Annotated in this window: 52 protein-coding genes (2 of these 52 running past the window's edge); 20 read left to right on the top strand and 32 right to left on the bottom strand. The window is 37.6% G+C overall.

The genetic code is table 11. From position 1 onward, the window contains the following. The 4 genes from HNR27_RS00785 to HNR27_RS00770 form a co-directional block, all read right to left on the bottom strand. Positions 1-856, bottom strand: the 5' portion of a protein-coding gene (locus HNR27_RS00785) for an acetyl-CoA C-acetyltransferase (RefSeq protein ID WP_429338433.1). 332 nt of this gene lie to the left of the window's left edge; 856 of the gene's 1,188 nt are visible here — the first part of the coding sequence; the start codon lies at positions 854-856; the stop codon falls past the left edge of the window. A 119-nt stretch (positions 857-975) separates the two neighbouring features. After that, a complete protein-coding gene (locus HNR27_RS00780) occupies positions 976-3,084 on the bottom strand; it encodes a (Fe-S)-binding protein (RefSeq protein WP_429338432.1) in 2,109 nt (702 codons plus the stop codon). 310 nt (positions 3,085-3,394) lie between these two features. Next, positions 3,395-5,065, bottom strand: a complete 1,671-nt coding sequence (argS, locus tag HNR27_RS00775) for an arginine--tRNA ligase (RefSeq protein ID WP_429338431.1) — start codon at positions 5,063-5,065, stop codon at positions 3,395-3,397. Next, positions 5,062-5,490 (bottom strand): YwiB family protein, encoded by a 429-nt coding sequence (locus HNR27_RS00770; RefSeq protein WP_212920326.1) that lies wholly within the window; start codon positions 5,488-5,490, stop codon positions 5,062-5,064. The genes argS and HNR27_RS00770 overlap by 4 nt, the downstream gene beginning before the upstream one ends. A 194-nt stretch (positions 5,491-5,684) precedes the next feature. Here HNR27_RS00770 and HNR27_RS00765 point away from each other — a divergent pair, with 194 nt between their 5' ends. From HNR27_RS00765 to dltD, 6 genes are all read left to right on the top strand, one after another. Then, on the top strand, positions 5,685-7,739 hold the full coding sequence (locus tag HNR27_RS00765; protein ID WP_429338430.1) for a transglycosylase domain-containing protein: 2,055 nt from the start codon (positions 5,685-5,687) through the stop codon (positions 7,737-7,739). A 524-nt stretch (positions 7,740-8,263) separates the two neighbouring features. After that, on the top strand, positions 8,264-8,410 hold the full coding sequence (gene dltX / locus HNR27_RS00760; protein ID WP_244853447.1) for a teichoic acid D-Ala incorporation-associated protein DltX: 147 nt from the start codon (positions 8,264-8,266) through the stop codon (positions 8,408-8,410). Positions 8,411-8,521: 111 nt separating this feature from the next. Then, positions 8,522-10,042, top strand: coding sequence for a D-alanine--poly(phosphoribitol) ligase subunit DltA (gene dltA / locus HNR27_RS00755; protein WP_429338429.1), 1,521 nt, complete (start codon positions 8,522-8,524; stop codon positions 10,040-10,042). Next, positions 10,039-11,205, top strand: a complete 1,167-nt coding sequence (gene dltB, locus HNR27_RS00750) for a D-alanyl-lipoteichoic acid biosynthesis protein DltB (protein ID WP_429338428.1) — start codon at positions 10,039-10,041, stop codon at positions 11,203-11,205. The genes dltA and dltB overlap by 4 nt, the downstream gene beginning before the upstream one ends. A 212-nt stretch (positions 11,206-11,417) precedes the next feature. Beyond that, positions 11,418-11,651: a D-alanine--poly(phosphoribitol) ligase subunit 2 gene (gene dltC / locus HNR27_RS00745; protein ID WP_212920322.1), complete on the top strand. Its 234-nt coding sequence runs from the start codon at positions 11,418-11,420 to the stop codon at positions 11,649-11,651. Then, entirely contained in the window at positions 11,648-12,823 is a 1,176-nt protein-coding gene (gene dltD, locus HNR27_RS00740) for a D-alanyl-lipoteichoic acid biosynthesis protein DltD (protein ID WP_429338427.1), read from the top strand. The genes dltC and dltD overlap by 4 nt, the downstream gene beginning before the upstream one ends. 643 nt (positions 12,824-13,466) lie before the next feature. Here the strand turns inward: dltD and HNR27_RS00735 are convergent. The 3 genes from HNR27_RS00735 to HNR27_RS00725 all read right to left on the bottom strand — a co-directional run bounded on the left by HNR27_RS00735 (position 13,467) and on the right by HNR27_RS00725 (position 15,862). Further along, positions 13,467-13,979 (bottom strand): YwhD family protein, encoded by a 513-nt coding sequence (locus HNR27_RS00735; protein WP_429338426.1) that lies wholly within the window; start codon positions 13,977-13,979, stop codon positions 13,467-13,469. Positions 13,980-14,054: 75 nt separating this feature from the next. Next, positions 14,055-14,558, bottom strand: coding sequence for a YwgA family protein (locus HNR27_RS00730; protein ID WP_212920319.1), 504 nt, complete (start codon positions 14,556-14,558; stop codon positions 14,055-14,057). Further along, positions 14,558-15,862: an HD domain-containing protein gene (locus HNR27_RS00725; RefSeq protein WP_212920318.1), complete on the bottom strand. Its 1,305-nt coding sequence runs from the start codon at positions 15,860-15,862 to the stop codon at positions 14,558-14,560. Before HNR27_RS00725 ends, HNR27_RS00730 begins: the two co-directional genes overlap by 1 nt. Positions 15,863-15,959: 97 nt before the next feature. On the opposite strand from HNR27_RS00725, the gene HNR27_RS00720 reads away from it, so the two are divergent. Then, the gene (locus HNR27_RS00720) at positions 15,960-16,817 is read left to right on the top strand and encodes a lipoate--protein ligase family protein (protein WP_429338425.1); all 858 of its coding nucleotides are present in this window, start codon (positions 15,960-15,962) and stop codon (positions 16,815-16,817) included. Between the two features lie 75 nt (positions 16,818-16,892). Here the strand turns inward: HNR27_RS00720 and pta are convergent, their stop codons facing one another. Next, the gene (gene pta / locus HNR27_RS00715) at positions 16,893-17,864 is read right to left on the bottom strand and encodes a phosphate acetyltransferase (protein WP_429338424.1); all 972 of its coding nucleotides are present in this window, start codon (positions 17,862-17,864) and stop codon (positions 16,893-16,895) included. A 287-nt stretch (positions 17,865-18,151) separates the two neighbouring features. On the opposite strand from pta, the gene hemQ reads away from it, so the two are divergent. The 4 genes from hemQ (at position 18,152) to HNR27_RS00695 (ending at position 20,425) form a co-directional block, all read left to right on the top strand. Continuing rightward, positions 18,152-18,901 carry a hydrogen peroxide-dependent heme synthase gene (gene hemQ, locus HNR27_RS00710; protein WP_429338423.1) on the top strand — a complete coding sequence of 250 codons (750 nt, stop codon included), beginning with the start codon at positions 18,152-18,154 and terminating at the stop codon, positions 18,899-18,901. Between the two features lie 273 nt (positions 18,902-19,174). After that, entirely contained in the window at positions 19,175-19,597 is a 423-nt protein-coding gene (locus HNR27_RS00705; protein WP_429338422.1) for a cell wall hydrolase, read from the top strand. 28 nt (positions 19,598-19,625) lie between these two features. Beyond that, the gene (gerQ, locus tag HNR27_RS00700; protein ID WP_212920313.1) at positions 19,626-20,084 is read left to right on the top strand and encodes a spore coat protein GerQ; all 459 of its coding nucleotides are present in this window, start codon (positions 19,626-19,628) and stop codon (positions 20,082-20,084) included. An 89-nt stretch (positions 20,085-20,173) separates the two neighbouring features. Beyond that, positions 20,174-20,425, top strand: coding sequence for a hypothetical protein (locus HNR27_RS00695; RefSeq protein WP_212920312.1), 252 nt, complete (start codon positions 20,174-20,176; stop codon positions 20,423-20,425). Here HNR27_RS00695 and HNR27_RS00690 read toward each other — a convergent pair. The 3 genes from HNR27_RS00690 to HNR27_RS00680 all read right to left on the bottom strand — a co-directional run bounded on the left by HNR27_RS00690 (position 20,420) and on the right by HNR27_RS00680 (position 21,419). Further along, complete coding sequence (locus HNR27_RS00690) at positions 20,420-20,788, bottom strand: DUF423 domain-containing protein (RefSeq protein ID WP_212920311.1); 369 nt, start codon at positions 20,786-20,788, stop codon at positions 20,420-20,422. The two genes, HNR27_RS00695 and HNR27_RS00690, sit on opposite strands and share 6 nt — an antisense overlap. Before the next feature lie 13 nt (positions 20,789-20,801). Further along, positions 20,802-21,113: a YwdI family protein gene (locus HNR27_RS00685; RefSeq protein ID WP_429338421.1), complete on the bottom strand. Its 312-nt coding sequence runs from the start codon at positions 21,111-21,113 to the stop codon at positions 20,802-20,804. 174 nt (positions 21,114-21,287) lie between these two features. Continuing rightward, a complete protein-coding gene (locus tag HNR27_RS00680; protein WP_280530737.1) occupies positions 21,288-21,419 on the bottom strand; it encodes a hypothetical protein in 132 nt (43 codons plus the stop codon). Positions 21,420-21,725: 306 nt separating this feature from the next. Between HNR27_RS00680 and HNR27_RS00675 the strand changes: the two genes are divergently transcribed. Next, positions 21,726-23,072 (top strand): YjiH family protein, encoded by a 1,347-nt coding sequence (locus HNR27_RS00675; protein WP_429338420.1) that lies wholly within the window; start codon positions 21,726-21,728, stop codon positions 23,070-23,072. A gap of 136 nt (positions 23,073-23,208) precedes the next feature. Here HNR27_RS00675 and HNR27_RS00670 read toward each other — a convergent pair whose 3' ends face one another. Both HNR27_RS00670 and ku read right to left on the bottom strand, forming a co-directional pair. Next, positions 23,209-24,201: an acyltransferase family protein gene (locus tag HNR27_RS00670; protein WP_212920308.1), complete on the bottom strand. Its 993-nt coding sequence runs from the start codon at positions 24,199-24,201 to the stop codon at positions 23,209-23,211. A gap of 331 nt (positions 24,202-24,532) precedes the next feature. Then, positions 24,533-25,375 (bottom strand): non-homologous end joining protein Ku, encoded by an 843-nt coding sequence (gene ku, locus HNR27_RS00665; protein WP_429338419.1) that lies wholly within the window; start codon positions 25,373-25,375, stop codon positions 24,533-24,535. A 110-nt stretch (positions 25,376-25,485) separates the two neighbouring features. Here ku and HNR27_RS00660 point away from each other — a divergent pair, with 110 nt between their 5' ends. Next, positions 25,486-27,297: a DNA ligase D gene (locus HNR27_RS00660; protein WP_429338418.1), complete on the top strand. Its 1,812-nt coding sequence runs from the start codon at positions 25,486-25,488 to the stop codon at positions 27,295-27,297. Positions 27,298-27,366: 69 nt separating this feature from the next. After that, positions 27,367-27,873 (top strand): hypothetical protein, encoded by a 507-nt coding sequence (locus HNR27_RS00655; RefSeq protein ID WP_429338417.1) that lies wholly within the window; start codon positions 27,367-27,369, stop codon positions 27,871-27,873. A 61-nt stretch (positions 27,874-27,934) separates the two neighbouring features. Here HNR27_RS00655 and HNR27_RS00650 read toward each other — a convergent pair whose 3' ends face one another. From HNR27_RS00650 to chrA, 3 genes are all read right to left on the bottom strand, one after another. Continuing rightward, positions 27,935-29,332 carry an L-cystine transporter gene (locus tag HNR27_RS00650; protein ID WP_212920304.1) on the bottom strand — a complete coding sequence of 466 codons (1,398 nt, stop codon included), beginning with the start codon at positions 29,330-29,332 and terminating at the stop codon, positions 27,935-27,937. A 229-nt stretch (positions 29,333-29,561) separates the two neighbouring features. Next, positions 29,562-30,002, bottom strand: coding sequence for an OsmC family protein (locus tag HNR27_RS00645; RefSeq protein WP_212920303.1), 441 nt, complete (start codon positions 30,000-30,002; stop codon positions 29,562-29,564). Positions 30,003-30,040: 38 nt separating this feature from the next. Continuing rightward, positions 30,041-31,225, bottom strand: coding sequence for a chromate efflux transporter (gene chrA, locus HNR27_RS00640; RefSeq protein WP_429338416.1), 1,185 nt, complete (start codon positions 31,223-31,225; stop codon positions 30,041-30,043). A 149-nt stretch (positions 31,226-31,374) separates the two neighbouring features. On the opposite strand from chrA, the gene HNR27_RS00635 reads away from it, so the two are divergent. After that, a complete protein-coding gene (locus HNR27_RS00635) occupies positions 31,375-32,343 on the top strand; it encodes a DUF4003 family protein (RefSeq protein ID WP_429338415.1) in 969 nt (322 codons plus the stop codon). 46 nt (positions 32,344-32,389) lie between these two features. Here the strand turns inward: HNR27_RS00635 and HNR27_RS00630 are convergent, their stop codons facing one another. Then, a complete protein-coding gene (locus tag HNR27_RS00630; RefSeq protein WP_429338414.1) occupies positions 32,390-32,755 on the bottom strand; it encodes a DUF488 domain-containing protein in 366 nt (121 codons plus the stop codon). 227 nt (positions 32,756-32,982) lie between these two features. Between HNR27_RS00630 and HNR27_RS00625 the strand changes: the two genes are divergently transcribed. Beyond that, positions 32,983-34,065 carry an AI-2E family transporter gene (locus tag HNR27_RS00625; RefSeq protein ID WP_212920300.1) on the top strand — a complete coding sequence of 361 codons (1,083 nt, stop codon included), beginning with the start codon at positions 32,983-32,985 and terminating at the stop codon, positions 34,063-34,065. Positions 34,066-34,362: 297 nt separating this feature from the next. On the opposite strand, the gene asnB is transcribed toward HNR27_RS00625, so the two are convergent. The 3 genes from asnB to HNR27_RS00610 form a co-directional block, all read right to left on the bottom strand. Continuing rightward, entirely contained in the window at positions 34,363-36,213 is a 1,851-nt protein-coding gene (gene asnB / locus HNR27_RS00620; protein WP_429338413.1) for an asparagine synthase (glutamine-hydrolyzing), read from the bottom strand. 191 nt (positions 36,214-36,404) lie between these two features. Then, on the bottom strand, positions 36,405-37,190 hold the full coding sequence (locus HNR27_RS00615) for a helix-turn-helix domain-containing protein (protein ID WP_429338412.1): 786 nt from the start codon (positions 37,188-37,190) through the stop codon (positions 36,405-36,407). 177 nt (positions 37,191-37,367) lie between these two features. Beyond that, positions 37,368-38,219, bottom strand: coding sequence for a GNAT family N-acetyltransferase (locus HNR27_RS00610; protein ID WP_429338411.1), 852 nt, complete (start codon positions 38,217-38,219; stop codon positions 37,368-37,370). A gap of 99 nt (positions 38,220-38,318) precedes the next feature. On the opposite strand from HNR27_RS00610, the gene HNR27_RS00605 reads away from it, so the two are divergent. After that, positions 38,319-38,501 (top strand): SE1832 family protein, encoded by a 183-nt coding sequence (locus tag HNR27_RS00605; RefSeq protein ID WP_212920296.1) that lies wholly within the window; start codon positions 38,319-38,321, stop codon positions 38,499-38,501. A gap of 92 nt (positions 38,502-38,593) precedes the next feature. Here HNR27_RS00605 and HNR27_RS00600 read toward each other — a convergent pair whose 3' ends face one another. Then, positions 38,594-40,438 carry a cation:proton antiporter gene (locus HNR27_RS00600; RefSeq protein WP_212920295.1) on the bottom strand — a complete coding sequence of 615 codons (1,845 nt, stop codon included), beginning with the start codon at positions 40,436-40,438 and terminating at the stop codon, positions 38,594-38,596. Positions 40,439-40,761: 323 nt separating this feature from the next. Here HNR27_RS00600 and recQ point away from each other — a divergent pair, with 323 nt between their 5' ends. Then, entirely contained in the window at positions 40,762-42,909 is a 2,148-nt protein-coding gene (gene recQ, locus HNR27_RS00595) for a DNA helicase RecQ (RefSeq protein ID WP_429338410.1), read from the top strand. 73 nt (positions 42,910-42,982) lie between these two features. Here recQ and HNR27_RS00590 read toward each other — a convergent pair whose 3' ends face one another. From HNR27_RS00590 to HNR27_RS00580, 3 genes are all read right to left on the bottom strand, one after another. Continuing rightward, positions 42,983-43,303: a hypothetical protein gene (locus tag HNR27_RS00590; protein ID WP_429338409.1), complete on the bottom strand. Its 321-nt coding sequence runs from the start codon at positions 43,301-43,303 to the stop codon at positions 42,983-42,985. A 24-nt stretch (positions 43,304-43,327) separates the two neighbouring features. Continuing rightward, the gene (locus HNR27_RS00585; protein ID WP_212920292.1) at positions 43,328-44,101 is read right to left on the bottom strand and encodes a class I SAM-dependent methyltransferase; all 774 of its coding nucleotides are present in this window, start codon (positions 44,099-44,101) and stop codon (positions 43,328-43,330) included. Positions 44,102-44,231: 130 nt separating this feature from the next. Beyond that, on the bottom strand, positions 44,232-45,476 hold the full coding sequence (locus HNR27_RS00580; RefSeq protein ID WP_212920291.1) for an aminopeptidase: 1,245 nt from the start codon (positions 45,474-45,476) through the stop codon (positions 44,232-44,234). 199 nt (positions 45,477-45,675) lie between these two features. On the opposite strand from HNR27_RS00580, the gene HNR27_RS00575 reads away from it, so the two are divergent. Beyond that, positions 45,676-45,999 (top strand): winged helix-turn-helix transcriptional regulator, encoded by a 324-nt coding sequence (locus HNR27_RS00575; protein WP_280530736.1) that lies wholly within the window; start codon positions 45,676-45,678, stop codon positions 45,997-45,999. A 243-nt stretch (positions 46,000-46,242) separates the two neighbouring features. On the opposite strand, the gene hutG is transcribed toward HNR27_RS00575, so the two are convergent. The 7 genes from hutG to cls all read right to left on the bottom strand — a co-directional run bounded on the left by hutG (position 46,243) and on the right by cls (position 55,795). After that, positions 46,243-47,193 (bottom strand): formimidoylglutamase, encoded by a 951-nt coding sequence (gene hutG / locus HNR27_RS00570; protein ID WP_429338408.1) that lies wholly within the window; start codon positions 47,191-47,193, stop codon positions 46,243-46,245. After that, on the bottom strand, positions 47,190-48,398 hold the full coding sequence (hutI, locus tag HNR27_RS00565; protein WP_212920592.1) for an imidazolonepropionase: 1,209 nt from the start codon (positions 48,396-48,398) through the stop codon (positions 47,190-47,192). The genes hutG and hutI overlap by 4 nt, the downstream gene beginning before the upstream one ends. Positions 48,399-48,447: 49 nt before the next feature. Continuing rightward, positions 48,448-50,100, bottom strand: a complete 1,653-nt coding sequence (gene hutU / locus HNR27_RS00560) for a urocanate hydratase (protein WP_429338407.1) — start codon at positions 50,098-50,100, stop codon at positions 48,448-48,450. Beyond that, positions 50,093-51,619, bottom strand: coding sequence for a histidine ammonia-lyase (gene hutH, locus HNR27_RS00555; protein ID WP_429338406.1), 1,527 nt, complete (start codon positions 51,617-51,619; stop codon positions 50,093-50,095). The genes hutU and hutH overlap by 8 nt, the downstream gene beginning before the upstream one ends. Positions 51,620-52,219: 600 nt before the next feature. After that, on the bottom strand, positions 52,220-53,641 hold the full coding sequence (locus HNR27_RS00550) for an alanine/glycine:cation symporter family protein (RefSeq protein WP_429338405.1): 1,422 nt from the start codon (positions 53,639-53,641) through the stop codon (positions 52,220-52,222). A 169-nt stretch (positions 53,642-53,810) separates the two neighbouring features. After that, entirely contained in the window at positions 53,811-54,326 is a 516-nt protein-coding gene (locus HNR27_RS00545; RefSeq protein ID WP_212920286.1) for an acyl-CoA thioesterase, read from the bottom strand. A 32-nt stretch (positions 54,327-54,358) separates the two neighbouring features. After that, on the bottom strand, positions 54,359-55,795 hold the full coding sequence (cls, locus tag HNR27_RS00540; protein ID WP_429338404.1) for a cardiolipin synthase: 1,437 nt from the start codon (positions 55,793-55,795) through the stop codon (positions 54,359-54,361). A gap of 179 nt (positions 55,796-55,974) precedes the next feature. Here cls and HNR27_RS00535 point away from each other — a divergent pair, with 179 nt between their 5' ends. Beyond that, positions 55,975-56,532: a short-chain dehydrogenase gene (locus HNR27_RS00535; protein ID WP_212920284.1), complete on the top strand. Its 558-nt coding sequence runs from the start codon at positions 55,975-55,977 to the stop codon at positions 56,530-56,532. Here HNR27_RS00535 and megL read toward each other — a convergent pair. After that, positions 56,492-57,671, bottom strand: partial view of a methionine gamma-lyase gene (gene megL / locus HNR27_RS00530; RefSeq protein WP_429338403.1) — the 3' portion only. 41 nt of this gene lie beyond the right edge of the window; only the last 1,180 of its 1,221 coding nucleotides appear in the window; its start codon lies off the right edge, out of view; it ends in the stop codon at positions 56,492-56,494. The genes HNR27_RS00535 and megL overlap by 41 nt on opposite strands.

Raw genomic sequence — 57,671 nt, 5'->3', positions numbered from 1 at the left:
CTTCGACAGCGACCTCAGCATGACCTAGGATAGTAGCCATAGGCTTCTTGCCGAGACTTGCCGCTTTTTCATCGGACATTATGACAAATGCTGCTGCACCATCGTTAATACCTGGCGCATTTCCTGCCGTGATGGTACCGTCTTTATCAAATGCCGGCTTTAATTTTTCTAGCACCTCTACCGTTGTATCTTTTCTTGGCGCCTCGTCTTGATTCACTACAATCGGTTCGCCTTTCCGTTGTGGTATTTCGACTGGAACAATTTCTTCATTAAACTTCCCTTCGTCTATCGCTTGAATAGCTCGCATATGGCTGCGATATGCCCATTCGTCCTGGGCTTCACGTGTTAAGTTAAATTCCTCTGCTGTTGCATTGCCGTACGTTCCCATGTGTACACCAGTAAAGGAGCAGGTTAAGCCATCATGTACCATCATATCAACAACACGTTTGTCACCCATGCGATTTCCCCAACGTGCATCTGGCAAAATGTATGGAGCATTGCTCATGCTCTCCATGCCACCTGCCACAATAATATCTTCTTCTCCTAAACGAATTAGCATATCTGCAAGTGTTACACTACGTAACCCAGAAGCGCATACCTTATTAATTGTTTCTGTTTTTACGTCCCATGGTAACCCGGCTTCTCTTGCTGCTTGACGCGAAGGGAGCTGACCTTGACCACCTTGTAGGACATTCCCCATAATAACCTCTCCAACTTCTGAACCATCGACACCTGCTCGCTCGATTGCCGCTTTAATTGCCTTACCGCCAAGTTGTGCTGCTGTCAATGGTTTTAATGCGCCACCGAACTTACCAAAGGGAGTTCTAGCTCCTGAAACTATAACAGATTTTTTCATTCCATTTTCCTCCTCTAACGTTAGTGTTATTAAAATTCTATTTCTCTACGATTGAACGCTCGCTCGATGCCTATTTGGAAAATAAGAGGGGTCATTTCATTAGAACCCCCCTTATCAATTTAAGCTGTCTTTACTTCTTCTTCAACTAAAACGGATAGAGCAAGAATCTCTGCTACATCCATTGTACTAATATCCTCTTCTACTTCTTTTGCCTTTGTTCCATCACTTAACATCGTTAAACAATACGGACAAGCACTAGAGATAACCGTTGGCTCCACCGCAAGCGCTTGCTCTGTACGCGCAACATTGATTCGGTTACCAGTGGTTTCCTCTGTCCACATTAGACCTCCACCAGCACCACAGCACATGCCATTTTCACGGCTGCGATCCATCTCGACAAGCTCTAATCCTGGAATTGCGCGTAAAATTTCACGTGGCGGATCATAAACCCCATTATATCTTCCTAAATAGCAGGAATCATGATATGTTAAGCGTTCATTAATCGCCTTTGTAGGCTTTAACCTACCCTCCATAACTAAATCATACAATAATTGTGTATGATGGTAAACCTCGGCTTCATAGCCAAAGTCAGGATACTCGTTTTTAAAAATATTATATGCGTGTGGGTCGATTGTCACAATCTTTTTCACGCCATTTTTCTCAAATTCACTAATATTTCGCTCGGCAATTTCTTGGAATAAAAATTCATTACCAATACGTCTAGCCGTATCTCCAGAATTTGCCTCTTTATTACCTAAAATAGCAAAGCTCACACCTGCCTGGTTCATTAGTTTTGCAAAAGCAATAGCAATCTTTTGGCTTCGTGCATCAAATGACCCCATAGAGCTAACCCAAAATAAGTATTCAAAATCTTTATCCTCTTTTTTCAGTTCCTTCACTGTAGGAATGTAGGCAGACTCATCAATTTCACGCCACTTAATACGGTCTTTTTTAGATAATCCCCAAGGATTTCCTTGACGCTCAATATTCATAACCGCACGTTGAATCTCAGAATCCATCTTCCCTTCTGTCATCACAAGATAACGGCGTAAATCGATAACTTTATCGACATGCTCGTTCATGACAGGACATGCATCTTCACAGTTACGACAAGTTGTACAGGCATTAATTTCCTCTTCTGTAATAACATCACCGATTAGGCTAATGTTTTCCATCGTTGCTGCAGCTTCGTTTCTAGTAGTTTTGGCTAGTTGATTACCTTGAGTACTCGCAAATGCATAAGCAGGTACCCAAGGTGTTTTACCCGTAATAGCCGCACCCTTCTCTGTTAAGTGGTCACGTATTTTTATCATTAAATCCATCGGGGACAGCATCTTCCCAGTACCCGCTGCTGGACAAACATCTGTACAACGACCACATTCCACACAAGCATAAAAGTCAATCATTTGAACTTGTTCGAAGTCTTCTACCTTACCAACACCAAATGAAACCTCTTCTTCGCTTTCTTCATCGATATCGAAATCCAGCTTTTTTAATTTGCCAGGCACACGTTTACTTAAAAATACATTAATTGGTGCTGCAATTAGGTGTGCGTGCTTGGATTGTGGAACATAGACTAAAAACGTTAATAATGTAAGGTTATGTATCCACCATGCAATAAAGAAAACAACCATCGCAGAGGTTGGAGATATGAATCCAAAAATAGTAGCTATCAAACTAGCAACTGGTTCTGTCCATGTAGCAGCTTCCCCATGCCAAATTTGCGCCATTCCGTTTCCTAGTAATACAGAAAGCATTAATGTCCCGATAAAGATCAATACTAATCCAGCTTTTAACCCGCGCTTTAAACGGACCAGCTTTTCAATATAACGGCGGTAAAATGCCCAGATGACGGCTACTAAAATGGTCAAGGTAACAATTTCTTGGAAAAAAGTAAAGCCAGGATATAAGAACCCAAATGGCAGGTGATTACCAGGTGATATCCCTTTTACGATGAAGTCAATTGCTCCAAACTGTACGAGAATAAAACCGTAGAACATCATGACATGAATAATCCCAGATTTTTTATCCTTTAGTAGCTTGGATTGACCAAAAACAATCTTAACTATTCGATTTACTCGTTCCTTAATATCACCATCAAACTCTGATTTTCTACCTAACCGTATGTAGGCTACCCGTGTTGCTATTACTCTACCAAACAAGTAAAGTGCATAGAGAACTATGGCAATAAATACTAATGTGTTCACCAATAAGAATAGATTTTCCATCAGCTGATCCTCCTGACTGTCTGAAGTTCATTGTCCTAATTTATTCTATTACTACCTCTGAATTACTTTCCACCAAAAAATGATAGCGATTCCATTTTTCCGAAAATAAAAAACAGTATTTCAACTACTACTATAAATTATGAATGACTATTCAGTCAACCAGTTTTTAATGCTATGACTATAATTTATTATTTGTCAGTATAATGCTTTTTGGGAATAATACATATGACGCGTTTTCAATATAAAATACTTACAAGTGAATAAAAAGGGACCTAGTTTTATTACAGGTCCCTTTTTATTCATTAAATAATTACATCTTTTCTGGAGCATTTACTCCAATTAACTTCAATCCATTTTCAAGGGTAATCCGCACAGCCTTCATTAAAGCTATTCTTGCATTGGTAAGTGCAACATTTTCCGAATCTAGAACCTTTTCAGCGTTGTAAAAGCTATGCAATAATGATGCTAAATCAAATACATACTGGGTTATTTTTTGTGGTGCATGCTTCTCAGCTGCATCGACAATTACTCGCGGAAAATCCCCCATTTTCTTCAATAAATCAAGTTCTTTTTCCGATGTTAATAAGGATGGATCAAAGGATTGCTTAATTTCTATGCCCTTATTTTCTGCCTGCTTTAACATCGTACAAATACGAGCATGGGCATATTGTACATAGTAAACAGGGTTATCGTTGGACTCGGAGCGTGCAAGCTCAACATCAAAGTCAAGTTGCGTGTCATTTGAACGGGCTACAAAGAAATAGCGAACAGCATCAATCCCTACCTCATCCATTAGCTCCCTTAAAGATACTGCATTACCTGTCCGTTTACTCATGCGAAGTTTTTCGCCACCATCAAATAGATTTACCATTTGAATGATTTTAACATCTAATTTATCCGCTTCATAACCAAGCGCCTGGATTGCTGCCTTCATTCGTGGAATATAGCCATGATGATCTGCACCCCATACATTAATCAGCTTGTCAAACCCACGGTTTAGTTTGTTTTGATGGTAAGCAATATCTGGTGTTAAATAAGTAAATGCACCGTCATTTTTTACAAGTACACGGTCTTTATCATCATTAAAATCTGTGGAACGGAACCAGGTTGCTCCATCCTTTTCATAGATGTATCCGCCAGCCTTTAACTTATTTAACACGTCAGCAATTTCGTCATTTTGGTATAGACTACGCTCGGAGAACCAATTATCAAAATGCACCCCAAAATCATCAAGGTCTTTCTTAATTCTACCTAATGTATATTCAAGTCCATACTCCTTGAAGTAAGCTAATCGTTCTTCTTCCGTCTTATTTGCCCATTTATCGCCATGTTCTTCAGCTAACCTTTTCCCAATTTCTACAATATCCTGACCATGGTAACCATCTTCAGGCATGCTTGCTTCCTGCCCAAGTGCCTGCAAATAACGTGCATTCACCGAAAGAGCTAGATTATCAATTTGATTTCCAGCATCATTGATGTAATATTCACGCTCTACAGCATAGCCTGCTGCATGAAGAACATTACATAAAACATCCCCAAATGCTGCACCACGTGCATGTCCTAGATGTAGATTTCCTGTGGGATTTACCGAAACAAATTCCACCTGAATACGTTGTCCATGCCCATAATCCGTCTTACCATACTCCGTTCCAGCTTCTAATATTGTCGGTATAAGATCAGTTAAAAAGTCATTTTTCATAAAGAAATTGATAAATCCTGGTCCAGCTATTTCAATCTTTTCAATAGAGGCTGCATCTTGATTTAAATTATTCACAATATCCTCAGCGATTTGTCTAGGGGCTTTTTTAGCAATTCTCGCTAATTGCATAGCAATATTCGTAGCAAAATCTCCGTGCGCTTTATCCTTTGGTTTTTCTAAGATAATATCTGGAAGCTCCTGTTCGGTAGCTAATCCCGCTTTCAGTACAGATGCTTTAATCTGTTCTTTTACCTTCATTTCAGTTTGTGCCAACACGTTCATTGTATGTCCTCCTTTTGATAGGTGAGCGTTAACATATGATGACGCTCCTCTTGTCCGTTCAATTTCACCGTATAATCTATTTTAAGCTGACCCCTAGTTTGTTGGTCATCCACTTGATAGGTAATGGCATTCGTAAAGGTCTCCATCCGCATATGACCATGTGGATGTGTATAAATGCTTTCCGTAATTTGGTCTTTACGGAATTGTTGATTCATCGAAATTAGTCCTGAACGCTTGATAGTAACCTTTTCAGGCTGAATTGTTATTAAACTTTTGATGAGGTACTGATCTTCCGTTTTCTCCTCAAATGACAGTACCTCAAGATTATTCTTCTCATAATAATGGCCCCTATAGGTATTCTGAGAAGTTTCTTCTTCCCCATCATCCATAATTCGGGTATGTAATGTTATTAAAACTTGTTCCATCTTGGTCGCCTTTCCAATTCATATCATATTTTTCTATTATAGCGAGTTGTAAAGAGGTATTTCAATAAAAATAGTTTTTTCGTTTAGTCGATGAACGGGCAAAAAATATACATATTCCAGTTTAATTCGTTCGTACTTTTCCCATAATGGTATTACTTGACAAAAAACGACATAATCAAACGGAGTAGGCAAATATGAAAAAGATATGTATTGGAAACAGAATCAAAGGGATAATTCTAAAGATGATTGTTGGCTCAATCCTTTTTTTATTATCTGCTGTACTTTTAGTCTATTTGGTTGCTTTCCTACTTGGTCCACCAAATCTTTCAGCAGACCAAAACACTATTTATTATAATAAGGATGGCGAAGTAATCGGTGAAGAGGATGGTTTTGAAAACAGATCTTGGGTAGATATAGATGAAATGTCTCCTCACATCATTGATGCTACTCTCATGATTGAGGATCAACGCTTTTATCAGCACTATGGTTTTGATGTAAAGCGCATTATTGGTGCAATCATAAAGGATATTCAAACCATGTCGTTAAAAGAAGGTGCTAGCACGCTAACCCAGCAATATGCACGAAATCTTTATCTTTCTTTTGAGAAAACCTGGACTCGAAAAATTAAGGAAGCATTTTACACCATTCGTCTTGAGATGTTTTACTCCAAAAACGAAATTCTAGAAGGGTATTTAAATACCGTTTACTATGGCCACGGTGCTTATGGGATAGAGGCTGCAAGTAACCATTTCTTTAATAAATCAGCAGATGAATTAACCCTTGCTGAGGCAGCAATGCTTGCAGGAATCCCCAAAGGACCAACCTACTATTCACCATTTAATAATCAGGAAAAGGCAAACAGCCGTCAGCAGCATATTCTAACCATTATGCATGACGAAAATGTTATATCTGACAAAGAATACACGAAAGCTAGTCAAGAAAATCTCCACTATGTAACAAAAAAAGAAAGAAAATCGTTAACTGTTGGGCTTTATTTTCAAGATACTGTCTTAAATGAGGCAGCAAAGAGACTGGAGCTTGACCTTGAATCTGTACGTTCTGGTGGCTATCAGATATACACAACCTTGGATTCCGCCATGCAAGGATACTTAGAGGAAAGTATTGCAGCTACCATTCCGGAAACTAGCGAGATTGAAACTGGAGCTGTTGTCATGGATCCAGCAACTGGTGCGATTCGTGCCCTCGCCGGTGGACGTAGCTATCAGGATAGTCCATATAACCGAGCTATACAAGCAAAACGGATGCCTGGTTCATCCTTTAAACCCTTTTTATATTACGCTGCATTAAATAACGGTTACACAGCTACTACCAAGCTCATGAGTAAGCCAACTTCCTTTGAAATTGAAGGTGGTAATGTATATCAACCAAGCAACTTTAATGGTTATTATGCAAATGAACCAATTACATTAGCGCAGGCTATTGCACTGTCTGATAATATTTACGCTGTGAAGACGAATACGTATCTCGGTGAAGAAACATTAGTGGAAACAGCAAAAAAATTCGGCATATCAAGTAAGCTCCCTGCTGTACCATCCCTTGCCTTAGGTACAGCAGCGGTTACCGTTGAAGAGATGGTTTCCGCCTATGGAATACTTGCCAACGGAGGATATCGTATAAACGGACACACGATTGAAAAAATTGTTGATCGAACTGGCAAAACGGTCTATGAGAGAAAAAACAACAAGAAATCATTAGTCCTAGATCCTCCAAAAGCCTATATTCTCACCCAGCTGATGACAGGGATGTTTGATGCGGATTTAAATGGCTATACGTCTGTTACTGGTATTTCTATTACGGACAAACTATCTAGGACCTACGCTGGAAAAACTGGCTCAACCGATTCAGACAACTGGATGATAGGCTTTAGTCCATCTCTTGTAACAGGAGTATGGACTGGCTTTGATGACAACCGGACGATTACATCCACGAAAGAACGTGGTTATGCCAAAGTTATATGGGCTGATCTTATGGAAAAAGCACATAAAGATTTACCAAAGCAACATTTTGAAGCACCAGAAGGTCTTGTTGCTATTCCTATTGATCCAAAAACAGGACTACGGGCTACGCCACATTGTCCAACAAGTACCGTCATGTTCTTTGAAAAGGGAACCGAGCCAGAATTCCATTGTTCCGAACATTATAATGGAGAAGAAATAAAGCACGAAGAGAAGAAGGAAAAGAAAGAAAAAGGGCTGTTCCAACGATGGTTTGAGGTGTTTTTTGACTAAAGTAGATGCATCATTATTGAATTTTAGTTAGGTTTTTTTGAACTTTTGGTTGTGGTTCTATTTAGAAAACAAAAGAAGCCGACGTACAGCAAGTGTCCAGCTTGCATGTCGTCGGCTTCTTTTTTGTCCTAGTAATACATGAGTAAGCCCATGTATTACTAAGTTTACAAATTTCTTAAGTAAAGTACAAGATTTTAGCTAAAGATTCACTTTTCAGACACAATTTGTTCACTTTTTTAGCAGTAACTGTCAGTGAATATCCCCTAACAAGAATTGGAAATAGATTTCCACTTCCCTATTTAGGAAGATTTAAGCACCCCTTCAATATGAGAATCAATTTTTCTTACTAATCATAGACAAATTACAATTTAATGACATATTTTACAAAGATGTGAAACCTTTTTAACAGTTGAAACGTCTTATATTCATGTAAATACGACATTTTTTTCAAAAAAGATGATTCAAAGAAAACAAATAGTGCTATTATGTTTTAGGAGATTGTGAAAAGAGAGGGGAACAATTGGTTGAAAGTCGTAAGAACATTAATTGACAACACGTTTGCAAAAATGACAGGTCAGACCTTATATTATTTAGTCATTTTAATTTTACTTGTACTCATTTATGGATTCCACGATATGAATGCTGGACCATTTATTTATAATGAATTTTAAAGTGAGTGCAAAAAAGGGCCTTGAAGTTGATACATGGATTCTTATCCTATCAAAATGACCAACTAAGTCCTTATTGAACATGCATTAGAGAAAAAGAGAGGTAAAGAGAATATGAACATACTAAAAGCAATCCAACAAAATTCGATAGGCTATTCCGAAAAAATTGCTTTTAAGAGTGAAGATAGATCGATAACATATGGAGAGCTGTGGGAACAGTCTGACCAATTGGCTGCATATTTATTAAATCAATCCAGCCAAGCTAAGTCCCCAATTATCGTCTATGGACACATGAAACCAGAAGTACTTATTTCGTTTCTTGGCAGTGTGAAATCTGGTCATCCTTATATTCCAGTAGATGTTTCCATTCCTTTCGAACGAATTAATAAAATAATTGAAAGTTCCCAGGCGGAATTTTTAATCGCAACAGAGGATATAAGCTGTGAAATTTTTACTAATCATCCCATTAAGATTATAAAAGAAATGGAGCTTAAGAAGCTTCTCATAGAAGACGCGGAAAAACCAAGCTCGGAGCATTGGGTGCTGGGTAATGATAATTTCTATATCATTTACACATCAGGAAGTACCGGTAATCCAAAGGGAGTACAAATTTCAGCGAATAACCTTAGTAGTTTCGTAGATTGGATGTTAGTGGACTTCCCAATCGAACGTGAGCAGACTTTCCTTAATCAAGCACCATTTTCATTTGATTTATCCGTAATGGATCTCTATCCTTCCTTATGTTCAGGTGGAACATTATTTGCGGTAACGAAAGAGATGGTTGCCAATCCAAAAGTGCTTTTTGAAAGCTTGAGTCAATCTGATATTGAAGTTTGGACTTCTACGCCATCATTTGCCCAGCTATGCTTAATGGAGCCAAACTTTAGGCAAGAGCTTCTCCCGAATCTGAGGACATTTCTCTTTTGCGGTGAGATTCTCCCGGTAAATTTGGTCAATCAGCTACAGGAGCGCTTTCCTAATGCCCGTATTTTTAATTTGTACGGTCCTACAGAAGCGACTGTGGCCATTACTAAACTTGAAATAACGAAGGAAATAGTAGACTCGCATACAGTCCTCCCTATCGGACATTGTAAACAGGATACAGAGCTACTTGTTGTGGATGAGAATGGGGAGCCTGTTGCAGAAGGGGAAAAGGGTGAATTGATTATTCTTGGCCCAAGTGTTAGCAAAGGCTATCTTGGAAGTCCCGCATTAACAGAAAAGTCCTTTGGAATCATGAATAATAAGCAAGCCTATAGAACCGGTGATGCTGGATACAAAAAAGACGGCCTGTATTTTTATTTGGGAAGATTAGACTTTCAGGTAAAAGTTCACGGGTATCGTATGGAGCTGGAAGAAATCGAGTACAGCATTGCTCAGTCTAATTATGTGAAATCATGTATTGTGGAGCCCGTTTATCGTGAAGAAAAGGTGGATTATTTGACGGCTTATATCGTAACAAATGAGCACTCCTTCGAAAAGGAATACCAATTAACCGCCGCACTTCGCAAAGAGCTGTCTAACCTACTCCCGGCATATATGATTCCAAGAAAGTTCACTTATTTGGATCAACTACCAATGACTGCAAACGGAAAGGTTGACCGTAAACTATTAGCTACAGGAGTATTAGCATGATACCTTTTGAATCCTTTTACTTTTTCTTTATTGTTGGGATTCTATTAATCCCATCTATTATTATGGGGCTTCAAGGGAAAGCCTCTCGGAAATATAATATGGTTGTTACGATTATTATGCTGGCAATCATCTTTGCGAATAGCTTACTTGGAACAATTTCATTACTAATATTCACTATATGGCAAGTGGTATTAGTAAAAGGATATATAGCATACCGAAAAAAAGCGAATAGTACTGCAATATTTTGTATAGGAATTATTGCCTCGATAATGCCTCTAATTCTAGTAAAAGTACTACCAATTTTAGGGCTTAATCATCTATTTGGTTTTTTGGGAGTATCCTATCTTACCTTTAAAGCAGTACAAATGATAATGGAGATTAGAGATGGTCTCATAAAGAGTGAGATTCCATTAGCAGATTTCTTATACTTTTTATTGTTTTTCCCAAGCCTATCATCAGGCCCAATTGACAGGTGGCGTAGATTTCAGAAGGATGTGCATACCGTACCGACAAAAGAGGCCTACCGTGAATACTTATACTTGGGAATCAATAAGATTTTCCGTGGTTTTCTCTATAAATTTATAATTGCTTTTTTGATTCATTTTTATATTATCGTGCAATTACTAGAAACCCATTATTTTGAATTGCATCCAGTACAGTATCACTTATTGAATATGTATTCCTACAGTTTGTACTTATTCTTTGACTTTGCTGGATACAGTGCTTTTGCAATTGGTATTAGCTATATCATGGGAATTAAAACACCGGAGAACTTTCATCTACCATTTATCAGTAGAAATATTAAAGACTTCTGGAATCGCTGGCATATGACGTTATCATTTTGGTTTAGGGATTATGTTTATATGCGATTTGCCTTTTGGATGACCAAAAAGAAATGGATTAAGAACCGTGTTACCATTTCAAATTTAGGCTATTTGATGTTGTTTTTACTCATGGGTGTTTGGCATGGCCTTGCACCACATTACATCGTATACGGCTTGTACCATGCATGTTTAATCATTGGTTTTGACTTTTTTGACCGTTGGAATAAAAAGCATAAAGTATGGCCGAAAAATAAATTTACACATGTTGTAGCAGTCATCATCACATTCCATTTCGTATGTTTTGGATTTTATATTTTTTCAGGGAATTTATTTTATTGATTTACTGTTACTCTATTCGTTCCCGTTATTTAAAGGGAGCAGCAATTTATACTCCGCCTTTTACGGGTGGCTATTGAGACTCTTCGCTCTTTCCAAGATGCGAAATCTCATCTATGTCTCTCCTCCCGTGGGCGTATTTAAAACACTTTTTAGAGGTATTCCATATCAAACTTTAACTTAGAAAAAACAACGATAAAGGAGAATGAACAACTATGGAAAAACAAGATGTATATGATTTATTAGCAGAGGTTTGTCAGGATGATGTAGTAAAAGAAGAATTGGACATGGATATTTTTGAAGCTGGATTACTTGATTCATTTGGAACAATTACATTGCTTGTAGAGATAGAGGAACGGTTTGGGATAAGTGTTCCAATTACAGAGTTTAACCGTGAGGAGTGGAATACTCCTAATAAAATTGCAAAGGAATTAGCTGATCGCGCATGAAGAAGTACTCTTTTGTACCGCTCTTCATTGCGGTTTCCTTATTTTTCGTTTTTTTATTCTTTCCCAATCGTTGGCTTGAGTATTTTATTTCAGATAAAAAAGTTCAGCAAGCAGCAACCAGTTTGAGTCCATTAATGTTTCAAGGAGACTATTTACAAGGCCGAATGCTCGCAGATGATAAGTATTTTCCGATTTATGGATCTTCAGAGCTTTCTCGTTTCGACCCATTTCACCCATCCAATTTTGCGGAAGCCAATAATTTGGATTATACACCTTTTCTAATTGGACGTGGTGGAACACAATCACTAATACTTTTTATGGATCTTGCATCCCAGGCTGATCAATTAAAGGGGAAGAAAATTGCTTTCATCGTCTCTCCACAATGGTTTATAACAGAAGGAATTGATAATGCCCATTTTGAACCAAACTATTCGATGCTAAAAGCGTACAATTTAGCCTTCAATGATACGATTGATCCTGAATTGAAGAGGGAAGCGATTCGCCGTATTCTGCAATTTGATGTAGTCAAAAGAGATACTATTTTGACTACGTTATATGAAGACGAAATATCACCTTCAAAGGAACATCATTGGAAAGCAAAACTTGTAAGACCATTAGCCTATATGAAAAAGAAACTATTAGAAAAGAAGGATTTATATTATGCTGCCTTCGGTTTTCCCAATAGAGCCCACCATCAAGATAACGATTTAGTAAGAAATAAATCTTGGGAAGAACTTTTAGAGGAAGCAAGCAACTACGGAAAAGAACGTGCAAATAACAACCCATATTTTATGGATAATGATTACTACAATCATAACTACGCTCCAATAGAAGCTAAGTTAAAGGGTTATAAGAAGAACGCAACTTTTTCGGGATCTTTAGAGTATCAAGACTTTCAAATGGTACTAGATCTTTTCAAGGATAAAGGAGCAGACCCTATTTTTATCTCCTTACCGATTAATGGTCTATGGTACGATTATGCTGGACTTCCAATAGAAGTGCGTAATGAATTCTATCAATCCATCGTTGATCAGGTAGAAACAGCCGGATTTCCTGTTGCTGACTTTTCAGGACATGAATATGACCCTTACTTTTTAAAAGATCCGATGCATATTGCCTGGAAGGGCTGGGTTTACGTGGATCAAGCCTTGATAGAACATTGGAAACGGTAGGACATGATTTATCCAATAAATTATTATTGCGAAACCTACCATAGAAATCCTTTTTGGCTAGTTTGGCTAATCATTGGAATGTTAAGACATGAGCAAAATCCCGCAATCGTTTGCGGGATTTTTTTGTTATTACAATATCCTGTGTGATCACCTTGTCATTTGTAACTACTAACGAAAACATGAATTGCATAACCGAAATCAAAAAACCCACATCGAATTGATTCTCCACGCGGATTCTTTAAAGCTTTTAATACTATGATTAGAATGTGTCATACATCCGTTGAAATGTTTATTAAGATTTAATTTATCACCCTATAACAAACTGTTAATTGCCATTTTCCACACAAAACTATCTACAATCACATAATTTAATAATTTCCTATCCATTAAAAAGAGGCTGGGACAAAAGAATTTATTTGAAAATAAAAATCGAACAATTCATATAGTTACAGCGTAAACTCGCTTCGGAAATATACTTCGCGTTCCGTGGGCGGCTGGTGAGCCTCCTCGTGCTACGCACTCCGGGGTCTCACCGATGCCTCTCCTCCCGCAGGAGTCTACGTATATTTCCGAAGCTAATTTGGCCATTGTTCGTTTTTAGAATAAATCTCTTTGTTATGTCCCAGCCTCTTTAACGTTCAGCTTAGCCCAAAGCTTCCTTCAACTGTTCACTTGAGTTGTTCCACATCTCGGGATTAAACTCCTGTAAGAAGTTGCGGAGAAGGTGTCTTGATTGCTCATCCATATGTTCAACAATCACATGGCCCTTCAATGATTTTTCCATATGTTTAACATGCTCTGGCATTGATTTATAGGCAATTTTATTTGGACGGTCAACTCGAATTTCACTTCCTGCAACACCTGCATAATAAGGTCCGTTTTCATTACGTTCGACGGTTACCCATACAATCCAGTAAAGCTTTCCATCAGGAACTAACGACTTATCTGGTTGAAATTTGACACGTCTTTCTACATCGCTTCGTGCGTGCATGGCCCCCATATCCACATATGCTTTATTTTCATTTGGGTCCACAATAATAGACGACATATTCTCTAGACTAATAGCACCAACTCCATAGCCCCCATGTCCATCATTCGAATCATCTTTGATTATCGTAAACCGATTCTTATTTTCTGAAGATTGATCTCCGCTCATTAACTAGCCTCCTATTCAAAACTCTTTATCTTCTATTGTAGCATAGCTAGCTAACCAATTTCACGTTAGGCAACCCTAGTGAGCCTGTTTCGAAAGCTCAGAAATGAACTGCCATGCCTCTGCCATTTCATCTTCACTATAATTTTGCTTTGGCTTAACGGTATGAACCTTTTCTTCTACCTCACGCTTAGGTAGTTCTCGAAAATAAAGCATGGTAGACACTAGTTCCAGAAAACGAGAGCTCTTCTCCTGTAATCTAGTAATCATCTTTGTACAATCTGGTAAATTCGTTGAAAATTGTTGTAAAAATGCTGTTCCATCCTTTGTTAAGGAATAATGATATTGGAAATAGTTGCTCTTCACTTCCTTCTTTTCATGAATAAATCCTAAATTACATAATTCTTCTATACGTAAGGAAAGCTCCTCAGAATATGGTCCATAGAAATGAAACTGAAACTTCTCCTCAAATGGAACACCTAATGATTGTAAGATATATATCATCTTTTGTAGTTTTTTTCTGCCTGTGACCTCCTCGGCTTCGGAAAAAAACTGCATTAATTTAGCATGGTTATCCAGCATTATATTCTCTCCTTACTAAATAGAATTCCTATAATATCTTGTTTAATTTCCTCATCTTGAATGGCATATATCATATCTTTAGGAAAATATAATTTATGGTCTGTTCTTTTTTTACCTGAAATGGCTTCAACGATATCTGAATGCCTAGATAACTCCTTTAATGTACCATTTGGCATTACTAAATGAATTGGGAGCCTCTCTTCTTCTTCACCCGGACGGTAAAAGTCATACGGCAAATCGGAAGATGAATCAACTACTAAGTAATAATCGGAATCGATTCCTGCATCCTTGAACAGCTGAATAAGCCGCATTAAATCACCTATTTGTTTATTCGGATTAAATTCAACATATTTAAAGAGGCGTCTATTCATGAATCGCTCACAAAGGTCTCTAAGAATCTCATCTTCCTCCTCTTGCCAAAGCTGGAAATAGTAGTGGACAACGGATTCATCTAACTTCAAATACTCTTCTAAGGAAACATCACCTGAAAAGAAAGTAAGAAAGTGAGTTGGCTGCAATTTAAATTGATAGTTAGATTCATAGAGTTGCTTTGCTCGATGTAATATTTTCGTTAAAATGACCTCTGCACTTCTTGTGACAGGATGAAAATATACTTGCCAATACATTTGATAACGACTCATAATATAATCTTCTACGGCATGCATACCAGACGATTTGATCACTACTTGATCTTCGATAGGGCGCATGACTCGTAAAATCCGTTCCATATCAAAATGACCATAGCTTACCCCTGTGTAATATGCATCACGAAGCAGATAATCCATACGATCTGCATCTATTTGACTTGATATTAAGCTAACGACAAGTTTATCTGAATGGGTTTTAGCAATAACATCTGCTACCTCTTGGGCAAACCCTGGACTTACACGCTCTAACACTTTATTAACATATGTATCCCCTAAAATGATTTGTTGCGTGAAATACTCATGATCTAGCTTAAAAACTTTTTCAAAGGAATGGGAAAAAGGACCATGTCCTAAGTCATGTAATAGCGCCGCACACATGCAGAGTAAGCGCTGATCATTATTCCAATGGGGTCTACCTTGAAAATTATATATAATTCGACGGACAATTTCATAAACGCCAAGAGAGTGATTAAAACGACTATGTTCGGCACCATGGAAGGTAATATTGGTCGTTCCAAGCTGTTTTATTCTACGAAGGCGTTGAAACTCTGGAGTTGCAATCAAGTCCCAAATAACTCGATCACGTACATGGACATAGGCATGTACTGGATCCTTAAACACCTTCTCTTCATGTAGTTGTTCATTTTTATAAGTCACGATGGTTCAACTCGTTTCTATTCGACGATTTTGTTATTATTATATAATAGATAGTCAAGTGAAAAAAGACATGTTTCGAACTTAAAAGGAGACTACAATGAAAAGCTGGCAGGAAATTGTGACACAATCGACATTTCGTTTTATCGACCACACCAATCTAGAATATTTTCATCATGTGAAAAATACTGCTGTAACCTCTTTTGCTATTGATGATGCACTAGCGACTTCTGTAAGTCTAGAAAAATCCCCACCAGTTTTACGCTTATGGTTGCACCCTAAAACAATTGTTCTAGGGATACCAGATGCTAAACTTCCTTATATAGAGGAAGGTGTAAAATTATTCGCTCGTCATGGCTACCATGTAGTTGTACGAAATTCAGGTGGACTTGCAGTAGCACTAGACAGTGGTGTCCTCAATCTATCCCTTATACTACCAGGTGTAAAGCATTTGTCGATTCATGATTGCTATGAAGCGATGGTGCATTTTGTTAAGCATATGCTACAGGATATAACAACAGAAATAAAAGCATATGAAATTGTCGAATCCTATTGCCCTGGAGATTATGATCTTAGCATTAACGGAAAGAAGTTTGCTGGAATATCCCAGCGAAGAGTACGTGATGGGGCTGCCATACAAATTTATCTAGATGTGGAAGGTGACAGTTTTGAGCGTGCCTCGTTAATTCGGGATTTTTATCAAATTAGCCTCAAGGGTGAAGAGACAAAATTCACATATCCTCATGTAAATCCTGAGGTGATGGGATCATTGTCGAAGCTTACTGGGCGGAAATTGACAATAAGTAATATAAAAAGCAGAGTTGTAGCAGCTTTGCAGGAGTTAGGTGATATTGTCGAAACCCCGTTTTCAGAAGAGGAATTGGACGTATTTGAAAAGCGGTATGAACAGATGGTTAAACGAAATGAAAAAATATCGGAAAAACAAAAAGAAGCTTAGGAATTGCATTAAGCTTCTTTTTGCTTTATCTAAAAAAGGAGGCTTGTAACGAATTCCTGTTACAAGCATTTCCGTTTAAAGTGATTGTGCGGCAGTAATCAATGCTAAATTATAAACATCTTCTGCGTTACAACCACGAGATAAGTCATTAACTGGTTTATTCAGTCCCTGTAGGATTGGACCAACTGCCTCAAATCCACCTAAGCGTTGAGCAATTTTATACCCAATATTGCCTGCCTCAAGACTTGGGAAAATAAAAACATTGGCATCCCCTTTTATAACTGCATCAGGCGCTTTCTTTGCTGCTACACTTGGAACAAATGCTGCATCAAATTGAAACTCACCATCAATAATTAATGAGGAATCTTTTTCCTTAGCAAGCTTCAATGCTTCGACAACCTTTTCCGTTTCCGGAGACTTTGCAGAACCTTTCGTAGAAAAGCTTAGCATCGCAACCCTAGGATCTATTCCAAATAACTTCGCAGTTGCAGCAGATTCAACAGCAATCTCAGCTAGATCATTACTATCTGGAGCAATATTAATCGCACAATCAGCAAATACATATTTTTCATCATCCCGTTCCATGATGAATACACCAGAAGTTTTCTTAACGCCCTGTTTTGTTTTTATAATTTGTAGTGCAGGTCTTACGGTATCAGCTGTAGAATGTGCTGCACCACTTACAAGCCCATCCGCTTCATTCATATAGACAAGCATAGTTCCGAAGTAGTTCTCATCCTGTAAGATTTTACGTGCATCTTCTTCCGTTGCCTTTCCTTTACGTCGTTCAACAAACTGGGCAACCATCTCAGCAAATTTCTCATAACTGTTCGGATCTAAAATAGTGATTCCACTAATATCAGCCTGATATTCTTCCGCCTTCGCTTCAACCGCCTCTTTATTTCCAATTAAAATAGGCGTTACGACATTTTCCTTATTTAGTTTACTTGCAGCATGAAGAATTCTTTCATCTAATCCTTCAGGAAATACAATCGTTTTATTTTTTCCAATTACATTGGCTTTAACTTGATCAAATAAGCTACTCATTTTTAACCTCCATGTATGCTATGTTCTTAATATGTAGCAAAAATCTACAAAAGTTGCACATAATATCGTTTAGAAAACATATTTTATGATAGTGTATTTACCTGTCGAATGAAAGTAAAAGGGACTTATATAGAAATGACAATATCGTGACAAACGACCATTAAAACGACAAAATCCTTGATACATAAGTATTTTGAATGATTTTGGTCATAAGACCTATCCCATGATTATGGGATTTAATTGTGATATAGTTTACATATAATAACAAACATGAAGGAGAGATACTTATGGTTGAAGCTGTTGAAACAATGGATGGTTGGTACAGTTTACACGACTTTCGCACAATAGATTGGAGCTACTGGAAAAAAGCAACGCTAGAAGAGCAAAAGGAAGCAATTGCTAGCTTTGAAGCATTAGTGGACAAGTGGGATGCTGTAGAAGAAGCAAAGAATGGGTCCCATGCCTTATATAAAATAGTTGGACAAAAAGCAGACATCATGTTCATGTTTTTACGCCCAACAATGGAAGAGTTAAATGATCTTGAAACAGAGCTAAACAAATCTAAGATTGGTGAATTCTTAATTCCAGCTCATTCGTATGTATCCGTTATTGAGCTATCCAAATATCGCCCAATGAAGGATGGCATTGACCCAGAGACATTGCCAGAAACTCAAGCACGCCTAAAGCCTATACTTCCTAAATGGGAGCATGTTTGCTTCTATCCTATGGACAGACGTCGTGTCGGCGATGAAAACTGGTATACATTAGAAAAAGATGTTCGAGGAAAATTACTTTATGAGCACAGTAAAACTGGTCGCAAATATGCTGGTAAGGTGAAGCAATTTATCACTGGATCTATTGGCCTTGATGACTGGGAATGGGGTGTAACTTTATTCGCTCATGAAGCACTACAATTCAAGAAAATTGTCTATGAAATGCGCTTTGATGAAGTTAGCTCTCGTTATGGTGAATTCGGTGAATTTTTTGTCGGTAACATTCTTAAGAAAGAAGAAATCGCAAATTTCTTGGAGATTTAAGTATTGGACAAGAGACTTCTTATTTAGACAGGAAGTCTCTTTGCTTTTCGTATTGTAGTAGAAGCTAACAATTTGTCGAGCTTAGATAAAGATTGCCAACTCAACTTTTAATACTCCTTGTCTTTTCTAACAATTCGCTATAAAAACGTACTCCCCATACATACGCTTCACATTAACATTAAATTTTTTCTAATTTAATTCTATAGGCATATCACCTTCCGCCTACTCATACATATAATCTTAGTAGACCTTGGAATGAAATGAGGTGTACCCATGGCTGTCATTGCATTTACAGAAAAGAATGTGGACTTACTAGCACGATTAATGCGAGCAGAGGCAGAAGGGGAAGGCCAACTCGGAATGCTAATGGTCGGAAATGTAGGAGTTAACCGGATTCTTGCTAATTGCTTAGATTTTAAAGATATTCGCACAATGAATCAAATGGTTTTTCAAAACCCAGGGGGATTTGAAGCAACACAAAAGGGCTATTTTTATCAGCGAGCGAGAGAGTCAGAAAAACGATTAGCTCGCAGAACAATAAATGGGGAAAGATTCCACCCTGCAACTAATTCACTATGGTTTTTTAAACCGCAGGGGAATTGTCCTGCCCAGTGGTTTAATCAGTGGAATAGTGGAAGGTTTAAGTCTCACTGTTTTTATTCCCCTACCCAATCAGATTGTCCTTCAGTATTTTAGGGAAAATATTTATTTAGGAGGTTTTATTATGTCAGACAACCAAGGAAATGCACAGCACAACCCAAATTTCGGGCAAAATCCTTATTACTATTTCCCACAATCTTCCCCAGCCTACTATCCTGCATATCCATATCGCCAATTTGCTGGGCAGCCAACACAAGCACCTACTTCAACTACCATCAATGTCCCAGGAATGTTACCAGCAGAACAATCATATATTGAAAATATATTACGCTTAAACCGTGGGAAAATGGCAACAGTTTACATGACGTTTGAAAATAACCCAGAATGGAATGCAAAGGTATTCAGAGGCGTTATTGAAGCAGCTGGTCGAGACCATCTCATCATTAGTGATCCTCAAACTGGAAGACGATACTTATTATTAATGGTTTATCTTGATTATGTAACGTTCGATGAGGAAATCAATTATACCTATCCATTTAGCGGAAGTGGAGGCAGCCAATTAGCAAGCTATTCTCCAAGGTAATTAATTTCTAGAAGCAATAAGGATGGTACCGGCTTGTTGTACCATCCTTTTTACATAAAAATTCTACCTATAACGTGTGAGGCGATTTCATGCGACATCCATACGAAAAATTTATTCGTGGCGAACTAGTTGCCATTGGATTGGCAGTGTTTTTTGGTCTTATTGCTCTAATACAAGGTGTCTTTTTACTTATCATCCTTGGCTTATTTCTAGTTGCTGCTAGTCTCATTTGTGATGGACTTATTGCTCTGTATATGCAAAATCAAATACACGGTGTGAAACAACTATTGCGTTCCATCTTATTAATTCTATTTGTAACAATTTTATTAATCCTCTTATAAGAACTTTATAATTGTATAACCAAGAACCACCCAACCAATTAGAAATAAAACGCCACCTAGAGGTGTAATCATAGCAAATAGTTTGATTCCAGAAGTAGAATATACATATAAGCTTCCAGAGAAAAGGATAATACCAATGAAGAACAACCACCCAGCCCAGTTCAGACTACCGGATTGTATTTTCATTCCGATTAACCCCGTAACAAAAAGTGCTACCGTATGAAACATTTGGTAGGTTACGGCCTTCTCCCACGTACCTAACGCTTTTTCTGTTAGTTTCCCTTCTAAGCCATGTGCACCAAAAGCACCAAGAGCAACTGCTAAGAATCCATTTATTGCCCCAAGAATTAAAAATAACTTCAATTACTTCCACTCCTTAAAAATCAAAAATTGATTCTCCATTCCCATCCTCTTCATCAAGGTCAATGGATTTCTTAAACGTTTGTGCTGATCCAGTTCCAGTTGATTTATCTACACCAAGCATAGCCTTAAGTTCAGCAGCAGTGATGTCATTCACCTTTGGTGATTCCATTAAACCCTCGTTCCTGTCTTCTTCTAAAAACAAATCACAAAGCAAACGAATTTTTTCAATATGTTTAAGCATTTTTTCTTGCTGGTGTTGACTGTCCTTTGCCTGCTGTATTTCTTGCATCATTTTTATGAGAATGGTTTCATTTGCAACTGCCATGTTGACACTCCTCTTTCACTTTATCTCATATGGTACTATCATACCGAATTCCACGGTCAACTGGAAGCAATTCGGTGTGATCTTCTATTCACAGACAAATAGTGAAAAACTGCATAATAAAAAGCCTTGATAAGATCAAGACTTTCCAAATTATCTCGATGGGGATTATAAATCTTACGCGCTTTGTTCCTTCTCTTCTTCTACATAGCGATTGAAAACCCATTGCAAAAATTTCACTTCATCTAGCGTTAGCTCTCTATCTAACTTATTCTTTATGTCATAGTAAATTTGCAAATAGCTTTTCATACACCGCAAATCCCCTTTCAACTATACTAGTATCTACATCATATATTTTTTTGAATATATACGCAATAAAGTTTATAAAAATGGTAAAAATGGACTAGAATGCATAATAGTAAACATCTTGAAACTAAATAAGACCGTACAAACTAACTATATAGCATTTATCAAATTGTACCTCTCAATTCTATAACTTTTATACTAGTCAAATTCCGAGTCTATTAACCTATAATAATTCATTTTGACAAATATTTATGCATCCCTTATACTAGTAAAGGTTATTTATGATGAAAATGAAAAAGGCGGGATTGGATGAGAAAGTCTTATACAATAGGAGAACATCTGAAATTTATCATTCCCTCATTAATCGGAATCTTATTGTTTATTGTTCCATTAAAAACAGCCGAAGGATTCACTATCCCCATTGCAATAATGGCAAATTGGGTACAGGACAAGCTGGCGAACCAGCTTTCTTTGATAATGATGCTAATTATCCTAGTTACCGCAGTTCTAACCGTGTTTGCCAGATTAGCTGGAGAGGAACGATTAACAAAGACTCCTTTCTTTCTTAAATTATTATATGTTAATTGGTTTTGGACCATTGCAAGAGTGTTAGCCGCTGTATTTGCTATTATGGTATATTTTCGGATTGGTCCTGAAGCCATCCACGGAGAAGATACAGGTCAGCTTTTACTCGGTAGTTTATTACATGTATTATTTGCTGTATTTTTATTTGCAGGTATTTTCCTTCCGCTCCTAACAAACTTTGGGTTAATGGAATTATTCGGTACGTTAACTACTAAATTGATGAGACCATTATTCAAATTACCAGGTAGGTCTTCTATAGACGCCGTTGCTTCCTGGATTGGGGATGGAACGATTGGGGTTTTATTAACAAGTAAACAGTATGAGGAAGGTTATTATACAAAACGTGAGGCTGCGATAATTGGAACGACCTTCTCTGTTGTTTCTATCACCTTTACTTTAGTGGTTATTGCCCAGGTTAACCTTAAATCGATGTTTATCCCTTTCTATTTAACAGTTTTAATTGCTGGATTAGTGGCAGCATTAATCATGCCTAGAATTCCTCCGCTTTCCCGAAAGGCAGATACGTATGTTAATGGAAAAGAGTCCAAGATTGATGAGAGTGTTCCAGAAGGTCATAATGCTCTAACATACGGATATGAGAAAGCAATTGACCGTGCAAAAAAGGAAACAAGTGTATCTCGCTTTTTTAAGGAAGGAGCACAAAATGTTCTTGATATGTGGATGGGTGTTGCCCCAGTAGTTATGGCACTTGGGTTAGTTGCCTTAATGATCGCAGAATATACACCACTTTTTCAGTGGCTAGGCAAACCATTTATTCCATTATTAGAATTAATGCAGGTGCCATATGCTGCTGAGGCATCTCAGACTATTTTAATTGGATTTGCAGACATGTTCTTACCTTCTGTAGTCGGTGCGTCTATACCAGCAGAGATGACACGTTTTATTGTCGCTGCTCTATCTGTTACACAGTTAATCTACATGTCCGAGGTTGGTGGATTATTATTAGGATCTAAGGTACCCGTATCCTTCAAGGATTTAGTTATCATTTTCCTTTTACGAACCATCATCACCTTGCCAGTCATCGTCCTAATCGCTCATATACTATTTTAAGCTGACATGAAAATAAAGCGATACGAACACAAAAAAAACCAAACCTTGGGTAGAGGTTTGGTTTTTTTCTTCTATATGAATCTAGAAAAAGGGGGGCTACTTATATATACGTTATTCTAAGGAAAAAAGTTTCATTTTATTGAGAAGTTTTTATGGTATGCTTCATATAGCTAATTTTCCCTTCAATTAAAGGCTGACTAACAGTTAAAACTGGTTTACTAGATAAAACGAAGACAATGAGCATCGTTACTCCAGTTAATAACAATAAGTCCATTAGACCATTCACTTGGAATACATCATATTCTCGGAAGTATTGGATAAAGAACCCATGTAAAAGATACACATAAAGCGTTCGTTCACCATATTTCGTAAATAAAAAACGCTTGGAAGGAATCCACGCTAGAATACTAGCTGCCATTAGGGAAGAGGTTACATAGACCATTAACCTCGCAACCCCACCTAGTTCTTCCATGCCTAGGTCAAAATAAGACTTTGATGCTAATAACCACCCCGTATTAATCTCAGGAGCATAATATATTGCAATCGCAAAGAAAACCATAATTCCGATTGATACATAACGAAACCCTTTTCGTTTCAGTGCCATAACATGCTCTTCTTTTAACCAATAACCCAATAAGAAAAATGGGAAGAATACAAATGTCCTCGACAAACTAAAAAATTGACCGACACCAGCTAAATAACCGACAACAATCCCTAATGCCACTGCAATTAGCAAGCTTGCATAAAACGGTAACTTTTTAAACCAATATAATAGTATATGCCAGCTAAATAAACTGATTAAAAACCAAAGAGACCAATGCGGATAGTAAATATCTGATAACCAATCTGATTTTCCAAGTACAAAGTAATAAGAAGAATAGACCAGTTGAAATAGTATATAGGGAAGAAGTAACTTCTTCGATAGCTTTATTATATATCCCTTATTTCCAAATCCTTTTGCAAAAAATCCTGATAAGAAAATAAATGCTGGCATATGAAATGTATAAATCCATGTATATAATGTATGCAAACCTACTGAGCCATCGATATATGGCTGAATCATATGCCCAAACACGACTAAGAAGATTAGTAGTAGTTTCGCATTATCAAAAAAAGCGTTCCTTTCCATATTGAAATTCATCCTTTACTCTGTTTTTTGATTAGCGGTATTACTTTTCTACCCATCTCAAAACAGTATTACGCATTGTCCAACACGATTTATAGTGGTTGTTAACATCTTGTAAAAGCAATGCAAGATTGATATTTTTTTGTAATGGGAATAGTTGGATGCATAATTTCGATTCTTGGATACATCATTCCTATGTACAGGCGCATTCTTACAATAATCAAGCCACTCCTAAATATTTTCTTAGACAGAAAAAAAGCCCTCATAATATGTACTGCCCCCAAAAGTTAGCATATATATCTAACTTTTGGGGTTCACCACCTTTATGAAGGGTTCATTTACTAGCAACTTTCTTTTTCGCGGTAGTTTTCCGCTTCTTTGGCTGGCTTGGTTTTGGTTTATCTTTTTTTGCTCTATCTAATGAAGCCTGTAATGCTTCCATTAAATCTGTAACATTATCTGGTTTTGGTTTATCCTTCGCTGTGGTCGTTTTATCAGCGTTTTTCCTTTCCTCAATTAACTCTAACAACGCAGTACGATATTCATCTTGGTATTTCTCTGGATTAAACTCTGTTGTTAATTGTTCTATGAGCATTTTAGCTGTATCAAGCTCTTTCTTTGCAGTTTCAACATTTTCTGGCACATTGGGTACTTCCTTCACGTCCCGAACTTCATCTGGATAATGAATTGTTTCCACTACAATGGTATTTTTATAAACACGAATGACTGCTAATTGCTCCTTAGAGCGAATCATCATATTTGCAACGCCTATTTTGCCTGTTTCCTCTAATGCTTTCCGCAACAACCCGTAAGCTTTGCTGCCTCCCTCATTTGGTGACAAATAATAGCTTTTTTCAAAATAGATTGGATCAATATCCTCTAATTTGACAAAATCGATGATTTCTACCGCTTTGTCCTCCTGTTCCTTCTTTAACGCTGCAAGGTCATCTTCATCTAAAACGACAAATTTATTTTTAGCATATTCATAAGCCTTCACAATATCATCATTTCCGACTTCTTGTTCACAAACCGGACAGACTTTTTCATATTTAATTGGTGATTTACATTCTTTATGCAGCTGCCGAAGTGGAACATCCTTATTTTCTGTTGCTGCATGCATTTTTACCGGTATATTCACAAGCCCGAAACTAATGGTTCCCTTCCACATGGTATGCACATGAAAAACCTCCCTTTTCCATAGTTTGTCGAACTATTTTATTTTTAATCCATCCTTGATTATTTTGTTGCTAAATGAACCATCTTAAAGTAGAAGGGAGTTTTTGTCAGATGGATATTATGAAGCCCATTCCGAGAGATGATGTTCCATTAGGAGAGGACTGGCTTTATGAAGTGAAATATGATGGCTTTCGCTGTGTTCTCCATTGGAATAAGAATGGTGAAATAAATTTAATTAGCAAAAATAACAAAGACTTAACAAAGCAATTTCCGGAAATTGTCTCCTATTGCATGGAATATGTAAAGAATGTAAAGAATGTCCTCCCCATTAAATTAGATGGCGAGCTTGTCATTTTAAACAATTCATACCAAGCCAACTTTTCACAAATTCAAAGACGAGGACGCTTAAAAAGTAAGCATTCGATACAAAATGCGTCCAAAGAACGACCTGCTACCTTGTTAGTATTCGATATTTTAGAAATAAAAGGCACTGATCTCACGAGAAAAGACTTTACCTATCGAAAAAAATCGCTTTCGAATTTCTTTGATACTAGCTACATAAGCCGAGGTTTATGGAATCCTCTAGGGATGGTAGAAGCATTTCAAAATCCTAATGAGCTATGGCGAATCATCTTTGAACATAAAGGAGAAGGAATGGTTGCCAAGCGAAAAAAAAGTTCCTACATTAAAGGAAAAGGCCATCAAGATTGGTTTAAAATTAAAAACTGGCGCCTTATACATGGAATTTTAACCTCCTATGATAATGAGAATGGTTATTTTGATGTTCAAGTATTAGATGATAATAAACGCTATGCGGTTGGCAAATGTAAGCACGGGCTAAATACAGAGGATATGAACACCGTAAAGAACCTATTTATTAATAATGGCGAGAAGCATGCTACAAAGTATCATTTACCACCTGCTGTATGTGCCGAGATCCATACGTTGGATATTTATGAGGGGGAGCTTCGAGAGCCAGAATTTAAAAGAATCGCACCGGAATTAAAACCAGAGGACTGTACCTTAGAAATGCTTCAGCAAGACTTGGCTATGCTTCCTAAAAAAATCGACTTTGCAAATACTGATAAACTATATTGGCCAGACGCTGGCTTAACAAAAGGAAATTTCTTAGCCTATATACGAGAAATCTCGCCATATATGCTACCCTTTCTAAAAAATCGACCTCTGACAACCATCCGTTGTCCAGACGGTGTTGATGAAGAGTCCTTTTTTCAGAAGCATCTACCACCATATGCTCCTGACTTCATTGAGGGTTACGGGACTGATGAAGAAAAACTGATACTATGTGATTCTCTAGAGTCATTATTATGGTTTGCTAATCATGGAGCACTGGAATTCCATGTCCCTTTTCAGGATATTTCTAGCAATTACCCTAAAGAGATAGTATTCGACCTTGATCCACCTGATCGAGGAAAATTCTCTTGGGCTGTTCAAGCTGGACTATTCATAAAAAAAATCTTAGACGATTTACAATTAATCTCCTTTGTAAAAACGTCTGGAAATAAGGGATTACAGGTCCATATTCCCATCCCAGAGGGGAGTATGAGCTACGAAGAGACTGGCGTTTTTACCCAAGCTATTGCTTATACATTGGAGAGTCAGCAACGGGATATTTTTACAACAGAAAGAATGAAGGATAAGCGGAATGGGCGTCTTTATATTGATTATGTTCAGCACGGAAGAGATAAAACACTGATTGCCCCCTATTCAACTAGGCGGACTCCAGAGGGAACAGTGGCAACTCCACTTTTTTGGGAGGAAGTAACTATGGAATTACGACCAGAAATGTTTACGATTAAAAATGTCGTAGACCGTGTTCAACGACTAGGATGTCCATTTCGGGACTATTTTGCAGTTGGAAAAAATCAGCAGCTAAATCAAGTCTTATCATTAATACAGTAAAGTATAGTTTAAAATTATAACTCTTATTGTATTATAATACTAAACTAACTATGTTTCTTGGGGGTTCCTATGGCTACATTCACTAGGAGAAAAATTATCTTCTTGCTGTTATTTTCTTCTGTATTAATATTTAGTACCTTTTTTATGATCCAAGTTCACGCTGACCCTACTATACATGCAGAGCTTACAATTTCTTCAATTAATCAGACGGAGTGGAATGAGTCGATTCCAGAAAGTATAAGGAATACACGTAGCCAATCCTTAGATAACATACGTAAACTAGAGGTCTCCGTTTCTGTAAATCCGAATTGGCGGTTCTCAAATATCGTGATTGATATTCCTGACTTAGTGTTTCCAGTAGACCATTATGACGGAAAAATACGTTCTATTCGAGCCGGAGAACAAGATGGTGGTCAATACAATGCAAGTGCACAAGGATACATTCTATTTGATTATAGCGGTTTAACCGAAGAGGATGTCCAGACTATGTATCAGCACCACCCTATTCTTATTACCTGGGATGAGGGTGGAGTGGAAAAAGAATATAAAATAAATCTTTCACAATTAATCGATTAACACAAAAGGTGGCACCTTTTTTAGGTAGCCACCTTTTCATATCTAAATATTATACGCCATCTTAGATTGTAGTCTTAGCTTCTTCAATTGCCGTCTTATCATTAAATATCTTCATATTGAAGTTACCAAGAATTCGTGAGGTTAACGTTCCAGTTACCATAGCACCATTTACGTTCAATAGTGTACGACCCATATCAATAAAGGCTTCTATTGAAATTAATAATCCCGCTAATCCTACCGGTAATCCCATGGTAGAAAGAACGATTAATGCTGCAAATGTTGCACCACCACCGACTCCAGCGATACCAAATGAACTAAATCCAATAACTAATATAAGTGGAATTAAAAAGTCCATGGATAATGGATCAATTCCTACCGATGGAGCTGCCATTACAGCTAACATTGCTGGATAGATACCTGCACAACCATTTTGCCCCATAGTCGCTCCAAAGGATGCAGACATATTTGCAATGCCTTCCTCAACACCAAGCGCATTCTTTTGTGCAGCGATATTTAATGGAATTGTTCCCGCACTTGAGCGTGATGTAAAAGCAAAGCTTAATACCGGTAGTACCTTGCGTACATAATTTAATGGATTTAAGCCAAATACCCCTACCAAGATTAAGTGAATAATAAACATAACCACTAACGCAAGATATGATGCTAATACGAACTTACCGAGCTCAAGAATTCCTGCAAAATCAGTAGATGCTACTGTGTTTGCCATTAGTGCTAAAATACCATACGGTGTTAGCCGTAAAACCAATGTTACAATTCGCATAACAACACCATACACTGCGTTGACCATCTTCGTAAAAGTTTCCGCTTGCTCCGGATTTTTTCTACGTAATCCTAATACTGCAACCCCTACAAAAATAGAGAAAATAACTACTGCAATTACAGATGTTGAACGCTGCCCTGTCATATCAAGAAAGATATTAGAAGGAATAAAATTCAGAATACGTTGAGGTGTTGAAACTCCCTCAATATCACTAGAAAAACGTTCCTCTAATGAAGCAACACGGTCCTGTTCTGCTTGACCTGCAGAGATTTGATCAGCATTTAAATCAAATATCGTTGCAGCACCAATACCAATGATTGCTGCAATCATCGTTGTTCCGATTAAAATTCCGATAATCCATCCAGCCATTTTACCAAGCTGTGCTGTTTTTTCTAAATTAGTAATTGATTGAATGATGGATACCATAACTAATGGGATTACAATCATCATTAAAAAGCTAATATATCCTCGACCTACAACATTGTACCATTCGGTAGTTTGCTGTAACGTATCTGTTCCACTACCATAAATCCATTGTAAGGCAGCACCTAATACAATCCCAAGGCCAAGACCAGTAAATACACGTTTGGTAAAGGATACATGTTTATGTTGCATGTAAATCAGTAAGCCAATAATCGCTACTAGTACGGCGATATTTAATATAACCAGCCAGTTCATCGTAAATTCCCCCTATTGTTTTATTATTAAAATATGCACAGTATATCGATATCGTCCTTTAAATGTATTATTCCGATAAAAATAGTATGCTTTAATAAAATACTACGCCTCTATCAGTCTGTCAAGAGAATGAAATTAGAAAAGAAAAAGGCACTATTAAGTGTTGCATCCATGGTTAGATTAAAAGCTAACTTTTTGGTGCACTACCTTTATAGTACCCTGCAATTATTTATAAAATACTTTCTTGTAATTCAATTTCTACATTTCCTTGAATCGCTCGTGATATCATACAGCTTTTTTCTGCTTTTTGGATGAGCTTACCGATTAACTCATAATCCTTTTCCGTCGCTTCCTCTGTTAAAGAAACCGTTGGGCGATGAATAATTTTCTTATACGTAAAAACACCATTCGTAACGTCAACAATACCTTCTGATTCTAGAGCCATTTCCTTAAGAGGTAAATTTGCTCGCTCAATCATTGCTGCTAAAGTAATAATATAACAAGTTGCAGCTGCTCCTAGTAACATCTCATCAGGATTTGTCCCAATTCCAGGTCCATCCATTTCTTTTGGTATGGAAATTTTCGTTTTTAAATTTCCTGCATCAATAAACCCTTCACTATTTCTACCGCCTGGCCATTCTGCCTTTAAATGAAAATGATGTTCAGCCATTTCTAGCACCTCCACATACATTTTAGTCTACTTTTAAGCTAGATAGAAAAATAATGCATGACTTCCCCTAAAACTACCCCAATAACAACAATCAGCCAAGCTGGTGTTTTCCAAATGTACAGTAGCGCAAATAAAATCACTGCAAGTGAAAAGTCTTTTGCATCTGTAATGGCACTGGAAAATACAGGATTATAAAAGGCTGCTAATAAAATTCCGACTACACTGGCATTAACGCCAGCTAAAATCCCTTGAAAGCTTCTCTTTTGCCGCAACTCGCTTAAAAATGGAAGTGCGCCAATAATCAATAAGAAGGAGGGGAAAAACATTGCAACTGTTGCAATTAATCCACCTGCTATTCCACTCATCATTGTTCCGATATAACTAGCAAATGTGAATAAGGGACCAGGTACTGCCTGTGCCATTCCATATCCAGCAAGAAACTCATTACTTGTAAGGAATCCATTCGGTACAACTTCTTGTTCTAGTAATGGAAGAACGACATGTCCACCACCAAAAACAATAGAGCCGACACGAAAAAAGGTATCAAAAATACTAATATACTGGTTGTTAAACAAAATTGCCATGATCGGTAGCACGATTAACAGTAAAAAAAATATAGATAAAGCAATTATGCCCTGTACCTTGTTAATGGAAACTGTAAAGGCTTCAACCTTAGATGCTGTATTCCTAGAAAATAGAAAATAACCTAGGATTCCCGCACCGAATATGACTGCAATTTGGACTATAGCTGACGGAAACCATAACATGATGAACATCGCTATTATAGCAATTGCAATTCTAGGCTTATCTGGAGTCAAACTTTTACCCATGCCAAGTATGGCGTGTAGTACAACTGCTGCGGCTACGATTTTCAGGCTAGCAATCCAGTTGGCATCACCAATTGAAAATGCCTGAAAAGCTTGTGCAAATAACATTAATATCAACACTGATGGGATCGTAAAACCGAACCAAGAAATGATCCCACCTAAAAGTCCACCACGAAGTATACCGATGGCTATACCAGCCTGGCTACTTGCAGGTCCCGGAAGGAACTGACATAATGCAATAATATCTGCATATGTCTTATCATCCAACCATTTTCGCTTATCAATATATTCATTTTTAAAATAGCCCAGGTGAGCAACTGGTCCACCAAAGGATGTCAAACCTAATTTTAAGGATGTCCCTAATATTTCAAGTAAAGAATGCCTCTGTTTCATCATGACCTCCAACAACTATTACTCCCCCCAGAATAACATAGGATGAAGATCCCTATGCAATAATTTACAAAAAATTAACAATGTTCCACCTTGAAACCTTTTCACCAGTTAATCCGTACGAGTATTACCAAAGACATAGAAGGAGGTTAAGTATGAATAACACCGTTCAAAGCTATCTAAACACGTATGAAGCACTGAAACCACACATCAAATGGAAAGTCTCTGACAAGCGTATTATTATGATGGTTGCTGCCATTTATATATTAAATGATGAAGAAATACAGATAGATCGATTTCTCTCACTAGCTGAAAAGATTAAAAGTCAATCTCCCCTTTTCTCTCCACTTCGCTCGCATGCACGATATACAACCGCTGCGGTGTTTGATGTAAAATTAGAAAACCCTGCGGAAGAAATTCAGTCCCTACTGGACTTATATGAGAGATTTAGATCTCTACGATTCGGAAGTGGAATCTATACATATCACGCGGCAACAATTCTGTTAACAAGTGGACATGAGGATATTGAAGCTATCATTCGTAAGGCAAAGGAAATATACAATGGAATGAAACAAGAGCATACCTTTCTTACATCAAGTAGTGACTATCCGTTGGCGACGCTACTTGCACTAGATAATAAACCAGATATTATCAATCATATTGAAGGTTTTTATCGGGAGCTAAATAATAATGGCTTTAGAAAAGGTAATGATTTACAGTTCTTAAGTCATATTCTGGCACTAGGGGATAAAGAAAAAAGCACCAATCTTATCAGTCATGCTGTCCAAGTTTTTGATGCCTTTGCTAGGAGTAAGCTTAGAGCAAAGCCGATATATTATCCTGTGATGGGAATGCTAGCACTTTTGCCACAAAAGGAATTTTCTATGGATGCTGTTGTTGCACTATATGATGAATTGAATGAGCATAAGGATTTTAAATGGCAAAAGGATATGAATGTTATGTTAGCATCTAGCATCTTTGTTAGTGGCAAACTAGAACAAGAACACGTGGCTGAAACTAGTCTAAATACAATTTTAGAGGCTATTTTAGAAGCCCAGCAGGTTGTGATGATAACAACCATGGCTGCTGTTACCGCCGCTAATACGAGCAGTAACAGTAATTAAGTCATTACAGAAATGAAGCTCTCTGTTCCTCAGAGGGCTTGCTTCTTTATTTACTATCCTTTAGAATTTGCTTTAAAATAACTGCTTGATTATACTTCTCATCCTTTGCGCCATACAAAAGTGTCACGTTTTCCCTACTGCTGTAAATAATGCTCTTCAGCTTTTCCAATGCCTCAAACTGTGTACCTTGAGATAGTTCCTGCTTATATTTCATCTGAAACTCAGAAAATTTACTTACATCATGGTGGTACCATTTACGGAGTTCATTGGATGGAGCAACTTCTTTGATCCAATGATCGAGTTTAGCTTTTTCCTTTGAAATTCCACGTGGCCATAAGCGATCTACCAATATTCGTATACCATCTTCCTCCAAGACATCCTGATAAATCCGTTTGTACTGTATCTTGACCATTTTCGCTATCCCTCCTAGTTAGCCAATCATTTTATAAAAAAGCAGAATCTCCAACAAATAATGACACAAATAGTATCACATTCATTATGTTTTTTCTATTTATCTACGTAATCGTATGAATAACGAAACTTACGGCTATAATTTTATTAAAATAGGTAAATAATTAGATGCGAAATAGCAGAAAATGATATATCATAAACCATAATACTAATGAAAGTGTGATGAGCTTGACTAAAAAACGTTGGTTTCAAGTTTTAGTTGGATTGATTCTAGTCTTTCTATTAATCTACTTAATTTATAAAACTCGTTTTATTTTTGATCCAGTACTGAAATACATAGGTGCAATCGCTTTTCCGTTTATTGCAGCAGGGCTACTTTATTATTTGACCAGACCTATTATGAAGCTCCTAGTAAAATATAAAACACCGAAACTAGTCGCCATTCTTGTTGTGTTTCTAGTACTTATTGGCGTTGTCTATGTCTTCACCATATTTATTGTACCAATTGCACAGGACCAATCAACACGTTTTGTCAAAAATATGCCTGCCATGATATCTGGTGCACAGGATGTAATCGACTATATCGAAAAAAATCAAAGTATTATACCTAAGGAAGTATACGGTACGATTGATAAAATGATGGCCAACCTCCAAACCTATATTGAAGGATTCATGACCTTTTTATTTAGTTTTATCAGTCAAGTCGTAGGTTTTGTCTTTTCTCTCGTTTTGGTTCCATTCTTCCTGTTCTTCATGCTGAAGGATGATGAAAAATTTGTTCCATTTGTCACACAAATTTTTGAGAATAAAAAAGCTAGTAACCTGCGAAGCCTTTTACAAAAAATTGACCATACGCTTTCTGCTTATATCCAAGGACAGCTCCTTGTTAGCTTAAGTATTGGTATTATGTTGTTTATCGGTTATTCCATCATCGAATTAAATTACGCGCTCACCCTTGCGTTATTCGGAATGATTATGTGTGTCGTTCCATTTGTTGGTCCTTTTATTGCAGTTGTCCCTGCCATGGTTGTGGGAGTGTTCCAGGACCCCATGAATGTTGTCTGGATTGCTATTATTATGATTATTGCTCAGCAGATTGAAGGAAACTTCATCTCTCCTAACATCATGGGACGTGTTTTACGTATACATCCTTTAACCATCATTACAATAATTTTAGCGGCCGGAAGTATCGCGGGATTCATTGGTATCCTATTTGCAGTTCCATTCTATGCAGTGGTCAAAGCGATAATAATTCATTTTTATGAAACATATCGGGATACAAGGAAAAATAAGGAAGATGCACTGATTTAATGATTAGAAGAGAAAAAGACTGGGATATAACTAAACGAACTACTTTAGATGGTATATATACTAGGATGTTGCCAAATACGTCCCAATGTTAATTACTAGTTGCTTCGTATCCTATGGATAGTTATTGTCCCAGTCTCTAGTAACTTTTATGAAAGATAACTAATGAATTGAATAGAAGCAAAAACATAGGCAAATGAAAATGATTAGTCAATTGCATTTTTTATGAGCCTTCAGCCGTTTTAATTATTATTGCTACGCATCTGTCTTTTGCTTCAAATGTTTCCACCCATGTGTTTATCAATCGATAATATCAACGTTATACAACTCTAACCATCTATTTATTTGCACGATATGGGCTATCACCTGAGCTCCTGTCATGAGCTGGCCAAACCATGGCTTCTTAAAGGAAGCACCATCTGTATCAATAATTTTCGCTATCTTTTCCTTTGACACTAATTCCAAAATTGGTGAGCTCTTTTTCTCAATTATCTTAGAAAGCATACGTTTTACACGTGCTGTATACTCTGGATGATATGTTTTCGGATAAGGATTTTTCTTTCGATATAGAATAGAATGAGGCAAAACTCCCTCTAACGCCTTTCTCAAAATCCCTTTCTCTCTTCCCTCTAACATTTTCATCTCCCACGGAATATTCCACACATATTCAACAATTCGATGGTCAGCAAATGGAACTCTAACCTCTAAACTTGCTCCCATACTCATGCGGTCCTTTCTCTCTAGCAAGGTAGCCATGAACCAGTTCATATTTAAATAAAATAGTTCCCTGCGTCGTGCATCTAATATGTTTTCTCCTTCTAAACGTGGTACCTCTGATATCGTTTCTTTATATCGCTCCTGCACATATTCTTTTAGATTTAGCTTTTTTTGTAAGTGTGGTAACAAAAGCTTTTGTCTTTCTACTTCAGAATACAGCCATGGAAAATGATTAGCTTGTAATAACTCTTTTCGATAAAACCACGGATAACCACCGAATATTTCATCAGCACACTCACCCGATAATGCTACCGTAAAGTCTTGTTTTATTTCTTCAGAAAACCATAAGAGAGACGAATCAATGTCTGCCATCCCCGGCAAGTCTCTTGCTTTAACTGCATCCTCCAATCGATTGGCAAGAATTTCATTTGAGATGATTTTAGCATGATGATTGGAACCTATATAAGTACTCATTCTTTCTATCCATGGCCGATCTTCATCTATCTGAAATAAGCTCGCTTGAAAAAAGTTGCTATTATGCTCATAATCAATGGAATACGTATGGAGCGTTCCTATTTCTTGCTGTTTAAAATAGTTTGATGCAATCGCACTTATCGCACTAGAATCAAGTCCTCCAGATAAAAATGTACACACTGGAACATCTGCATTGAGTTGCCTTTGAACGGCATCCTCAACTAGATACTTCAATTGCTCAACTGTTTCTACTAGTGAATGAGAATGCACCTGGCTTGCCACATTCCAATACCGTTTTACACAGATTCCATTACGATCATACATTAACATGTGAGCGGGCCTTAGCTCTTTTATTCCCCTATAGATACCGTGTCCAGGTGTGCGAGAGGGACCTAGTCCAAATATTTCCTGTAACCCCTCCCTATCGACTTCAGCTCTTACATCTGGGTGAGCTAATATCGCCTTAATTTCTGATGCAAATAAAAAAGTGCTATTGCTTTGTTTATAAAATAACGGTTTGACTCCTAGTCTATCCCTTGCCATAAAGAGTTTTTCTCTACCGTGCTCCCATACTGCAAATGAAAAAATACCATTTAGGCGTTCTACACAGTTCTCTCTCCATTCCATGTATGAAAATAAAAGTACCTCCGTGTCGGAGTAAGATTGAAACATATACCCAATATTGGATAGCTCTCTTCTAAGCTCCACCGTATTATAAAGCTCACCATTATACACTATAGTAAAAGAGTCACCATTACTGGATGTCCTTGTCATCGGCTGTCCGCCTCCCAATGGATCAACTACGGAAAGCCTTGTATGACCAAATACAGCATGAGGATTACTAAAAACTTCGCAAGCATCAGGTCCACGCTTACTTAGAGTTTGTGTCATTCCTTTGATTGTTTGTACTTGCTGTCTTAAGTCTTGCTGCCAATCAACCCATCCTGTAATTCCACACATTTAGCATCACTCTTTCATAAAAAATTCCCCACTAAATTCATTTACTCTTCATCGAGGTATCTTTTATGGTATCACTATAGACCTATAGAATATTTAGACCATTCGATACAATATTTGTACTTTTTGGCATATATTTTTACTAAAAAAACTGAATCCTTATGCTTAGTGTTTTCGTACGGAAATAATTGTATTTAGCGAATGGATGAAGGACTTTTTCCGGTATACTGCTTAAACTGGCGACTAAAAAAATGAAGATTACGATAACCCAATGCTTCTGAAACTTCTGTTACAGTCATTCCTGTGTAATAGAGTAAATGCTCCGCTCTTTTGATTCGAGCCTCTATTATATAGGAGCGGACTGACTGACCGATAATCTCCTTGAATTTTCGCGAAAAATAGCGAGGAGAAAAGCTTGCACGACTAGCTAGGCTATCTATGGTATGAGCTTCACTAGGATGTTCTCGCACGTAATTTGCCGCTTCTCTAATGGCAGTTAAAAGGGTGTTTGACTCGGTGTCTTCTCTTCTTTCCTTCTGTTGCTCCTCCCGTAAAAGCTGAATTATCAATTGTTTTAAAATTAGCCTTGCTTCTACTTCTGCTGCAAATCTTTCCATGAGAAGTAAACGAATATATCTTGTTAACAGGGACTCGAAAATGATTGCATTCTGTAATATGCGATAAGGAGTTGGGATTAATTTTGGTCTATTTCCTAAGTTAAAGTGGATGTAGGTTAATACAAGCGGATTTTGAGGATTATGAGTCGCAGTTACCCAGTCCCCTGGTTGAAAGAGAAAACAGCTTCCTCTATTTATCAAATATTCTTTCCCGTTTAATAGTAACTTCCCCTCCCCTTTCCAAACATACAGCAAATCATAATTAGGAATGGGAGCCTGACGTTTCCATTGCCAATTAGGCTCACAATTAATAGTAGCAAACACAGGTATTAGTATGAAATCATCGGGATTTATATCTAGCATACCTCTCTCCTTTCTACGAACTTGTTGCTAAAAATTATTTTATGTTTTTATCGTCTAATATAGAAAGGACAAAGAATTAAATTTAGACACTATCTCGTACGATAGGAAACTGGAACAAAAGTACGAAAAGCAGTACCTATCAAGCTAGGATACTGCTTTTCCCACTGGAACAATTAATTATGAGACAAAATAATACTCCACTGATTCCCCAACAATATAATAGCCGATTTTCCGATAGATGCTATTAGAGGTTGGATTATCTGCATCTGTATATAAGCTACAAAACGTAAACCCATCATCTAGAAGTTTCTGAGATAATGCTGCCACGATGCTAGTAGCATAGCCCTTTCGCTTATACTTATCTGGGGTAAATACTGCATTTATAGTCGATCCATTCTTTGTTCTTCTAGAATTATTTGCCATAGACACTAATTCATCTCCCATTTTCCAAAGAAAAAGGGATTGCTTTTGAATAAACGATACAGCCATACTATCTGCATCTTGCTTTGTCATTGGCATTCTTGCTTCTTGTGCAAACTGATAAAGCCACCTTTTAGCTAGCGGTATGTGTGTATCTTCAGCAATCATTAATTCTCCTCTTGGGTCTGGCGTTACCCTCACACTATCCAACTGATAGATTAATTGCTTCATACTTAGGTCAGCTTGTTTTCCTGACACTTCTTTCCATAGGCTGACAAACTCTTCTACCTGCTTCAAAGGACCAAGTACACCAGGAACAGGATACTTATTCGTAAATAGAAATTGAACAATTGCTGGTATGATGTTTTTCTGAACAGAATCAATCTTAGCCAGTATCCACTTGTTCGGAGGTGTTTGCATGAAGGCATAAATGACTTCTCCATCCTCCTCTACGACACCTAAACGGATTCCATTCGTATAGATGCCAATATTATTTCTTCCTCTTTCCAATAAGCCAAGCATTAAGTTGTTGTTCGCTTCGTCCTTAAGTAAAAGCTCCTCAACCTTACTTAAGTAGTTATTAATGGATGTTTCTAAATAAACCTTCAAACTGTTTACCTCCTTTTTCTAAATAATTGGTTCTATTTTACACGAATCCATTGTTTTGTAAAGTCGTTCACGATAAACTAATGCTAAAGGAGTGATGAAATGACAAAGAAAGAACTTGAGGATAAGCTTGACGAGCTAAAGTCTGATTATGTCCGAATTCAAAGTGATTTAGATAAATTGGTTTATGTAAGAGGTAGAGCTTCTTCTGCAGAGGAGCAGCTCGTTCGTTTAGAGAAAGAGCTTGCAGAAGTTTATAAAAAGCTAGAAGAATATGAGGATTAATGAAGGGATAGAATCCCCTATCTACCTTTCAATAATACTTTCAAAATGAAAAGGAGCGTTAACCCCAATCGGCTAACATGCTCCTTTATTGATTATTCATTATTATTTCCATTTCCTAGTCTTGCTTGTATTTTTGCTTTTTCCTTATTTCTTGGCATTAAGCTAACAATGATGTCACCAGTACTTGGAACAGTACGCATTTCCTCGGAGTAAAACTTTATTTGTCCAGACGGTTTAATAATATACAGAAATACTGTCTCCTCGTCTTGGTCTTCACGATATTGCTTGTACGTATATTGTTCGGTAATATTCGTTTGACGGAATACAAACCCTTTGTTTATTTTTTCGACTAAATCTTCTAAATTCACTTCTTTTCGGAAAAGGATTCTACCGCCTACTTTTGAGACAATTTCAGATGAGGAGCGATATTCCTTATCATATGGGCTTATCTTAAAGACATTCGTTCTTCCGTATTCCGGCATAAATGTTGTACATACGAGTGAATTGTAGGACTTACTGTCCGTTGCAGCAATTAAATATTCATAAGGAATAGTATCCAAATGATATTCTGTTTGCTCCGACAATACTTCCTCATGATAGAAAGGTACACCCGCTTCCCTTGCAGCCTTAAGCCTCTCCCAAGAGCTATCGACGATAATGATTGGTACATCTGCCTTTGCAAGTGATTTTGCTAACTCTACCGTAAATAGATTACTACCAACGATTAATGTACCAGGTTTCCCTTCCATCGATAGATTTAGTCTCTTTGCAAGCCATCCAATTGAAAACCCATGCGAAATAACTGTAAAGAAGACTAACCCAAATGTCAGGGTTGTGAGTATATTCGCATCATCATAGCCAGCCCCGAGTAGAATACTTGCAAAATAACTAGAAACGGTTAGAGCAACTATTCCCCTTGGTGCAATCCACCCTACCAATAATCGTTCATTAAACGTCAAACCTGTTCCAATCGTAGACAGAAAAATGGAAAGTGGTCTTACAAGGAACATCATCAAGAGAACATAACCGATAATATTCGGACTAAAAATGTGTAAAATAGTATCTAATTGCAGTGACGCTGTTAACATAATAAAAATTGCCGAAATTAACAGGATTGATATATTTTCCTTAAAATGACGCATATCTGCAACAGAGGATATTCCCATATTAGCTAATGTAATTCCCATTGCGGTTACGGATAATAAACCTGTTTCATGCATGATTTCATCTGGAATGGTGAAACAGAAAATTACTGCGGTAAATACTGCAGGTGATTTTAGGAACTCGGGAATATAGCCATTTTCGAATATCCAACCAATTCCGCGTCCACATAACCAACCAAAAACAGCTGCAAAAATAGATGCTGCAAAAAAGAGAAGAAGTTTTGTTCCATCTGGGTTATTCGCAGTTAAAAAAGCAATGATTTCAAAGGCAAAAACAGCTAATAATGCACCAATTGGATCAACAATAATACCTTCCCATTTTAAAATCTTTGCTGGCCTCGGCTTTAATTTTGACTGTCGTAGTAACGGCATGATAACGGTTGGACCTGTTACAATAAATAGCCCACCGATGACAAACGCTACTGCCCAAGACAAGCCAGCTATGTAATGAGCTGTTAATGAACCAAATATCCAGGCGAGAAATGCACCAACTGTCGCAATTCGAAATACCGGTTTTCCAAGGCCCCTCAGCTCTTTAAAGCTTAAATTTAAGCTTCCTTCAAATAAAATAATTGCTACTGCAACTGAGATGATCGGTTTATATAGACTACCAAAATCCTCCTCTGGATTGATCAAGCCAAATAGTGGACCTATGATTAACCCTGTAACGGCCATGACCACAATTGCTGGCATCCGATAGCGCCAAGCAACCCATTGTGAACCAATACCCAGGAAGAATATAAGCATAATTTCAAAAAGTAATGATAGCTCCATTACATACCCCCTAATTACAAATATAAGGACATTCTAAATGTCCACTTTAAAAAAGTAAACCGTTTTATCCTTAAAATTCCTATAAGGTTTAGTTACATATTGGATAAATGTTGATGACATCGTATTTATTTTACAAAAATTTCTTTTTAGTAGTATTTACTTTTTTCCAAAACTTATTTTCTCGATATACATAAAGGAAATACTTCTTTTTTCTGCTAGTCATTCTGATGAATGAAAGCATGTTTCGGACTATAAAGTCGAGTTTTTACGATTCGTTTAAACCTTTAAATTATGGTAGGATGAACAGTGGAAGGAGGAGTATCATGATTCAAGATAAAGAAAAAGTCCTTAAAAGTTACTTTGGCTATGATGCTTTTCGGCCTGGACAGAACGAAGTAATTAGCCGTGTTCTGTCTGCAACGAATACGTTAGCTGTTATGCCAACAGGTGGTGGCAAGTCAATTTGCTATCAAATACCGGGTCTTATTTTAGATGGAACAGCTATTATCATTTCTCCACTAATATCCCTCATGAAGGATCAGGTCGATTCATTAGTTGCATTAGGAATTTCAGCAACCTTTATTAACAGCTCCTTAACCAATTCCGAACAGGATAGTCGAATGGAAGAAATAGTTAAAGGCCAATATAAATTTGTCTATGTTGCTCCCGAAAGATTTGAATCCCAGACATTTATAAATACAATGAAGCAGCTTAACATTTCTCTGGTTGCTTTTGATGAAGCCCACTGTATCTCTCAATGGGGGCATGATTTCCGTCCAAGCTACCGGTCTATTGTTCCAAATTTAAAAAAGCTTGGCAATATCCCTGTATTTATGGCATTAACCGCTACAGCTACTGAAGAGGTAATTGCTGATATACAGACATTACTTCAGATTGAAGCGCAGCATGTCATTAATACCGGTTTTGCGAGAGAAAATCTCACATTTCATATTATAAAAGGACGTGATCGTTTTTCCTTTATCCGTTCTTATTTAGAGGATCATCTAGATGATTCTGGTATCATTTATACAGCTACGCGAAAACAGGCAGACGCTATTTATGAGCAATTATTAAAAAGAGGAGTCAATGTTGCGAAATACCATGCTGGGATGTCTGAAAATGAACGTAAAGAGGAGCAAGCAGCCTTTATACATGACGAGAAGCAAGTTATGATCGCCACTAACGCTTTTGGAATGGGTATTGATAAAAGCAATGTTCGTTATGTGATTCACTATGCCATGCCAATGAATATTGAATCCTATTATCAGGAAGCTGGTAGGGCGGGGCGCGATGGAGAAAACAGTGACTGTATTTTGTTATTTTCACCACAGGACATTCAACTGCAAAAGTTTTTAATTGAGCGCTCCTTGATGGATGAAAATGCGAAACAAAATGAGTATAGGAAATTACAGGCAATGGTTAATTATTGCCATACCCAGAGCTGCTTACATACGTATATTTTAGATTATTTTAATGATAGCTCCGAGCATATAAATTGTGGTCGCTGTAGCAACTGTGTTAGCAAGACAGAAAAAACAGACATTACTGAAGAAGCACAAATGATTTTATCCTGTGTTAAACGCATGGGAGAGCGATTTGGTGTTAGCATGACTGCCAAGGTATTAAAAGGTTCTAACGATAAAAAGCTGAAAGAGTTCCAACTTCACAACCTGACTACCTATGGGCTATTGTCTACCTATACAGAGAAGGAAATCACTGAAAAAATTCACTTTTTGATTGCTGAACAATTGCTTGCAACAGAAGAGGGGAAATACCCAACATTAAAGCTAAACAAAAATTCCATCGATGTTTTAAAAGGGAGTAGAACTGTTGAAATGTACATGGTATCCATCCCTACGACGGAAGAGGATGATTACTATAAGGATTTATTTGATGCGTTACGTCAATTACGTAAAAAACTAGCGGACGAACAAAATGTTCCACCCTATGTTCTATTTTCAGATGTTACCTTAAAAGAGCTTAGTAGGTATTTCCCGGAAACGAAGGAAGATATGCTTGAAATTAAAGGAATCGGCGAGAAAAAATACGACCAATATGGGGATATCTTTTTAGAAGTTATTCGTAAATGGCGTAATGATCATCCCGAGGCTAAAAGAAGAATTAAAATTACTGGTAGTGCACAGAATGCTTCCAAACCAAAAAGAAAAGAAGATGAAGGCCCAAGTCATTTAGTAAGCTATAAGCTATTTCAGTCCGGAAAATCAATAAAGGAAATAGCCGCTATTCGAGAGATGACTACGATTACAGTTGAAAGTCATCTTTTCAAAGCATTCCAGGATGGTTATCCAATTGCTTGGGATATCTTCTTTACTAATGAAGAGGAGGCAAAGGTACTTGCAACAAGAGAAGTGGTAGAAGAGCCTAAGTTAAAGCCACTTAAAGAGGCATTGCCAGAGGATTATGATTATACAAAGATAAAAGCTGTTCTGGTGAAGAATGGGCTTATGTAGTCAGTTGTAATAATCATTCTTCGATGTCGATAAAGGTATCCACATATGGATACCTTTTTACCTTATCAAGGAATCATTTTCTATCTGTGACTTTCTTCTTCTGTACATAAAAAAGGATACAAGATAAAATTGCTAAACCTAATATAGCAGCAAACAATAGTATTGATATTACGTCACCAGCTATGCCAAGCTCGTCTGCTAATACACCTTCCGTCCACAATAACTGTGCTGCTATTACCGATAGCATAACAGATGATCCGATTACCATTAAACCATTCATATAATACTTCGTTTTCGGTACAATAAGTAGAATCAATATAATGAGTGAGAAAACAAATAGCATCGTAAACATAGGTCTAAGTAAAACAAAGGTATCTATTTCACCAACGTTCATATCCTACAATCCATTTCCATCGTGTTACTTTTTTAAAGCACGTGTCGCTATAAATGTTTTAATATGATTATCTAACAATCTTGTACCACCAAAATCATCCTCATAAAATCCTGTAATAACAAAGCCAGCATCAATCTGTCCTTGAATTTGATCTTCTAATGTATGACCAAATTCAAACGTTTGTTTGTTTTTTCTAAACTCCTCTAGCTTTTCCTTAGAAAGTGCTTCTAAATCAGAATACGGAATTTTATGCTTAACCTCTAATTTCCCCTTCATTTCCGCTTCATCATCAAAAATATATAGAAGAGGATTAGTAAATCCAGCGATTAGAATGCCACCTTCCTTAAGCACCCTTGCAGCTTCCTTCCACACTGGTAAAACATCATCCACAAATACATTTGAAACAGGATGGATAATCATGTCATATGTATCCTCTTCTAAAAAATGAAGGTCTTTCATATTGCCTTGTATGGTTGTAATATTCAGCCCATCCCGTGTTGCCACATACTTATCCTGCTCTAATTGCTTCAAAGACATATCCACAACGGTCACATCTGCTCCAGCTGCAGCTAAAACAGGACCTTGTTGTCCTCCACCCGAAGCCAAGCATAGTATCTTTAATCCTTTTATAGAATCCGGAAACCAACCTCTAGGTACTTTTCTTACAGTAGTAACCGTTATTTCCCAATCCCCTGTTTTACTCTTTTCTATAATCTCTTTTGCGACTGGTTTTGTGTATGTTGCTCCATCCTCTACTTTTTGGTCCCAGGCGATTGAATTTTGTTTTATAATATCCATGTTTATCCCCCAAATCAAAATTTTCCAAATTTATTATAACACAGATATGTATCCCTTTTTCACAATAGGAAATTGCCGTTTAAACAAAAAACTGTTACACATTCACTGTGTAACAGTTTTTCTTTTGCTCTTATTTCCCCTTCATATCCAGTGCCCATGTTCCATTTCGGAATACCGGTTCTGTTGATCCATCTGCTTTTACACCATCGATATCAAGCTTCTCAGAGCCAATCATGAAGTCCACGTGTACAAGGCTATCATTGACACCAGCCTTATCTAGTTCCACCTCACTCATAGCTGATCCACCCTTCACATTCGTTGGGTACGCTTTACCAAGTGCGATATGACAAGATGCATTTTCATCAAATAATGTGTTGTAGAAGATTAAGCCTGATTGAGAAACAGGAGATTCGTGTGGCACTAGAGCAATTTCTCCGATACGACTTGCACCTTCATCTGTTTCAAGTAGATGTTTTAATGTATCTTCACCTACTTCAGCCTTGAAATCAACAACCTTTCCGTCTTTGAATGTTAGGCTAAAGTTGTCGATAAGGCTTCCACCATAATTTAATGGCTTTGTACTTGATACCGTTCCATTTACACCATATTTATGTGGCATGGAGAAAACTTCCTCTGTTGGCATGTTTGGATTAAATGTAATCCCCTTTTCTGATACTGCAGAACCACCCTTCCAAATATGTCCTTCTGGAAGCTCCATTTCCAAATCTGTACCTGGTGCTTTGAATACCAGCTTTTTATAGTTCTTATCATTTAAGATTTCACGAGCCGTTTTTAAGGTTGCATTATGCTCATCCCATGCTTTAATCGGATCTTCTTGGTCAACACGAACAATTTTAATGATAGCATCCCAGAGACTTGCTATTGCATCTTCACGAGATTTTTCCGGGAAAATTTTCTGTGCCCAATCACCTGTTGGAATCGAAATAATAGACCATGTAATTTTGTCGTTCATTGTATACTTACGAAAATTTGTCATTGCAAGTGCTGCCGCTTTATTTGCTTTAGCTACTTTTGTAGGATCAATATCCTTTAATAAATCTGGATTTGTTGATCGAATCGAAAGAACTGCCGCTCCATCTTCAGCGTACATATCGTGTAGCTTTACCTTCCACTCTGGAAAGTGCTCTAATACCTCATCTGGAGCATATTGATATTTCCAAAGTGTTAAATCATCATCTCCCCAGATAATATGTACATCCTTTGCACCTAACTCATATGCCTTTTTTGCAACAATCTTTGTAAACTCTGCGCCCTCAATGGTAGAGTTAATCATTAATGCTTGACCTTTTTGTATATTTACACCTTTACGTAAAGCTAATTCTGCATATTTCTCTTGTGTTTGCTGTGATACCATATTGAAACCTCCAAATATTAAATTCATTGTATTGTTATTATTTCATAAAATACTAAAATATCCAACTAACATATATTCGTATAACCAGTTTTGGTGTCATTTTTTGTATTTTACTTCTTCATTACGTTATGTTAAAATTGTTATAGTTACTTTTTGTAAGCTAATGAAGACTTCCGATGCCGATAGTGAGGTGATCTGAGTGAGTGAACTATGCCCACGTTTTGAAAAAGCCATGCAAATTATCAGTAAACGCTGGGTCGGACTTATTCTTTTTGAATTGTTAGACGGTGCTAAGCGTTTCTCTGAAATGGAATCCAGTTTACCTATTAGTGGGAGACTACTTTCTGACCGTCTAAAGATGCTTGAAAAAGAAGGCATCGTCGATCGAAATATATATTCCGAATTTCCAGTTCGTATTGAATATTCACTATCCAAAAAAGGTGAATCACTTCGTCCTGTTATTGAAGACATCCAGGACTGGGCAAATAAATGGATTACAAAGGAAGAATTAGAAGAAGCATAGGCTGTTAACCATTAACGCATATTGGAAGAGTATAGCCAATTAACATTTTAGCTCTCATCGATGGTGATTGGACTTTTAGAGCCAGACAAATAGGCATTACGAATAAATCAAGATTAACCTAAGTCTATTAAAATACTTCTTTATGTAATTTTAACTTTCCTTAGCAAACTGTGTTCTATTAGAATCCCTCTAATAGAAAGATTTGTCGAATGTTTAATTTAGTCCCCAGGCTGGGGACTTTTTTTACATACTAGCCTTCCCCTTCATATATTCTAATAATACATATGCTGCTACACGGCTTGTCATATTCCGAATATCTATCGTTGGATCAATTTCTACGATATCCATTGCTTTTACACATTCATGCTGTGCAGCGAAGTGAATTCCATTCAATAATGTAGTACTATCCATCCCACCAGGACCGATTGCTGGACACCCAGGGGCAAATGCCTGATCCAAGACATCCATATCCACTGATAGATAAATATGGTTGGTGCACTTTGCTAATCTGTCAATCTCTTGTTCTAAAATAGCATTCAGCCCAATTTCTCGCACAGTTGCCATTGTATAAACGGTTACTCCCTGTTCCATAGCATAATTATGATACTGCTTGGCATTCGTAAAATCACGGATTCCAATTTGGACTAAATCCCGTCCATCTATAATCCCTTCCTCTAGCAACCTTCTAAATGGCGTTCCATTTGTTGGTCCACCATCTTCCATATTCCGTAGATCATGATGGGCATCGAACTGGATAATACCAACCGAGCCAAGTTGCTCCTTAAAAGCGCGAATAGAAGCATAGCTGACAGAGTGATCCCCACCTAATAAAAACCAATTATTTACAGCCTTTGTCTGGTAAATATCCGATAATCCCTCATATAACCGAGTATGATTTCCGATGGTATCGGTAGGGTGCATTTCTAAGTCCCCAAAGTCTATTATCTCATCTGTCAACTCTATACCAATCTCTCCGGCATAATTCGAGTAGCTTTGTAGTGCTTCACGGATGGCACCGGGAGCAAATGCCGCACCAGAATAACTAATGGATGATTTGGATAATGGGAGACCGATAATTCCGTATTTAGCACTCTTTCTTGGTAGCCAGTTCGTTAATAGCTCCTTTGCCTTCGTTGTATAGCGGTCCTTAAAAATAGCTTTACCAGCAGGCCTCAAATGACGTATTTCTGTCATCGTATCGCCTGCCTTTCAAAAATTACTTTTCCATTTTTAATGACGGTATTAGCATGGTTTACCCCATAATGATACGGGATATATAAATAATTTGGTGCATCCCATAAAACGATATCTGCCTTCCTACCAACTGCAATTGAACCTGCAACTTCTCCTCTTCCAATAGCATGTGCAGCATTTACCGTAACTGCATGCCAAATTTCTTCAGGGGATAGTCTCAGTTTTAATGCCGCAATAGACATAATGAGCTGAAGGTTTTCCGTCACCGAACTACCTGGATTGAAATCAGTTGAAATAGCGATAGCTGCACCAGCGTCTATCATTTGTCTTGCTCTTGCATAATCATCTTTACCAAGATAAAAGCTAGTGCCTGGCAAAATAACACCGATAGTATCGGAGTTTGCTAGTTTTTCTATTCCTTCGTCAGAGGTAACTGCTAAGTGATCTCCACTTACTGCACCTAGTTCTACCGCAAGCTCCGTCCCACCTAGTGTATCAATCTCATCGGCATGTATTTTAAGACCGAATCCCATTTCCTTTGCCTTCATTAAATATCTACGCGACTGCGGAACAGAGAATACACCTGTTTCAGTAAAAATATCAACAAACTCTGCAAGCCTCTCTTCTCGTATTGGTTCAAAAAGCTCACTCATGTATACCAAAAATGCCTCTGGATTATTCTTATAATCTTCTGGAATAGCATGTGCACCTAAAAAGGTAGAAACAATATCCAATGGATGCTTCTCATTTGCTTCTTTTACCACCCGAAGCTGCTTCATTTCTGTATCATGGTCAAGCCCATAGCCACTTTTTGCTTCAACAGTTGTAATGCCATGCATTGCCATCCGATCAAGATGAAAGAGTGCTTTTTCTAAAAGCTCCTCAAAGGATGCTGCTTGTGTTGCTCTTACCGTAGATAATATTCCTCCACCTTGCTTTAAAATTTCTAAGTACGGAATTCCTTGTTGCTTAAGCGCCATTTCCTTTTCACGGGACCCACCAAAAACGAGGTGGGTATGTGGGTCAACTAATCCAGGGGTAACAAGCCTACCTTTTGCATCCATTACATTCGAAGCTTCTAGAACTTTAGCTTCATCTCCTGACCCAATCCAAACTACTTGGTCATTCTTTATCCCAATTGCAGCATCGTGCCAAACAGTTAGTTCAGACATTGCCTTCCCTCGAACAGGGCCCTTTTTATCCATGGGCAGTAACTCACCAATATTTGTTATTAGAATATCAACCTGCACTTTATTACCTCCTCATAGGAATCGTAATATCATGTTCCTCTGCAAAATTAATTGCTTTTTCATAGCCCGCATCGGCATGGCGGATAATCCCCATTCCAGGATCGGTAGTGAGTACTCTTTCTAGTCTCTCCCTAGCTAATTCCGAGCCATCCGCAACAGCTACCATTCCAGCATGAAGTGAATATCCCATTCCGACACCTCCACCATGGTGGAAAGAAATCCAAGACCCACCTGCTGCAGTATTAATTAATGCATTAAGTACTGCCCAGTCACCAACTGCATCACTACCATCCTGCATCCCCTCCGTTTCACGGTTTGGTGAAGCAACGGAACCGCAATCAAGGTGGTCACGCCCAATAACTATAGGCGCTTTCAATTCACCTTTACGCACTAATTCATTAATTGCTAATCCCATTTTCACGCGTTCCCCATACCCTAGCCAACAAATTCGAGATGGTAATCCTTGAAAAGCCACACGCTCTCTAGCCATATCTATCCAACGGATTAATGCTTCATTTTCTGGAAAAAGCTCCTTAATCAATTCATCTGTGCGATAAATATCTGCTGGATCGCCAGATAATGCTGCCCAACGGAACGGTCCTTTTCCTTCACAAAATAGTGGTCGAATATATGCTGGAACAAAGCCAGGAAAATCAAATGCATTTACGATTCCTTCATCCTTTGCAACCTGACGAATATTGTTACCATAGTCAAAGACAACAGAACCTCTTTCTTGATAAATTAACATCGCATCTACATGTCTAGCCATACTTTGCTTAGCAAGAGTCATATATTTCTCCGGATTTTCTCTTCGCAAAACCGCTGCTGCTTCAACTGAATAACCAATAGGAATATAACCATTTAGAGGATCATGGGCAGATGTTTGGTCTGTCACTATATCAATTTTGATCTCTTTCCTAAGTAGCTCATGGTGAACTTCGGCAGCATTTCCTACTAACGCAATCGATAATGCCTTCCCTTTTTCCTTCGCTTCATTGGCTAAGGCAACCGCTTCATCTATGGTTTCCGTCACGACATCACAATATTTCGTCTTGATTCGCTTTTCGATTCTACTTCTATCAATATCGACGGCAATCACAACCCCTTCATTCATGGTGACTGCCAGTGGCTGAGCGCCTCCCATACCACCAAGCCCTGCCGTTAAAGTAATCGTTCCTTTTAAAGTACCGCCAAAATGCCTTCTAGCAACCTCAGCAAATGTTTCATAGGTTCCCTGTAAAATACCTTGTGTTCCAATATAAATCCAGCTTCCAGCAGTCATTTGGCCATACATAATAAGCCCTTTCTTATCCAACTCATGAAAATGCTCCCAGTTTGCCCATTTTGGAACAAGCACTGAATTAGAAAGTAACACTCGTGGCGCATGACGATGTGTTTTAAAAACACCAACAGGCTTTCCTGATTGGATCAGCATTGTTTCATCATTCTCTAGATTACGGAGCGTTTTAACAATTGCATGGAAAGCATCCCAATTACGTGCTGCCTTTCCAATTCCACCGTAAACAACTAATTCCTCAGGGTTCTCAGCGACCTCTGGATCCAAATTGTTATACAGCATCCGAAGAGCAGCTTCTTGCTCCCAGCCCTTACACTCTAAATCCATGCCCTTTTTCGCACATACCTTTACCTTATTCATAAACCCTCACCTCTCCTTTTAAATTCGTAACATCACTTTCCTGTGACTCTTTTAACCAATCCGCTAAATTTTCAATATCTATGGAGAAAATTCGATCCTTTGTAATACTAGGAACGATGTATCTTGCCTTTTCATAAAATAAACGCGTTTTCTCTGCCATTTTTTCGATACCGCGATATTCAACTGCTTGCATGGCACATATAAGTTCTATTGCTATGACACGTCTTGTATTTTGCAGCATAGCTAGTGCATGCCTTGCTGCTATTGTTCCCATGCTCACATGATCCTCTTGATTAGCAGATGACGGAATGGAATCGACACTTGCTGGATGTGCTAGTGTTTTATTTTCTGACACAAGAGAAGCCGCACTATATTGCATAATCATTGCTCCTGACTCTAAGCCTGGTTTTGGACTTAAGAAAGCAGGAAGATCATTTAATTGTGGGTTCACCAGTCTTTCGATTCTTCTTTCGGATACATTTGCAGTCTCTGCTATACCTAGCTTTAAGAAGTCCATTGTAAAAGCAATTGGCTCACCGTGAAAATTTCCACCAGAGATTACCTTATTGTCATCCGAGAAGATTAATGGATTGTCCGTAACAGCATTTATCTCTATCGTTAGTTTTTCTTTTGCATAATGTAGTGTCTGCCAGCACGCCCCTAGAACCTGAGGAATACATCGTATCGTATAGGCATCTTGAACGCGCATTTCTCCTTGTGCTGTTGTCAATTCACTATCATGTAAAATCTCTCGTATGCGTTTCGCTACATCCATTTGCTCCTGATGTCCCCTTACACGGTGAACATCTGCATCAAATGCATCCATGATTCCGTGTAATCCTTCCATTGTCATGGCAGCCGTAAGCTCACTTTGATATAAAAGCCTTTCCATCTCTAAATACGTGATAACTCCAACTGCCGTCATTGCTTGTGTCCCATTAATGAGTGCTAAGCCTTCCTTTGCCTTAAGTGATATTGGTATTAAACCCACTTGTTGAAAGGCATCTAATGTATGCATCCTTTTCCCTTGATAAAACACTTCACCCTCACCAAGTAAAACAAGTGCTAGATGGGAGAGCGGAGCTAAATCGCCACTCGCACCAAGTGACCCCTGCTGCGGAATCACTGGTGCTATACCAACATTCAGGATATCGATTAATTGTTGAATAAGCTCCGGTCGAACTCCTGAATATCCCTGTGCAAGCGCATTTGCTCTCAGTAAAACCATCACCTTACTTATTTTTTCATCAAATGGTTCTCCCACCCCACATGCATGTGAATGGATTAAATTGAGTTGAAGCTCTTCTAGATCATCATCCTCTATCAAAACATCACTAAATTTTCCGAAACCTGTATTAATTCCATACATCACTCGTTTTTCATTTAGCATTTCTTCTACTGTTTGCCGATTTAGTTCTATCTTCTTTCGTTGAATATCACAAAGGGTAACAGACTCGTGCTCCATTACAACACGCTTTATATCTTCCAAGGTTAATGAATTCCCGGTTAATACAACCATATCCTACACCTCCATAGTATCGTTTTAGCAAGTTAAAGTGCCCAAATAAAAAGGAGGCTTGCGATCCTTAGACCAAGCCTCCTTGATTATTAAGCTGTTGATGATACTGCAGTTTATGAATCACCATTTCAGCACCTCATATGTTCTCACTATTCTTACTTTTCATTGTAAGCGTTTACTTTAAATATTTCAATGGTTTTATTAATGAATCTCATCTAGTTATGATGTGTATATTCTTTCTATCATTCATTTCAAACCTTATTTACTGTTGAAATGATGTTTATAGCCCTTCTATCGTTCATTTCAATCCTCTTCTACGGTTGAAATGATGCTTACAGTCCTTCTATGATTCATTTCAAACCTTATTTACTGTTGAAATGATGTTTATAGCCCTTCTATGATTCATTTCAGTCCTCTTCTACGGTTGAAATGATGCTTACATCCCTTCTATGATTCATTTCAGTCCTCTTCTACGGTTGAAATGATGCTTACAGTCCTTCTATGATTCATTTCAAACCTTATCTTCTGTTAAAATGATGCTTACAGCCCTTCTCCAACATAAAAGACACCCACTTCATATGAGTGAGTGTCTCTCCACTTCTATTCCTTTCCTTTCACCTGACCTGGCTCCCAAAATTCAATCCCAGATGTATCATCTAATATTTCTCGATTGAAAACTGGATCCTTTCCAGCTCTTCTTTGTACTCGGTAATCTTGAAGGACTCGATGGACAATTTTATATAGTTTCATTATTGCATAAAGGTTTATTAATGCCATGATTGCCATTGTCAAATCGGCTAGTGCCCAGACAAAGTCAAAGCTTGCTAGAGCTCCAAATGCCACCATCGCTAATACAGCTAATCGATAGATAAATAACCAGCCTGGACTATTTTTAATATATCCAATATTACTTTCTCCGTAATAATAGTTACCTAAAATCGAGCTGTAGGCAAATAGAAATATAGCAACTGCTACAAATATGCCAGCCCATGGGCCTATATGCTGTGTAATGGCATTCTGGGTTAATTGAATACCGTCTAGTTTGCTGCCAGCATAACCTCCTGCTGATAGGATAATAAATCCAGTTGCCGAACAAATTAATAACGTATCAAAAAACACCCCTAATGCCTGAATTAGTCCTTGTTTAACTGGATGGGACACTTCTGCTGTTGCTGCAGCATTTGGTGCACTACCCATTCCGGCTTCATTCGAAAATAGACCCCGCTTAATTCCCATCATAATAGCTGCTCCAAAGCCGCCTCCAGCTACCTCTTTAATTCCAAAAGCATTTGCAAAAATTAACGAGAATATCTCTGGGATTGCATCAAGATTGATGATTATTACATAAAAAGCAATAGCCAAATAAAGAATAGCCATGATTGGAACAATAACCTGCGACACATTAGCAATGCTTTTTATCCCGCCGAAAATAACGGCAGCCGTTAGTATTATCAACACAATCGCTATTGTGCCTTCCGAAATATTAAATTGTCCTTCAAATGCTAAACTTATTGTATTTGATTGTACAGAATTAAATACAAGTCCATATGTAAACGTAATCGTGATAGCAAAAATAACTCCTAACCAGCGATTTTTAAGACCTTTTTCCATATAGTATGCTGGCCCACCACGATATTGATTTTTCTCAGGCACCTTATAAATTTGAGCTAACGTACTTTCTACAAAACCAGATGCAGAACCAAGTAGTGCAATGACCCACATCCAAAAAATTGCCCCTGGTCCACCTACTGCTATAGCAGAGGCTACTCCTGCAAGGTTTCCTGTTCCAACTCTTGAAGCAGCACTTATTGCAAATGCTTGAAAGGAGGATGTACCTTTTTTACCTGATGCATCGATTGTACGCTTATCAAACAAAACACGTATCATTTCAGGAAAATTAAGAATCTGGATAAACTTTGTACGAATAGTGAAATATAATCCTAATCCAATCAGAACAATAATAAGTATGTATGACCATAACACTTCATTAATAGAATCAACTAGCCCTTCTAAAAAACCCATTAAACTTCCCCTTTCAGTAACAGACATCTAATCTCATTATTATTAATTAGCATAACCAATTATGAAAAAATCCCTCAAAAAGAAAGAAGCCTATTAAAACTAGACCTCTCTTCTCAAGGCTACTATTCATACTCTAAGAAAATTCTAAACGTAATATTTCTACAAGGCTTTATTTATTCCAAGGATAGCTTGTTCCAAATCGTGCTGCAAACTCTTTGGAATTCCTTCTCCGTTCTCTTCTAAGTTCAGCTCGTTCCTTTGCACCTTCATGTAGTAATTTCTCAGATTCGGTAACCGGATATACCTCTGGTACTGGAATAGGGCGCAAATCTTCGTCAACCGCAACAAAGGTTAGGAAGGCTGTTGCACAAACCTTGCGCTCACCAGATAGAAGATCCTCTGATACTGCTTTAACAAATACCTCCATCGATGTATTTCGAGTATAGGTTACAAAGGCTTCTACACAAATAGAGTTTCCTTCTTTAACAGGCTCTAAAAAGTCCACTGAATCCGTAGAAGCAGTTACAACCGCTTTACGGCAATGTCTTACTGCTGCAATTGCAGCTACATCATCAATATGTGCCATTAATGTTCCACCAAAAAGTGTTCCGTGATAATTCGTGTCTGGTGGTAATACATGGGAAGTTTTTACTGCTAATGAATCGGAACAAGGTTTTCTTTTCATGATGAATTCACTCCATTTATTTTTTCGTTTTGTTATAGTATTGGTGATATTAACCGCGAGATGGACTCTTTTATTTTAATGCCTACGGATCGTTTACTGTACAGTTTTTTCGTCATTTGTGTTGAATTCTCAATATCAATATGGAATTCTTTTACTAGACTGGAAGCTAGAGTTCTATTATATAAAAAAGCATTCACTTCGAAATTCAATCGGAAGCTCCTCACATCAATATTAGCTGTTCCTACGGATGCAATTTTCCCGTCAACCACGATTGTCTTGGAATGAAGGAATCCCTTTTGATAGATATACACTTCAGCACCCGCCTCTAGCATATCTCCAACATAGGACAAGGTTGCCCAATATACAAATGGGTGGTCAGGCTTATTAGGAATCATGATTTTTACATCAACACCGGATAATGCTGCGATACGAATGGCATCCTTTAAGCTCTCGTCTGGAATAAAATAAGGAGTCTGTATGTAAACATAATCCTTAGCTGACAATATCATCTTAATATAACCATTTTTGATTTGCTCCCAGTCAGAGTCAGGTCCACTTGAAACTATTTGTACCCCAACATCGCCACAGGAATGTGTTGTATAATAACGATCATCATACAGAATATCATTCTTTGACGCCTGATTCCAATCCAAAATGAAACGGGTTTGCATCCCTTGAACCGCATCCCCACATATTCTCAAATGGGTATCACGCCAATGACCGAATTTTTTACTCTTCCCTACATACTCATCGCCAATATTGAAGCCACCAATATATCCTATTTCCCCATCAATAATTGCTAGCTTACGGTGGTTTCTATAATTAATTTTAAAATTAATTTTAGGAATCAGTGAAGGGAAAAATGCTGCTACTTGAATACCCGCCCGTTTTAATGTACGAAGATATTTAGGACGTAGATATCGTGTTCCAAGTGCATCATATAGTAGTCTAACCTCTACACCCTCTTGTGCTTTCTTAATTAACATATTTGCTATTCGTTGTCCGAGCTCATCATGACGTATAATATAGTATAAAAGATGTATATGGTCTTTAGCAGCTTCCATATCATTTAACAATGCCTGAAATTTTTCATTTCCATCTACAAATAGATCCACCTTATTATTCTGAGTAAAGATTGCAGCATCATTTCGCAAATGTAAATAATATAAATCCCGATACTCTGCTAGGTCATTAAAAATGAACTTATCATTTTCAATTGCTCTTATCTGAGACTGAACCTTTGCCTTTACGCCAAGCTTTGCCTTTGCGTCCCAAGTAAAAATACGCTTTCCACTTATTCTTCGTCCGAAAATTAAATATAGAAAAAAACCTACCACAGGGACAAATAAAAGAACCATTAACCATGCCCATGTTGCTGACGCATCTTTTCTTTCTAAGAATACTATTGAAAGTCCTAATGTAATATTAAAAATTATTAAAGCTAGAAATATATAGGGCATAATTTCCATGCTATTTACCCCTTTTAATCATAATAATGAAGCAATAAATGAAAGCTAAGGAAGGCATAAAATTGCCAATTTTTTCACTTTCTCTTTTTATTGAAACTTTCCTTTAGCTTACGTTGTGATAAAATCGATTATACAGAACAATTTGCTATATAATACTATAACAGAAGGGAGATGAAATCGTGAGTAAAAAACTATTTGCATTTGTGATTGGTGGAACTGGTATGCTAGAAGGGGTTTGTCAATGGCTGGTAGAGGAGGGCTATCATGTATATGTGGTACATCGTAAGCCGGAGAGTTTCAAATCCATGCAGGAAAAAAGTAAAAAACCAAATCAATTGCATTCGCTCACGGTTGACTATCATGATACACAGGCATTAAAGGGGAAGGTGCGAGAAGTAATAGACCAGCATGGAGGTTGCCCAGACTTAATTGTTAGTTGGATACATAACTCTGCGCCACTTGCATTATCAACGATTCTAAAAGAGGTAGAGACAAGAATAGAGCCATGGAAATTAATTCATGTTCAAGGAAGCTCTTCTTTCTTTGTAAAAGAAAACACGACTGTACCGGAAGCGTGTGAATACAGACGTGTTTATTTGGGATTTGTGCTTGAAGATGGCAGTTCAAGATGGCTTACACATGACGAAATCTCCAATGGTGTGATAAAAGTAATTAAACGAAACATTCCAGAAGCTATTATCGGGACTCTAAAGCCTTGGAGTATGCGTCCACATTAATTTTATTTAGTGCTTGCTCTAAATCATGCCAAATATCCTCCCATGCCTCTAGACCGACAGATAAGCGGATAAGCTGATCCGTGATGCCCATATCTCTCTGAGATTCTCCTGGAACCACTGCATGTGTCATGGTTGCTGGATGTTCAATAAGTGTTTCTGCATCCCCTAGAGACACTGCAATTTTCAAGAAGGATAGATTATTTAAAAAGCTTTGTGCATCTTTTTTGGTTCCTTTTATTTCAAATGAAATAACACCGCCACCTCGTCTCATTTGTTTTTTCATAATCGCATAATCTGATCGGGATTCATCATTCGGATAGTAAACCTCGGTCACATTAGGATGTGTTTTTAATCGTTTAAAAATTTCTTCTGCATTATCACTGTGCCGATCCATCCTAACAGGAAGTGTTTTTAGCCCACGTAATAAGAGCCACGCATCAAATGGGGATATGACTCCACCGATATCCTTCAAAGTCGTCATGGCGACCTCATCTAAAAATTCCTTTTTTCCTACGACAAGTCCTGCAATCACATCTCCATGTCCACCAATATATTTAGTCGCACTATGAAGCACCACATCACAGCCTAAATCTAGTGGATTTTGTAGATAAGGAGAAGCGAAGGTATTATCAACAACTACAGGAATTCCGTATTCCTTAGCAACACGTACCACCAGCTCGAGATCGATTAGCTTCATCGTTGGATTAATAGGTGTCTCTACATAAATGCATGCTGTTTCAGGCCTAATTTTGGAGCGGATATCTTCCTCTGTCTCCATTTGGGAAAAATCATGCGAGATATTATATTTTTCTTTCATCATGGTTAACAATCCGAATGTGCAGCCATACAATCCCGATGAACAAAGAATATGATCATTTGCTTTTGTTAACGCAATAAGAACTGCAGATACCGCCGCCATCCCAGAACCAAAAGCTAGACCTCTTTCGCCATTTTCTAGTGCTGCAATTCTATCTTCTAATACCTTTACTGTTGGATTTCCTAAACGTGAATAAATATAACCTTCTTCTTCTCCAGCAAATCGTCTTTCCCCTTGTTCTGCTGTTGCAAATGTGTAGGTAGAGGTTTGAAACAATGGTGTTGATAGGCTTCCTAACATGTCCTTTGAATCGTAGCCTTCA

The organism is Ornithinibacillus bavariensis (assembly GCF_050433565.1).
GTDB classification, from domain to species: Bacteria; Bacillota; Bacilli; order Bacillales; family Amphibacillaceae; genus Ornithinibacillus; species Ornithinibacillus bavariensis.
Note: the sequence above shows the minus strand (reverse complement) of the source record. Positions and strands in the feature narration are given on the sequence as shown.

What these genes read in the sequence shown, in the direction of transcription:
- HNR27_RS00780 (WP_429338432.1), bottom strand. Translation starts at nt 3,084, where the DNA reads ATGGAAAATCTATTCTTATTGGTGAACACATTAGTATTTATTGCCATA.
- argS (WP_429338431.1), bottom strand. Translation starts at nt 5,065, where the DNA reads ATGAACGTGTTGGCACAAACTGAAATGAAGGTAAAAGAACAGATTAAA.
- HNR27_RS00770 (WP_212920326.1), bottom strand. Translation starts at nt 5,490, where the DNA reads ATGGAACAAGTTTTAATAACATTACATACCCGAATTATGGATGATGGG.
- HNR27_RS00765 (WP_429338430.1), top strand. Translation starts at nt 5,685, where the DNA reads ATGAAAAAGATATGTATTGGAAACAGAATCAAAGGGATAATTCTAAAG.
- dltA (WP_429338429.1), top strand. Translation starts at nt 8,522, where the DNA reads ATGAACATACTAAAAGCAATCCAACAAAATTCGATAGGCTATTCCGAA.
- dltB (WP_429338428.1), top strand. Translation starts at nt 10,039, where the DNA reads ATGATACCTTTTGAATCCTTTTACTTTTTCTTTATTGTTGGGATTCTA.
- dltC (WP_212920322.1), top strand. Translation starts at nt 11,418, where the DNA reads ATGGAAAAACAAGATGTATATGATTTATTAGCAGAGGTTTGTCAGGAT.
- dltD (WP_429338427.1), top strand. Translation starts at nt 11,648, where the DNA reads ATGAAGAAGTACTCTTTTGTACCGCTCTTCATTGCGGTTTCCTTATTT.
- HNR27_RS00735 (WP_429338426.1), bottom strand. Translation starts at nt 13,979, where the DNA reads ATGAGCGGAGATCAATCTTCAGAAAATAAGAATCGGTTTACGATAATC.
- HNR27_RS00730 (WP_212920319.1), bottom strand. Translation starts at nt 14,558, where the DNA reads ATGCTGGATAACCATGCTAAATTAATGCAGTTTTTTTCCGAAGCCGAG.
- HNR27_RS00720 (WP_429338425.1), top strand. Translation starts at nt 15,960, where the DNA reads ATGAAAAGCTGGCAGGAAATTGTGACACAATCGACATTTCGTTTTATC.
- pta (WP_429338424.1), bottom strand. Translation starts at nt 17,864, where the DNA reads ATGAGTAGCTTATTTGATCAAGTTAAAGCCAATGTAATTGGAAAAAAT.
- hemQ (WP_429338423.1), top strand. Translation starts at nt 18,152, where the DNA reads ATGGTTGAAGCTGTTGAAACAATGGATGGTTGGTACAGTTTACACGAC.
- HNR27_RS00705 (WP_429338422.1), top strand. Translation starts at nt 19,175, where the DNA reads ATGGCTGTCATTGCATTTACAGAAAAGAATGTGGACTTACTAGCACGA.
- gerQ (WP_212920313.1), top strand. Translation starts at nt 19,626, where the DNA reads ATGTCAGACAACCAAGGAAATGCACAGCACAACCCAAATTTCGGGCAA.
- HNR27_RS00695 (WP_212920312.1), top strand. Translation starts at nt 20,174, where the DNA reads ATGCGACATCCATACGAAAAATTTATTCGTGGCGAACTAGTTGCCATT.
- HNR27_RS00685 (WP_429338421.1), bottom strand. Translation starts at nt 21,113, where the DNA reads ATGGCAGTTGCAAATGAAACCATTCTCATAAAAATGATGCAAGAAATA.
- HNR27_RS00680 (WP_280530737.1), bottom strand. Translation starts at nt 21,419, where the DNA reads ATGAAAAGCTATTTGCAAATTTACTATGACATAAAGAATAAGTTAGAT.
- HNR27_RS00675 (WP_429338420.1), top strand. Translation starts at nt 21,726, where the DNA reads ATGAGAAAGTCTTATACAATAGGAGAACATCTGAAATTTATCATTCCC.
- HNR27_RS00670 (WP_212920308.1), bottom strand. Translation starts at nt 24,201, where the DNA reads ATGGAAAGGAACGCTTTTTTTGATAATGCGAAACTACTACTAATCTTC.
- HNR27_RS00660 (WP_429338418.1), top strand. Translation starts at nt 25,486, where the DNA reads ATGGATATTATGAAGCCCATTCCGAGAGATGATGTTCCATTAGGAGAG.
- HNR27_RS00655 (WP_429338417.1), top strand. Translation starts at nt 27,367, where the DNA reads ATGGCTACATTCACTAGGAGAAAAATTATCTTCTTGCTGTTATTTTCT.
- HNR27_RS00650 (WP_212920304.1), bottom strand. Translation starts at nt 29,332, where the DNA reads ATGAACTGGCTGGTTATATTAAATATCGCCGTACTAGTAGCGATTATT.
- HNR27_RS00645 (WP_212920303.1), bottom strand. Translation starts at nt 30,002, where the DNA reads ATGGCTGAACATCATTTTCATTTAAAGGCAGAATGGCCAGGCGGTAGA.
- chrA (WP_429338416.1), bottom strand. Translation starts at nt 31,225, where the DNA reads ATGATGAAACAGAGGCATTCTTTACTTGAAATATTAGGGACATCCTTA.
- HNR27_RS00635 (WP_429338415.1), top strand. Translation starts at nt 31,375, where the DNA reads ATGAATAACACCGTTCAAAGCTATCTAAACACGTATGAAGCACTGAAA.
- HNR27_RS00630 (WP_429338414.1), bottom strand. Translation starts at nt 32,755, where the DNA reads ATGGTCAAGATACAGTACAAACGGATTTATCAGGATGTCTTGGAGGAA.
- asnB (WP_429338413.1), bottom strand. Translation starts at nt 36,213, where the DNA reads ATGTGTGGAATTACAGGATGGGTTGATTGGCAGCAAGACTTAAGACAG.
- HNR27_RS00615 (WP_429338412.1), bottom strand. Translation starts at nt 37,190, where the DNA reads ATGCTAGATATAAATCCCGATGATTTCATACTAATACCTGTGTTTGCT.
- HNR27_RS00605 (WP_212920296.1), top strand. Translation starts at nt 38,319, where the DNA reads ATGACAAAGAAAGAACTTGAGGATAAGCTTGACGAGCTAAAGTCTGAT.
- HNR27_RS00600 (WP_212920295.1), bottom strand. Translation starts at nt 40,438, where the DNA reads ATGGAGCTATCATTACTTTTTGAAATTATGCTTATATTCTTCCTGGGT.
- recQ (WP_429338410.1), top strand. Translation starts at nt 40,762, where the DNA reads ATGATTCAAGATAAAGAAAAAGTCCTTAAAAGTTACTTTGGCTATGAT.
- HNR27_RS00590 (WP_429338409.1), bottom strand. Translation starts at nt 43,303, where the DNA reads ATGAACGTTGGTGAAATAGATACCTTTGTTTTACTTAGACCTATGTTT.
- HNR27_RS00585 (WP_212920292.1), bottom strand. Translation starts at nt 44,101, where the DNA reads ATGGATATTATAAAACAAAATTCAATCGCCTGGGACCAAAAAGTAGAG.
- HNR27_RS00580 (WP_212920291.1), bottom strand. Translation starts at nt 45,476, where the DNA reads ATGGTATCACAGCAAACACAAGAGAAATATGCAGAATTAGCTTTACGT.
- hutG (WP_429338408.1), bottom strand. Translation starts at nt 47,193, where the DNA reads ATGACAGAAATACGTCATTTGAGGCCTGCTGGTAAAGCTATTTTTAAG.
- hutI (WP_212920592.1), bottom strand. Translation starts at nt 48,398, where the DNA reads ATGGATAAAAAGGGCCCTGTTCGAGGGAAGGCAATGTCTGAACTAACT.
- hutU (WP_429338407.1), bottom strand. Translation starts at nt 50,100, where the DNA reads ATGAATAAGGTAAAGGTATGTGCGAAAAAGGGCATGGATTTAGAGTGT.
- hutH (WP_429338406.1), bottom strand. Translation starts at nt 51,619, where the DNA reads ATGGTTGTATTAACCGGGAATTCATTAACCTTGGAAGATATAAAGCGT.
- HNR27_RS00550 (WP_429338405.1), bottom strand. Translation starts at nt 53,641, where the DNA reads ATGGGTTTTTTAGAAGGGCTAGTTGATTCTATTAATGAAGTGTTATGG.
- HNR27_RS00545 (WP_212920286.1), bottom strand. Translation starts at nt 54,326, where the DNA reads ATGAAAAGAAAACCTTGTTCCGATTCATTAGCAGTAAAAACTTCCCAT.
- cls (WP_429338404.1), bottom strand. Translation starts at nt 55,795, where the DNA reads ATGGAAATTATGCCCTATATATTTCTAGCTTTAATAATTTTTAATATT.